The sequence below is a fragment of the Streptomyces sp. NPDC054834 genome (genome assembly GCF_053611185.1).
Genome location: NZ_JBSGZV010000007.1, coordinates 170,533 through 224,971, shown reverse-complemented (window position 1 = coordinate 224,971; position 54,439 = coordinate 170,533). Strand labels below are relative to the sequence as shown.

Here is a 54,439-nt window from a genome sequence, read left to right as displayed (position 1 = left end):
GCCGCCGGACCGCATCTCCGAGCTGCTCGGCGCCCAGACCTACGCGGTCGGCAACCCGTAGGCGTCCGCGACGAGTTCGTACGAGCGCAGGCGCACGTCACCGCAGCGCACACGCGGTCGGCAACAGCCCACCGGTGCGGCTCGTCGAGCCCCGCCGCCCCCTCGCCGGCCGGCGAACCGGCCGCGAAACCGGCCAAGGCCCGCAGTCCTCCCGGCCGGTGCCGCCGGACCGCATCTCCGAGCTGCTCGGCACCCAGACCTACGCGGTCGGCAACCCGTAGGCGTCCGCGACGAGTTCGTACGAGCGCAGGCGCAGCTCACCGCGGTGGGCGTGTGAGGTGAGCATCAGCTCGTCGGCTCCGGTTCGCTTCTGGAGTTCGTCGAGGCCGGTCCGGACCTCGTCGGCCGTTCCGTGGACGATGTTGCCGGTCCAGGAGGCGACGAAATCCTCCTCCATCGGGCTGAACTCGTGGGCCTCGGCCTCTTCGGGGGTGGGGAAGAGGCCGGGCCGCCCGGTGCGCAGGCGGATCATGTTCAGGGCGGTGGAGCGTACTTGCCGACGGGCCTCCTTCTCGTCGTCGGTGGCGAGTGCGGAGACACCGATCAGGGCGTACGGCTGGTCGAGCACCGCGGACGGCCGGAAGGACTCCCGGTACAGGTCGAGGGCCGGGATCGTGTTCTGCGCCGAGAAGTGGTGCGCGAAGGCGAAGGGCAGGCCGAGCAGACCGGCGAGGCGGGCGCTGAAGCCGGAGGAGCCGAGGAGCCAGACCGGCGGGCGGTGCGGTGACTGGACGCCGCCCGGGGAGGTCGCCTGGACCGGTCCGGGTATGGCGTGAATCCTCCGGTACGGATGCCCGTCGGGAAAGTCGTCGTCGAGGAACCGGGTCAGCTCGGCGAGCTGCTGCGGGAAGTCGTCCGCGCCCTCGTTCAGCGTGTCCGTGCGGCGCAGCGCGGCCGCGGTGGCACCGTCGGTCCCGGGTGCCCGCCCCAGCCCGAGGTCGACCCGCCCGGGCGCCATGGCCTCCAGCGTCCCGAACTGTTCGGCGATGACCAGGGGCGCGTGGTTCGGCAGCATCACCCCGCCCGACCCGAGCCGGATCCGCTCGGTGTGCGCGGCGAGGTGGGCCAGGATCACGGCCGGCGAGGAGGAGGCCACCCCCGGCATGGAGTGGTGCTCGGCCACCCAGTACCGGTGGAATCCCCGCGACTCCGCGAGCCGCGACAGCGCGACGCTGGTCCGCAGTGCGTCGGTGGCGGTACTCCCCGCGCCGACGGTCACCAGATCCAGCACGGAGAGGGGGACGGGGGCGCTCCCCTGCGCGGTTCCCCGGATCTCGTCTGCCGACACGGTGGGTGCCTCCTGTTGCTCGGCGGTGGCCTGTGGAGAGGCTTAACAGGAGGGTGGCTCCGGTTTATTCCCGGGCAGCTCGGATCTTCAGGCCTGCACGATCGGCTCCCGCGTGAACAGTGCCCCCAGCGCCGGCGCGTTCACCCGGCGGTCGGCCAGCCGCAGCCCCTCCCACACCGTGACCTGGTTCGCCGTGAGGACCGGCTTGCCCAGGGCCTCCTCGAGGAGCGGGACGTGCGCCGCCGTGTGCCACGCGGTGTCCGGCAGCACCACCGCCTCCGCGCCGGCCGCGTCCGCCGCCCGGGCCAGCGCCAGCGTCTCCGTCTCGCCCCACTCCGCGATCTCCTCCGCCGTCACGGCTCCCGCCGCCCGCACACCGGCCACCTCCACGCCCCCGGCCCGCAGGAAGTCGGCGAACAGATCGGCCACCTCCTGCGGAGCGGGCACCCCGACGGCCACCCGCCGCACCCCGAGCTCCCGCACCGCGTGCACGAAGGCGAAGGAGGTCGAGGAGGCCGGCATGCCCGCCGACCGGGCCAGGGCGCGCACCTGCTCCTGGGCGGCCTCCCAGCCGTGCCCGAGGCTGCCGCTGGGGGACGCCCACACCACCGCCTCCGCGCCCGCCAGCCGCAGCCCCTCCACGCTCGCCGCGAGCCGCTCGGGTGAACCCATCTCCCGCAGCGCGTCGACCCGGTGGATGTCCTCGGCGACCTCGATGCGGACCAGGTCCACCCGGATGTCGCTGCCGAGGAGCTGCTCGATGCGCGCGTAGTCGTCCTCGGCGAAGTGACCCGGGTAGAGGATTCCGAGTGCGGTCATGTCCTGCCCTCCTGCGGTTCGTCCGGCCGGCGGTACGTGTACCCCGTACGCGCCGCGTACCGCCGCAGGCGCGTGAAAACCGTGGCGCATAAGTGGCTTGTGTTCGGGTAGCCGCGCCGCCATGGCTCCACCACTCGGGTACGACCATCACACAACCGGATACGAACGCAGACACACCCGCCGCTCGGTGCTCGCCGGTATCGCGGCGGCCGGTGCGCTGGGCGCCGCGGGCTGCTCACGCGTGGCCACCGCGTCCACCACGAACGGCGGCGAGCTGCTCGACCGGCTCCGGGCCCAGGGCGTCGTACGCCTCGGGATCGCCGGTGAGATCCCCTTCGGATACATCGACAAGGACGGGCGGCTGACCGGTGAGGCACCGGAGTTGGCGCGGGCCGTCTTCAAGCGGCTCGGGGTGGACCGGGTGCAGCCGGTCCCGACGGAGTTCGGCTCCCTCATCCCCGGCCTGAACTCCCAGCAGTTCGACGTCGTGGCCGCCGGGATGTACGTCACCCCGGATCGCTGCGAACAGGTCATCTTCGCCGACCCGGATTACCAGATGCTGGATTCGTTCGTGGTCCGGAAGGGGAACCCGAAGGGGTTGCACACCTTCAAGGACGCCGTGGCGAAGAAGGCGAAGTGCGCCATCGGCACCGGGTACGCCCAGATCCAGCACGCGGTCGAGGCGGGCTACAAGGAGAGCGACATCCTGATCGTCCCGGACCAGGTGGCCGGGCTCAACGCCGTCGAGGCGGGCCGCGTCGACTTCTTCGCCGGAACCGCCGTCACCGTCCGCCAGGTGGTGGCGAAGTCGGCCAAGGCGGAGGCCATCAAGCCCTTCGTCCCCGTGGTGGACGGCAAACCGCGCGTCGACGGGGGCGCGTTCGCGTTCCGGCCGACGGAGACGAAGCTGCGGGACGCCTTCAACGCCCAGCTGAAGAAGCTCAGGAAGAGCGGGGAGCTGGAGCGCATCCTGCGGCCGTTCGGCTTCACCAAGGCCGAGATGACCGATCTCACCGCGAAGGAGCTGTGCGGCAAATGACCTCAGGGCTCTGGAAACTCGTACTGGAGGGAGTCTGGACCACGGTCCAGCTGCTGGTGTTCAGCGCGCTGCTGGCCACGGCCGTCTCCTTCGTGGTGGGCGTCGCCCGCACCCACCGGCTGTGGATCGTCCGCTTCCTCGCCGGCTTCTACACCGAGGTGTTCCGCGGCACCTCGGCCCTGGTGATGATCTTCTGGGTGTTCTTCGTGCTGCCGATCGCCTTCGGCTGGCAGCTGGTGCCCCTGTGGGCCGGCACGCTGGCGCTCGGCCTCACCTACGGGGCGTACGGCGCGGAGATCGTGCGCGGCGCGCTTCAGGCCGTCGACCCGGCGCAGCGGGAGGGCGGTGTCGCGCTGAGCTTCACGCCCGCGCAGCGGCTCAGGCTGATCCTGCTGCCGCAGGCGGTGCCGGAGATGGTCCCGCCGTTCTGCAACCTGCTGATCGAGCTGCTCAAGGGCACCGCGCTGGTCTCCGTCATGGGCATGGGCGACCTGACCTTCAGCGCCAACCTGGTGCGGCTGGCGCTCCAGCAGAGCGCGGAGATCTACACGTACGTCCTGCTGATCTACTTCGTGATCGCCTTTGTGCTCACGCGGCTGATGCGGGTGCTGGAGAAGCGGCTGAGGGCCGGGATCGGCAAGGGCCCCGGGACGGAGACGACGGCGCGTGAACGCAAGCGCGCACAGATGACCGGCGTGGGTGCCGCGGGCGGAGGTGCCGCATGAAGTGGGACTGGAGCGCCGTCAGCGGATTCATGCCGCAGTTCTGGGACGGCCTGGAGGTGACGCTTAAGGCGCTGGCCCTCGGCTCGCTGATCTCGTTCGCCCTGGGTCTGGTGTGGGCGCTGCTGATGCGGACGCCGACCCGCTGGGTGCGCTGGCCGGTGGGGGTCGTCACCGAGTTCATCCGCAACACCCCGTTGCTGGTGCAGCTGTTCTTCCTCTTCTACGTGCTGCCCGAGTGGGGTCTGACCTTCTCGGCGCTGGCCACCGGCGTCTTCGCGATCGGCCTGCACTACTCGACCTACACGATGCAGGTCTACCGGGCCGGTATCGAGGCGGTGCCCGTGGGCCAGTGGGAGGCCGCGACGGCGCTGAACCTGCCGCGGCGGCGGACGTGGACCGCGGTGATCCTGCCGCAGGCCATCCGGCGCGTCGTGCCCGCCCTCGGCAACTACGTGATCTCGATGCTCAAGGACACGCCGATGCTGATGGCGATCACCGTGCTGGAGATGCTCGGGCAGGCACGGCTGTACTCCCAGCAGCACTTCCAGTTCACCGAGCCCGTCACCGTGATCGGCGTGGCCTTCATCCTCATCGCCTATCTGTCCTCCCTTCTTCTACGAGCCCTGGAGCGACGCCTTGTCCGCTGACACCCCTCTGATGAAAGAACCCGGCGCCAGTGCCGGCCCGTCCACCGGCGGGGGCGAGCTGATCCGCCTGGACGGGATCACCAAACGGTTCGGCACGAACACCGTGCTCGACCGGCTGAACTTCTCCGTCGACGCCGGCAAGCACGTCACCCTGATCGGCCCCTCCGGTTCCGGCAAGACCACGATCCTGCGGCTGCTGATGACCCTGACCAAGCCGGACGAGGGCACCATCACGGTCGACGGAGAGCAGCTCTTCCCGGCACCCGAGAAGCAGGTGCGCGAGGTCCGCAAGAAGATCGGGATGGTGTTCCAGCAGTTCAACCTGTTCCCGAACATGAGCGTGCTGCGCAATGTCACCGAGGCCCCGGTGACCGTGCTCGGCCTGTCCAAGGACGAGGCGGAGGCGCGGGCCCGGGAGCTGCTGGACCTGGTGGGTCTGGCCGACAAGTGCGACGCCCGGCCGACGCAGTTGTCCGGCGGCCAGCAGCAGCGGGTGGCGATCGCCCGGGCGCTGGCGATGCGGCCGAAGGTGCTGCTGCTGGACGAGGTGACCTCCGCGCTCGACCCGGAGCTGGTCGCGGGCGTCCTCGATGTGCTCAGTGACATCGCGCACACCACCGACATCACCATGCTCTGTGTGACCCACGAGATGGGTTTCGCACGGGACATCTCCGACCAGGTACTGATGTTCGACGGCGGACGGGTCATCGAATCGGGGCCGCCGGAGCGGATCTTCGGTGACCCGGAAAAGGAACGGACCCGGGAATTTCTCAGCGCGGTCCTCTGACTACAGGAAGTGAACGCACCATCACGCGAGGTCCGGACGCCGGTTCATGCCGCAGGCATATGCCAGTGAGCCTGCGCCGCAGTTGAGAGGCCACATGCGGGCCACTTTCTCGCCAACAACCTCTCCCTGTGCGGCTCTTGCCGGTTATCGTGATAGGGATCCGCCGTCCGGATCGCGGCCCACAGAGCGAGCGCAGGGGGAACACCGTGGCGCTGAAGCACGAGCCGACCGCCCCGTACCACTCCGCCCAGGACGCCCTGCGCGTCCTGGAGACCGTGGCACGCCACACCACCGGGGTGACCGACACCGAACTGGCCCGTCACACCCGCCTGGGCCCCGAGCGCCTGACCACCCTGCTGCGCATGCTGCGCCGCGAGGGGTACGTCGAGCAGGTCGCCGACGGGGCGTATGTCACCGGGGCGGCCCTCGCCCGGCTCACCTCGGCCCGTGACCGCGAGGGCGCTCTGCGCGAGACGCTCCAGCACACCCTGGACCGGCTGCGCGACTCGGTCGGCGCGGCCGTCTACATGAGCCGGTACGTCGACGGCGAGGTCAAGATCACCCAGTGCGCGGTCGGCCCGGCCACGCCCGCGGTCAACGAGTGGGTCGACTTCCGTTACTCCGCCCACGCCACCGCGATCGGCAAGAGCCTGCTGACCCAGCTCGACCACAACGCCCGGCGCGACCACCTCTCCCGCCACAAGATGGCCCGCCTCACCTCGCGCACCATCACCAGCGACAAGCTCCTGCTCTCCCGCCTGGAGTCCCAGCCGCCGACGGTGCCCATGCTGGACCTCCAGGAATACGCGGTCGGCACGGTCTGCGCGGCGGTCCCGATCACAGCGGGCGCCTCGGTGGGCTGCCTCGCCCTGTCCCTCCCGATCGAGCACGCCCACCGCCTGCGCCAGGCCGCGGACGCGCTCAACCGGAACGCGGCGCCGGTGCTGCTGTCGCTGGCGATCTAGCGCGACCGAACCCGGTCCCGAGCACCCCTCGGGACCGGGTAGTATTTTCTTCGTCGCCCGCCGCGGAAAGCGGAAGGCGGGAGTCATGCGCCGCTAGCTCAGTTGGTTAGAGCAGCTGACTCTTAATCAGCGGGTCCGGGGTTCGAGTCCCTGGCGGCGCACGGATGAGGGGCCCCTCGCTTCGAGCGAGGGGCCCTTTCTCGTCACCTCGGGCCGTCACCGAGTGAGCAGCCCCTCCCGCCCCCGTACCCGGTACTCCTCGAGCAGTGCGGCCCTGTCCTCTGCGGTCAGCCTCCGGTACGCGGACTCCCCCGGCGGCCGCCACCACACCGGATCCTCGCACCGGAAGCCCTCCCGTCTGAGCCCCGCCCGCTGGATCTTGTTGGTGGCGGTCACCGGCATCCGCTCCGCCACCCGGACGAACCGGGGCGCCATCTTCGTGCCCAGATCGGGCTGGGCGAGCAGGAACTCGGCGAAGGCCGGCGGGTCGAAGTCCCCGGCGACGGTCGCCATCACCAGGTCCCCGGCCACCGGGTCCGGCACCGCGTACACGGCGACAGCCGTGGCGCCCTCGTACCGGGCCAGGATGTTCTCGATCATCGCGGCGGCCAGGTTCTCGCTGTCGACGCGGAGGCGGTCGTCGGCGCGGCCGGCGAAGTAGAGGTAGCCGTCGGTGTCCCGGCAGAAGAGGTCGCCCGTCCAGTACACGCCGTCACGGCGGCGCTCGGCCTCCGCCTCGGCGTTTCGCCAGTAGCCCTCGAACGGGTTCGGTCCCCGGTTGACCAGCTCGCCTATGGCCTCGTCCCCGTTCACCAGCCGCCCGGCGGAGTCGAAGCGAGCCGGCGGGCACTCCTCGCACGTCTCCGGATCGAGCACCACCAGCCCCGGTGCCGCCCGCCCCACCGCGCCGGACGGCGTGCCCGGCGACCACTGGATCGCGGCGCCGCCCTCGGAGGAGCCGTAGCCCTCCACCAGCCGCACCCCGAACCGCCGCTCGAAGGCCGCCGCGTCCACCGCCCCGGCCTCCGTGCCGAAGCCGAGGCGCAGCGGGTTGTCCCGGTCGTCGGGGCACGGCTCGGTGGCCAGGACGTACTGCACCGCCCGGCCGACGTAGGTGAAGTACGTCGCCCGGTACCGGCGCACGTCCGCCAGGAACCCGGACGCCGAGAACCGCCGCCTGAGCGCCACCCCGGCCCCGGCCGCCAGCGCGGGCGCCCAGTCGGCGATCACCGCGTTGCCGTGGAACATCGGCATGCAGATGTAGTGCACGTCGTCCGGGCGGACCCCGAACTGCGCGGCGAGGGAGTCCCCGGCGGCGGCCAGGCGGCCCTGGGAGCAGATCGCGGCCTTGGGGGCGCCGGTGGAGCCGGAGGTGAAGTAGAGGAGCAGGCGGTCGTCCGGGGTGGCGCGGGCGGGATCGGGTACGGCGCCGGCGTACGGGGCGAGCAGGGCTTCGTACTCCGGGGTGCCGGTGACCAGGAGGCGTGTGCCGGGCAGGTCGAGGCCGTCGACGAGCCGGAGGTGGGTGCGCTCGGTGACCAGGACGGGGCACTCGGTGTGCAGGATGTCGCGGGCCAGCTCGGGCCCCCGGCGGGTGGGGTTGATCCCGGCGACCGCCGCGCCGGCCAGTGCGGCCGCGCCCAGCCACAGCGGGAACTCCGGGGTGTTGTCGAGCAGCACCCCGACGTGCGGTTGGGCGCCGGGCGGCAGCAGGTCGGCCAGGAGGGCGGCGCGGGCGGCGGCTCCGGCCGCGACCGCGTGGTGGGTCAGCACCCTCTCCTCGAACCACAGCCCCGGCCGGTGGTCCCCCCACCGCGCCGCGATCAGCTCGGCGACCGTGCGCTCACTGGAGTTCATGGAGGCGCACGGTAATTGACGTACCGTCAGATGTGGAGCCCTACGGCATCAGGCCGTCCGACTCCGCGAAGACGTAATGGGCGATGGCCATGAACACGACGCAGAAGGCGATGGCCACGCCGAAGAAGGCCAGCATGCAGCCGAGACCCGCGGCGAGCCTGCCTCGTGCGGGAGCGTGCGCCGTGGCCTGCTCGGGGCGGTCCGGCAGATAGTGGACGGTCACGAAGTCGCCCTCGACGGTGGTCGCGGGGCCGTTCTCCTCGTCGAACCGGACCGTGCGTCCGTCGCGTGTCGTGAACTCGTAGACGTGGTGGATCGTTGTGGTCACGGAGGTGTCCCCGCCACCACTGGTCGTGGTGTACGACCGCAGACATCGCCCCTCGGCCGTGAGGCCGCTGTTCCAGGCGCTGCTGATCTGCCGGGAGCGGCCGATCAGCCGGACCGCGGCGAACACGATGAACGCGATCATGACAACGGGTACGACATAGAACAGAGCTTCCATGAGACCCCCGAGGTGCGTGCGCCGGCCCCGATGATCGGCGTGGCGGGAACGTACCCCGCCCGCCGGCGCACGCTCCTCAAGAGAAGCTCTGAACCTGGACGGCGGTCAGAACGTGACGTCCGAACAGGCGTAGAACGCGTTGCCCGTGTCGGCGATCGTCCATACCGCGAGGATGACGTGATGGCCGCTCAGCCCGGTCGGCAGGGTGCCGCTGTGGCTGAGGGTGGCGGGCGGGCGCTGACCGCCGTAGGGCACGGTCAGGAACGGGGTGGTGTTGAGGTCCGAGCGGGACAGGGCGTGGTTCTGGTTCCAGCCCTGCTTGGTGACGTAGTACTTGAAGTCGGTCGTGGCGTGCATGGCGGTGAACTGCCAGCGGAAGGTGTAGCTCTGACCGCCGTTCACCTTCGTCGTCGGCCAGTCCGCGCCGGACGGCGTCTTGGGCGAGCTGAGCTGGGAGAACCGGCTGACGCCGCCGTTGCAGATCTGGCCGTCCGCCGGACCGGCCGCGGGGAAGCCCTTCGGGCCCTCGACGCTCTGCGGCTCCCACTGGATGTCGCCGCAGTTCGTCACCGTGCCGTTCTGGCAGAGCTTCTGCCTGCTGATGGGGAGATCGGTGTAGCCGTGACCGCTCGCACCGCCGGTGGAGAGCACGAAGGCTCCGGCGGTGGCGAGGCCCAGCACGGCTGCGGACACCTTGGTCTGTGTGCGCATGCTGCCGCTCCTGGAGAACGTGGGGGAGGTTCAGTGAGCTGTGCAGGTCTAGACCAAGTGTCAGATTATTGCGGTTACATGAACATGTCCATACCAATCAAGGGGCGCGTTTTCGCTCACACACCCGGCTGCGGCCGCCCCACGCAGAACGCCACCGTCAGGTCCCGCACCAGCGACTTGCGTTCGTAGTCGTCGAGGTCGACGAGCCCCCGCACGGTCAGCCGGGTCACCGTGTCCTCGACCGAGTCGACGACCGAGGTGAGCATGCGGGACCGCTGCTGGGCGTCCAGCGCGGCGATCCGCCGGCGCTGCATCACGGCGGCGACCTCGGGCGCGTACTCGACCCGGACCGGCCGCACGGAGAACACCTCCAGGCCGACGGCCGCCGCGTCCGCCGCCACCAGCCGGGTCAGCGCGTCGCCCGCCGCCGCCACGAACACCCGCCCGCCGTCCGGCACCTCCACCGGCACCCGGGCCAGCGCCGCCTCCACGCACTCGCGCAGATACGTCTCGTGGTCGTCCACACCGAGACAGGCCCGCGCCGTGTCCCGCACCCGCCACACCACGAGCACCACCACGCGCAGCGCCACCCCGTTGCCGTCGCCGGCCGGCATCGACTCGCTGCGCCAGTGCCGCAGCCGTACGTCGACCCGGTGCCGCCGGGTGAGCGGGTTGACCCACAGCAGGCCGGTGCGGCGAACCGTTCCTCCGTAGCGGCCGAACAGCCCGAGCACCCAGGCCCGCCCGGTCCGGCCCCGGGTGAGACCGCCGAAGCCCAGCAGCCCGATCGCGCCGGCCCCGGCGTACGCCGCCCACTGGGCCGGACCCACTCCCGCGCCCGCGGACGCCGACAGGTGCGGCGCGTGCGACGCGAACGACGGGAGGACTCCCGCCCACCACGAGGTGGCCAGGCACCCGGCGATCCCGCAGGCCCCGGCGAGCACCCCCGCCGCCCCGGGCAGCGCCCGGGCCGGCCGCTCGACGAGTTCGGGGTCGGCCGACGGCACCGGCCGCGCCCGGGCCGGCCCTGGCCGGCCCACCAGCCGTGGCTGCTCGCCCGTGCCCTGCCGGCGGCCCACCACGGCCGGCCGCAACGGCACCGGCGCCGGGTCGGGGTCGTCGCGGAAGAGGAGGTGGACGGGGATCTCGGTGGTGGCCTCGTTGTGGATCAGCCGGGCGGGCCTGGGCGTTTCCCCGGCGGGCCCCTCGGAATCGGACGTGTGCTCAGTGGTCGTGCTCATGCGTGCCTCCAGCCTCCGCGCCAGACGCTTCACGAATGGATGGTCACAGGGGGACGGTTACGAGAACAGCCGCCGCCAGGTCTCGGGTCCCGGGCAGCCGTCCGCCGCGCCGCCCCGCCAGCCCTGGGCGCGCTGGAAGGCCTCGACGGCCCGGCGGTCCGCCTCGCTCCAGCGCGAGTGGGGTCCGTCGGGGTAGTACCGGCCGAACCCCTTCTTCACCAGTCGCCGTCCGAGCCGGTAGACGTACGGGTTGTCCGCGCCCGGCCGGAACAGGTTCCGGCCGGGGTAGCCGGCGACGCCGTGCGAGGCGGGGGCGTCGGCCGGGCCGGGTGCGATGTCCTTGCCCTTGCCGGTCGCCAGCAGCTCCCAGGTGCGCGGCCCGGGCAGCCCGTCCGCGTCCGGGCCCGTCCAGCCCTGGGCGAGCTGGAAGGCCCGGGTCGCCCGCCGGTCGGCCTCGGTCCAGCGCGGGCCGGGCTGCTGGGGGTAGTACGCACCGGCGCCCCGGGCGATCAGCATCCGGCCGAGCTGGGTGACGTACTTGTTGTCGGCACCGGGGCCGAAGTACACCGTCCCCGGGAAGGGGGCCGGTGTCGCCCTGGCGGACGCGGGGGCCGCGTCGCCCGGCTTCGAGTCCGCCGTCGAGTCCGCCGTCGAGTCCGCCGTCGAGTCCACCGTGGCGGTGGTCACTCCTTTGTAGCGGTAGGGCACGTACTTGTCGGAGTTGCTCCAGTAGGCATAGGGGGTGGCCTGGCGGCGGGCGTGCGGGGGTGTCTGTTCGTAGGCGGTGTAGTAGGTGTGCGTGTAGTCGGTCCAGCCGCCGAAGAGGACGACGTGCGAGCCCTTCTCCGGGTCGGAGGGGTTGTGGAAGAGCAGCATGTCGCCGGGTTGCAGCTCCTCCTTGGTGATCTTCACGCCGTACTGGTCGAGGCTGCCGGTCCATTCGTTGCCGCCCAGGTTCCAGGCCATCGAGACGTAGCCCGAGCAGTCCTGCCGGTACCCGTCGGACCAGTACTCGGTCATGCTGTACGGCACCTGCGCGGTGACCCAGGTCTTGGCCCGCTCGATGATCGCCGTGCGGGTGGTGGCGGGCGGGTCGGCCGGATCGGCGGGCTCGGCCGGTTTGCCGCCGGGGCCGTGCAGCGGAGCCTTGGCGCCCTGGGGGGTGTCGGTTACGTCGCCGTCCGCCGGGGTGTGGGGTCCGCCGGGCCGGTCCGGGGCATGGGCCGCGACGAGGGCGGCGGCCGGGTGGCCCGCGCCGACGGCGGCGGACGCGGCGGCGGCTACGACCAGGGCCCGGCGGGCCGCCGGGCGACCGCCGAACCGGCCGGTCGGGGCCGAGGGGCCAAGGCGCCGCCAGTGGGCGCATCCGGGGCAGTCGCAGTCGCTCGCGGGGTCGACGTCCTCGAATACCGGAGCCACCATGCGATCTGCCTCACATTCCGGGTCGAATGCCGGGTTGAAATGTCCGCGTCTGTGCACGTTGATCAGTTTCCCAACTGTCGCCGGGGTGCGCATGCTGACGGTCCGAACGATGTACGCGACACTCACCCGACCGGGGACACCTGACACCTCTGGCGGCATCCGACCGGCGCCCCGGTGGTCCGGAGCACCCTTCGAGGTCGGGTAGAGTTAACGACGTCAGCAGGCGCCGCTAGCTCAGTTGGTTAGAGCAGCTGACTCTTAATCAGCGGGTCCGGGGTTCGAGTCCCTGGCGGCGCACGATGACGATGGCGATCCCTGTCCGCAGAAAGCGCGGACGCGGATCGCCATCTCTGCTTCTGCGCGGCTTCGCCGCGCGTAGTGGGGGCTCCGCCACCCACACCCCCGTAAGGCGACAGGCTCCTCGTACGAACGAGGGGCCTGTCGTTGTTTGGCCGGATACCCTCTGGCCATGGCAGCCCGAGACCTCCAGGAGCGGATCAAGAAGCTCATCGTCGACCGCCGGCTGCCCTCAGGGGCCCCACTGCCGACCGAGCCGGAGCTGATGGAGTTCCTCGGCGCCAGCCGGAACTCCGTGCGGGAGGCGCTGAAGGCGCTCCAGGCGATGGGCATCGTCGAGATCCGGCACGGCTTCGGCACCTACGTCGGACCCATGTCCTTCGCCCCCCTGATCGAGGGCCTCGCCTTCCGCACGGTCGCCGGGCACTACCGGGGTGAGGACTCCCTGCTCCAGCTGCTCGAGCTGCGCGAGGCGGTGGAGACCGGCCTGGTCTCCCGGCTGGCCGGGCGGCTGCCGGAGGCCGACCTGGTGGAGCTGGACCGGCTGGTCGACCGCATGGAACAGCAGGCGGAGCAGGGCGCCGGCCTCGCGGAGACCGACCGCGCGTTTCACGCCACCCTCTACCGGGGGCTGGACAACACGCTGCTGAGCGAGGTGCTCGAGGCGTTCTGGGACGCCTTCCACCGCGTCCAGCGGGACCTGGTGGAGGTGCCGCAGGACCCGCGGATCACCTGCCGCCAGCACCGGGAGATCCTGGACGCGGTGCGCTCAGGTGACTCCATACGGGCGGAGCGTGCCATAAGAGACCACTTCGGCAACATTCGTGCACGACTGTCTCCGGTGGTCGTGTTCGACCGGTGAACACCGCGCTTGGCGACTTGCGATCATGCTGAACAGCGTAGAACCCTGGTCGTTCAACATGCCGCCGATTCGCGGTACTTGGGGGGCGAGTAACCGGTTGCGGGGGCTACGGGATGAGGGGTCCCGTTCATGAACGGATGCCGAGGGGGGCGTCCGGCAACCGGAATGTCACGGTTCCCTGTCCTCAGGGAGTGGAAGACATGGTGACTGTGACTCACCAGGACCAAACAGACACGCGCTGACATGCGTGTGGGGGGATGACTCATGACGTCGACGCCGACGGGCGCCCGGCATAATCACGAATCGTCACGCAGTGCACACGATCGATCACAAACCACACAACTGAGGGGGCCATCGCACCGGACCGGTACCACGGGGGCGTTCCGCCGGATCAAGAAGACCCTGCCGAGATACGACTACGAGCACTACAGCCGGCTCGCCGGACCCCTCACCCAGCCGGACCCCGACAAGCCCTACCGAGTGCGCTACCGCTCACTGCTCTCGCAGGAGCCGCACCGCGTCCGGGCCGCGCTCATGCTGGGCGCGGCACCACTGCTCTCGCTCGTTCTGCTGGTCTGGCTGCTCCAGCCCGGCCACTGGACCGAACGCGACTACCCGGCCTACGACTTCCTGCCGGCGCTGGATGTGGTGATGCTGGTCTCGATCGGTCTGATCGAGCTCTTCCGCTGCATGAACGTGCTGTCCAACGCGCACGCCACCCTGGTCGCGCGCGACCCCGTCCCGGTGATGCCCGAGACCGGCACCCGGGTCGCCTTCATCACCACCTTCGTGCCCGGCAAGGAACCGCTGGAGATGGTGACCAGGACCCTGGAGGCGGCCGTCCGGCTGCGCCACCGGGGTGTCCTGCACGTCTGGCTGCTCGACGAGGGCGACGACCCGGAGGTGAAGGCGGTCTGCGCGCGCCTGGGCGTACACCACTTCACCCGCAAGGGCGTCGAGCGCTGGAACCGGCCCACGGGCCCGCACCGCGCCAGGACCAAGCACGGCAACTACAACGCCTGGCTCGAGGCGCACGGCGACAGTTACGACTTCTTCGCCTCCGTCGACACCGACCACGTGCCGCTGCCCAACTACCTGGAACGGATGCTCGGTTACTTCCGCGACCCGGACGTCGGCTTCGTCATCGGCCCGCAGGTGTACGGCAACTACGACAACTTCGTCACCAAGGCCGCCGAGTCGCAGCAGTTCCTCTTCCACGCACTCATCCAGCGGGCGGGCAACCGGTACGGCGCCCCGATGTTCGTCGGCACGTCGAACGCCGTGCGCATCAGGGCGATCAAGCAGATCGGCGGCCTGTACGACTCGATCACCGAGGACATGGCCACCGGCTTCGAGATGCACCGCGCCGAGAACCCGGCCACGGGCCGCAAGTGGAGGTCCGTGTACACCCCTGACGTGCTCGCGGTCGGCGAGGGCCCGAACGCCTGGACGGACTTCTTCACCCAGCAGCTGCGCTGGTCGCGGGGGACGTACGAGACGATCCTCAAGCAGTACTGGAAGGGCTTCTTCTCCATGCCCCCGGGCAAGCTCTTCAACTACACGATGATGATCATCTTCTATCCGATGTCCGCCCTCAACTGGATCCTCGCGGCGCTGAGCTGCGCCCTGTTCCTGGGCCTGGGCGCCTCGGGTGTGAACATCGACCCGACCGTGTGGCTGATGCTCTACGGCAACGCCTCCGCGCTTCAGATCGGCCTGTACATCTGGAACCGGCGGCACAACGTCTCCCCGCACGAGCCGGAGGGGTCCGGCGGTGTCGCGGGCATGGTGATGTCGGCGCTGTCGGCGCCGGTCTACGCCCGCTCGCTGATGGACGCCGTGCTGCGCCGCAAGAGCAGGTTCGTGGTGACCCCGAAGGGCGAGTCGGCCAGCCCCGACACACTGTTCGGGACCTTCCGGATCCACTGGTTCTTCATCCTGGTCTTCGCCGGTTCGCTCGCCGCCGGCTTCGTCCTCGGCCACTCCCAGCCGGCGATGATCGTCTGGGCCTCGTTCGCCCTGCTGGTCACGGCCTCGCCGGTCTTCGCATGGCGGTACGGGCTGCGGCGGGAGAGGAAACGGGCCGCCGCCGGCGCCAAGGCCGCCACCGGCCCTGATGCCGCCACCGGCCCTGATCTCGCTCCGGGCCCGGCCGAGCCGCAGGACGCCGTGCCCGCGGGATACGCGCCGCACGCCCCGCAGCAGCGGTCCGCCTGGACCGCCTCGGGCGGGGGCGACGACCAGACCATGCAGATCGCGCTCGGGGGACTTGGGGGACGCAAGGAATGAACGACAGTGCCGGCCGCCGCCGGGCCCGTCGATTCGCGATCGGTACGGCGGCGGTAGCCGCGCTGGCCGGGATGAACGGGCCGTGGGTGTACCGCGTCGGGAGCGAGGAGTACCACCAGTACAAGATCAACAGACCCGCGTACAAGGCCGAGAACGGCCACTGGGACATCGTCCAGTTCCCCGAGGAGTACCGCCAGGACACCATCCACGCGGCACTCCTGCACACCGGCAAGGTGCTGCTGGTCGCCGGCTCGGGAAACAACCAGAAGAACTTCGACAAGAAGCGGTTCGACACCCGGGTCTGGGACCCCGCCAAGGGCACGATCAAGAAGATCCCCACGCCCAAGGACCTGTTCTGCACCGGCCACACCCAGCTGGCCAACGGCAACCTGCTGATCGCGGGCGGCACGAAGCGCTACGAGAAGCTCAAGGGGGACGTCACCAAGGCCGGCGGCCTGATGATCGTCCACAACGAGAACCCGGACAAGCCGATCACGCTGCCCGCGGGCACGAGCTTCACCGGCAGGCAGAACGGCAGGACGTTCGTCTCCAAGGATCCGGTGCTGGTCCCCCGTGCGAAGAAGGTCTTCGACAAGAAGACCGGGAAGTACCTGCACAACGACCCCGGCCTCGGCCGTATCTACGTCGAGGCGCAGCGCAGCGGCACCAAGTACGAGACGGGCACCCAGGACAACTACCGCATCCGGGGCCTGACCGGCCTCGACGCGCGCAACACCTACGGCATCGCGCAGAAGCTCGCCCTCGACAAGAAGGACTTCCAGGGGATCCGCGACGCCTACGAGTTCGACCCGGTCGCCGAGAGGTACATCAAGGTCGACCCGATGAACGAGGCCCGCTGGTACCCGACGCTCACCACCCTGAGCGACGGAAAGATCCTCAGCGTCTCCGGCCTCGACGACATCGGCCAGCTCGTCCCCGGGAAGAACGAGATCTTCGACCCCGGCACCAGGAAGTGGTCCTACACCGGGAAGATCCGGCAGTTCCCGACCTATCCGGCGCTGTTCCTGATGCAGAACGGGAAGATCTTCTACTCGGGGTCCAACGCGGGCTACGGACCGGACGACGTCGGCCGTGACCCGGGCGTCTGGGACGTGGACACCAACGAGTTCACCAGGCTGCCCGGCCTGAGCGACCCGAACATGATGGAGACCTCCGGCACGGTGCTGCTGCCGCCGGCGCAGGACGAGAGGTTCCTGGTGATCGGAGGCGGCGGGGTCGGCGAGTCCAAGCTGTCCAGCAGGAAGACCCGGCTGATCGATCTGAAGGCCGCCGACCCGACGTTCACGGACGGGCCGTCGCTGGAGAAGGGCACCCGGTATCCGCAGTCCTCGATCCTGCCCGACGACACCGTGCTGGTGTCGGGCGGCTCCGAGGACTACCGGGGTCGCGGCGACTCCAACATCCACCAGGCACGGCTCTACCACCCGGACAGCAACAGCTTCACCCAGGTCGCCGACCCGCTGGTGGGCCGCAACTACCACTCCGGGTCGGTCCTGCTGCCCGACGGCCGCGTGATGTTCTTCGGCTCCGACTCGCTGTACGGGGACCGGGCCGACACCAAGCCCGGCACGTTCGAGCAGCGGATCGAGATCTACACCCCGCCGTATCTCTACCGGGGGTCGCGGCCGGCGCTCAGCGGGGGTCCGCAGACCATTGCGCGGGGAGCTTCGGGGACGTTCACCTCGCGGGACGCGGCGCGCGTCAAGAAGGCGCGGCTGATCCGGCCCAGCGCGTCGACACATGTGACGGATGTGGACCAGCGGTCCGTCGCGCTGGACTTCAAGACGTCCGGGGACAAGATCACCGTGACCGTGCCGAAGAACCGCAACCTGGTGCAGTCGGGCTGGTACATGCTCTTCGTGGACGACGGGCGCGGGACGCCCAGTAAGGCCCAGTGGGTCAAGGTGCCGTAGCAACCGTAATAGCCGTAACAACAAGGCCCGTTGGCGCAAAACAATCTTGACCGGCTCGTCGCCCCGGGTGTGACCTCGACAGTACGTTGGTGTCACATGTGGTCAACGGTGGCGGGGGATACGGAAGATGGCCGAGCCGACCACGTCGGATCCGGTGGCCGAAGAGGTCCTCGGAGCCGCGACCGTCCAGGTCGCGGACGTGAACGGGCACATCGGCGGCCTGGGGGTGATCATCGCCCCCAGGCTGGTGCTGACCTGTGCCCATGTCGTCCTGAGTGCCCTGGGGCTGCCCCTCACCCGAAGTGAGCCGCCCGACGCGCCGGTGCGGGTCCGGCTGGTGCTGACGGAGGGCGAGGAGACCGAGGCCGTCGTCCGCGACTGGGTGCCGGTGCGCGCCGACGGCAGCGGCGATGTCGCCGTGCTCTCGCTCGCCCGCCCGCTTCAGGGGGCCCGGCCCGTCCTCATGGCGGCGCCCCGGGAGGTCTGGGACCACCGCGCCGCCGTGTTCGGGCTGCCGAACGACGACACCGGGGGCGGCTGGCACACCGCCGTGCTGCGCGCCCGTACCAGTACCGGCCGGTTGCAGATGTCGCCGCTCGACGCCCAGTCCGACCCGGTCCAGTCCGGCTTCAGCGGCTCGCCCGTGTGGGATCTGGAAGAGGGTGCCGTGGTCGGCGTCGTCGCGTCGATCTCGTCGCCGCAGCGCGGGCAGAGCTTCTGCATCCCGACCCGCACCATCGCCGACGAGGTGCCTGGGCTGGCCCAGTTGCTCGCGCCCGCGTCGCCGTTTCCGGGACTGCGCCCGTTCACCGAGGAGAACAGCGCGCACTTCTTCGGACGGGACGAGGACGTCACCGCCGTCGTCGACCTGCTGTGCCCCGGCGGCCTGCCCGAGGGCAGCACGACGTTGACCGGGCCCTCCGGCTCCGGCAAGTCCTCCCTGCTCATGGCCGGTGTACTGCCCCGCCTCAAGGAGGAGGGCGTGGAGGTCGTCACCCTGCGCGCCGAGGGGCGGCAACCGGACGCCGACGCGGTCCGCGCCGCCCTGGAGCGCTCCCGGTCGGCGCGGGGACTCGTGGTGGCGCTCGACCAGGCGGAGGCGCTGCTACTGCGCCCCGAGGCGGAGCTGCGCGAGGTCGTGGACCACCTTGTTGACGCCTGCCGCCACCCCGGAGTGGGCGTCCTCGTGGTCGTACGGACCGACTTCCAGGACGCCGCCCTGCGCCACCCCGAGCTGAGCAGACTGGTCGGCGGTGCGCCCGCCCACCAGTTGGGCGTCATGACCCGCGAGCAGCTCACCGAGGTGGTCAGGCTGCCGCTGCGGGCCTTCCCCGGTGTGGAGTACGAGAACGGACTGGCCGACCGCCTCATCGAGGACGCGGCGGGCCGGCCCGGCGCCCTGCCCCTGCTGGGGTACGTCCTGGACACCCTGTGGGACCGGCAGGTCGGCGGCCTGCTCAGCCTGGCCATGTACCGCGAACTGGGCGGCGTCGGCGGAGTGTTGAGCAGCCAGGCGGACTCCGCCTGGCGCCGGGCGCTGCGCGGCGCCCCGCCGAGGGTCGCGGCCGGTCTGCTCCGTGCCCTGATCCAGATCCCGCCGGACAGCACGACCGCACTGCGCGCCCGGCTCACGCGCCGCGACGCCGGCGAGGAACAGTGGACCATCGCCCGCCGCCTGGCCGAGGCCCGCGTCCTCGTGCTGGGGGCGGACACCGAGCAGGGCGAGACGGTGGAGCTGGCCCACGAAGCCCTCATCGAACACTGGCAGCCCCTGGCCGAGCAGCTGGAGAACGACCGCGCGTTCCTCACCTGGCGCGGCGAACTGCGCTACGACCGGGCACGGTGGTGGCGGGAGGGGCGGCCGGACGGGGGTCTGCTGGAGGACCCGGCCCTCGGTACGGCAGAGCGGTGGCTCGCCGAGCGTGGTGACGAACTGACCGCTGAAGACAGGGAGTTCATCGCGGCGAGCGTCCAGCTGCGGGCGCGGAAGCGAAGTGAGGCCGAGAGGTCCGAGCGGCGGAAACGCTATCTGCGGTATCTGGGGGTGTTCGTCACCGTCCTGGCCGTAGTGGCGGCGTCGGTCGTGTCCGTGCTGTATCTGAACCTGCTGACACAGCAGCGGCGGCTGGCGTCCGACCGCTTGGCACAGCAGGCCGCGACCCTCGACGACATCTCCGTCGTCACCTCCTCCCTCTACGCCGCCGCCGCGTACCGCACCGCCGACCGCGCGGACGCGCGGTCGGCCCTGCTGGCGGAGTATCTGCGGATGCGGGACGTGGAGCGGGTCGTGCTGGAGAACCAGAACGATGTCGAGGACGTCGCCCTCACACAGGACGGCAAGCGCCTGTACGCCCTGCTGAGCAACGGTGACTTCGTGGACCTGGACCTGCGGAGGAAGGAACGGCCCAAACCCCTGCGTCGCACGAAGAAGACGGACAACGCTCGTATTGCCGTCTCGCCCGACGGGCGGATGGTGGCCCGGGCAAGCGACTGGGGCGTCATCTCCCTCGGCGTGCCGGCCACCTCCGACCCCGACTCCCGGGCCCTCCGGCCGATCCCCCTGCGCCAGGGCAAGGCCGTCCAGAACAATCCGCGCGGCGTCCATGACCTGCGATTCGACGGGGACGGGAAGCGAGTCCTCGCGGCGATCCGCCACGAGGGGGTGCTCGTGTGGCGCACCGACAACGCCAAGCGCACGGGCCGCACCCTCGTCCCGCCGAAGGGCTGGGACGCGGCCCAGGCCTGGTTCGGCGCGGACGGCACGGTGGTCGCGCGGATCGTGCCCTCAGGTGCCGCCGCCGACGACGGGCGGGGCCGACTGGTCACCTGGGACCTGGAGCAGGGCACGCTGCACCGTCCCTGGGGCGAGCAGGCCGCCGCCTCGGCGACGGTCAGCGGCAACGGGCGTGTCCTGGCCACCTGCACACAGCAGGGCGTGCTCGAGGCGTGGCGACTGGGTACGGCACCCGAGCGCTTCCAGCACTGGAGCAACAGCGTCCTCCCGGGACTGTGCCCGCTCTACGCGCCCCGGCTCGACGCGTCGGGCCGTTACCTGATCAACCCCACCGGGCGCATCGGGTCCGACCTCGGCCGGATGCGCTTCCTCGTCGTCGACCTGGAGAAAGGCTGGCCGTCCACGTTCGACACCCCCGCCGCCGCACCCGAGGACCAGAACATCACCGGCCGCACGTTCGCACCGCCGGTCGCCCTCGCCGGTCCTCCCGACGATCTGCGCGCCGCCGTAGGCGTCGGCGGAAGCATCGTCACCGTGCGTGTCCGCCCACCCACGCAGTTCGACTCCAACGCCCTGCTCAACCGCGTCGACACACCGGACGGGCCGCACCACAGGATGGCGGTCGTCGACTCCAAGGGCACCGGACTCCAGCTGTGGGACCTGACCGGCCGACGGTTCCTCGCGACCGCGCAACCGTCCCAGCCGCTGTCCGCCATGCCCGCGGTGTTCAGCCCGGACGGGCGGCGGATGCTGACCATCGCCCAGGACCAGCGCACGGTTCTGGTCTGGCGGATCACCGACGCGGCGGGCGGCAAAGCGACTCTCACAGAAGAGCACGCTCTGCGGCCGCCGGCCCCGCCCGGACTCAAGGCCGACGGACCGGATCCGCTCACCGGGCTCACCCCGAACTGGGTCAACGTCAGCTTCTCCGACGACGACCACGCCGTGATCTCGGAGCTGTCGTACGTCTCCCGCTGGCGGCTCGACACCGGAAAGCAGGACGGCGCGACCTACCAGCCCGCGGCCCAGGAGCCAGGGCAGCTCGCCAACGAGGCGGCGTCCACCTTCGCCGGCGCTGTCCCGGGCAAGCCGCAGGCGGTGGTACGGACCCTGGAGGGGATCCGCCTCTGGGACTTCACTACCGGCGAGTTCACGACTTGGATCAAGAAGGAGCCGGACCAGAGGCCGGTGCGTTCAATGGACCTCTCCCCCGACGGCAAGCTGCTCGCCGTGCAGTACGCCGGTGGCCAGGTGGACCTGTACGACGTCGAGAAGAAAAGCAAGCAGACCCTCACCTTCAAGGGGGTGTACTACCTCGGCCGCTTCCTTCAGAACGACGTGCTGCACACGATGACCGAGACCGGCGAGCAACTGGTGTGGGACGTGCCGGACGACCGGGAGCTGTACCGCTACTACGTCGGATACGGAGCGAAGATCTCACCCAGCGCCGACGGCAAGGCCCTCACCATCATCGACGGCTCGCGCGCCTCCGTCGTCCCCCTCGATCCCGGCCGCTGGATCGACCGGCTCTGCACGCTGGCGCAACGCGAGCTGAATGCGGGGGAGAGGAAACTGGCGGCCGACGGCGGCAAGGTCGAGGACATCTGCCCGAACGTCTGAACCGTTCCTAGAGACTGAGCGGGAGTGAGTCCTGGTGCCAGGACTCGTGCTCAGCCGCGTGCCCCGAACGGTTGTGGGCACGCTGGTCCCCCGCTTTCGCTCCGCGTCCGGCGCCGTCGGATCGTGTCCGTGGTCCGGGAATGCGGGGGCGGGTTCCCTCACGCCCAGGGGCCTCCGGTCGGGCCTGGACGGTCCGATGCCCCACCGCATCACGCCGGTGTGGTGGGGGCGGTGCCGTCCGTCGCCGGATCGGGTGTCCCAGGGCGCGCCTTCCGATCGCCACGGCCGCGGCCTCGTGGCGTGTGGTGGTGCGGGTTGGGGTGGTCAGAGGCTGCTGCCAGTGCTGGGCGCCCCAGCGGCTGGTGTAGGCCGGGTCGACGGCGACCAGGGGGGTGCCGAGTTCGGCGGCCATGGACACCAGCCTGCTGCGCAGCCTGGCCGTGGGCAGGCCGGAGATCAGCCGGCGGAAGTGCTTGCGTCGCCCGTGCTTCTCCCGGGTCTTCTCCGTGTGGAAGTCCAGGTCCTCCATTGCGATCGCCAGGCCGTGCCGCTTGGCCCAGTGCAGCAGGCGGATGAGGGCGTGCCGGATCCGGGCGTCCCGGTGCGGTGCGCTGCCGGTCAGGTCGTAGTCGAACCTGCGGGGCTCACCGACCGGGTTGCCGTGCACGTCGAGGCGCCAGGCGGCCAGGTGATCGGCGTTCATGTCCACAGCGATCAGCCCCGCGGCCAGGGCGGCTTCCAGCGGCACCGTCTGCACCGGCGGGTTCTGCCACGATGCTGTCAGGTACCAGCGGTCACGGCCGACGTCATAGTGGATGCGGTAGGCCACGGCCCGGTTCGCGGTGACGCGGTCGGCCCACTGCTCACCCCGGTGCCGGAAACCGACCCGGCAGGCCAGCACGTACCGGCCATGCGGCGCGTTCGCCAGCGCGGCCAGCGGCGCCGGAAGCTTGATGCTCACCTCACCGTCCGGACTGACCCGGATCGTCTCGTTCCCGTACCGCTTCCCGGACTCACCGTCGGCTTGGAGGAACCAGCGCTCGGCCTCCCACTGGCACCGCCATGCGGCCTCGCTCAGCTGGGCGGCCTCGAGGTTGTGCCGGGCACGCAGCAGCCTCTTGCCGCCGCGCACCACGCTCACGCGCCCGGCCTCCCACTGGGCGCGTGCCTGTTCCAGCCGGTCTTCGAGCAGGTGCAGGCGCCGGGACTTGGCGAACCACTCCCGCTTCGAGCGGTAACCGCCCGGCCGGCCCTGGGAGCCCTTCGCGCCGATCGGCAGCGCAAGCCGGTGCGCGATCGTGTCCACGCCTGCCTGGAGGCTGTGGATGTGGGCGAGCTGACCGCGCCGGGCCAGTGCCCACTGGTCATGCGTGGCCTTGGTGATGCTGCCCGCCCAACGCGAGGAGGACGCCCCGGTCAGTGCACGCTTGCGCCGCGCCCACTGGTCACTGTCGTGGTCGAGCCCGGCCGTGCAGCGGGCCTTCAGGTCACGGGAGGCCAGGGACCCGAGCAGGCCACCAACCAGACGCAGGACCTTCTCGTCCTGCTTGGTCAGCCCCTTGAGGCTGTTGCGGATCGCCACCCCGGACGGGCCCGGCACCACGAACGAAGCCGCCACCACACGCAACCCGCCCATCGCCCCACCCCCTGTCCGGTGCCACAGAAGCCGTCACCGGACCCAACGAACACCTCTCGCGAAGGTCACGTATTCGATGCAGGAACTATCGTTCCTTATCCTGACGCACGTGCACGAGGTGACCGAGACGCTCACTCATACACACCAGAACGCTCTCGAACGCTGTCAATCAGCAGCAGTTCGCAACCCCCGCCGACCGGCGTTCACCCGCTCGCCCTGGCCAGCTCGAGCGCGTAATCCGCCCACCACTGCCCCGCCTTCGGCCCGCCCTTGCACTCACCGTCCGACTCTCCGGGCCGCTTGACCCACAGGTACGCGTCCACCAGCGGGTCCGCCGTCCTGGTCGTCGGCGTGTTCCCCAGTGCCCGGCCCGGCGGGTTGCACCACCGTTCGGCCGGGTCGCCGCCCGTGTACGGGCCGTTGCCGTTGCGGCTGGTGTCGATGACGAAGTGCTTGCCGCCCACCTTGGCGGAGAGCTGCTTGCCGTAGGCGATGGAGTCCTGGGTGGAGTAGAAGTTGGCTACGTTGACGGCGAAACCGTCGGCCCGGTCGATGCCCGCCCTTCGGAGGGGCTCGTAGATCTGGTCGGGGCGGCCCCAGCCGGCGTTCCCGGCGTCCAGGTACACCTTCGTGTTCTTCAGGGACTTGAGCCTGGTGACGACGCTCTTGAGGAGGAAGTAGCGCTCCTCGCGGAAGCGGTCCGGGGTGCAGCCGTCCACCAGGTGCAGGACGGCGTCGGGTTCGACGATCACCGTCGCGGCGCGGTCGCCGATGCCCCGGGCGACGGCGTCGGTCCAGGCCCGGTAGGTGTCGCCGTCGGCGGCCCCTCCACTCGAGTACTGGCCGCAGTCGCGGTGCGGAATGTCGTAGAGGACGAGCAGAGCCGTACGGTCGGACCTCTCGGCGGCCTCGGTGAAGCCCCGGGCCTCCCGCTCGGGGTTCTCGGGGCCGATCCACTCCGCGGTCGGCTGCTCGGCCATCTTCCTGATCTGCTCGGCGGCGGACTTGTCGCCGTCCTTCTCGTAGGCGGCGACCTGCCGGGCCGCGTTCCCGTCCGGGTTCACCCAGAACGGGTCGGCGCCTTTGGGCTGTTGGGTGATCGTGAGCCCCGGAGCATCCCCCTTGCCCCCCCGCTCGGCCCCTCCCCCGGCCGAACACCCGGCGACCAGTAACGCCCCCAGAACCACCGCCGACGCCACGGCCCGTACCGGAGACAAGGCCCGTACCGAAGACAGGGCCCCCCAGCTGTCGTACATCCAATTCCCCCCTGGTACACGGTATTTCAGGTGGCAATCGTGACATATCCGCCGTGCCGGTCACGAGGTCGTCCGAGGATGTCGGAGAGCTGTTACAGCCCGGCGCGCATGGGTAGGTGCGCGCGTGACGGATGCCTCGAAGCAGCGGCGGACGGTGAAGTGGAGGGCGCGCATGCACCACACCACCCGACAACTGCGCCGAACTGCTGTCCGCCGCCGCGGCCGGGTCATGCTCCTCGACGGCGCCGCGGCGGTGTCGCCGGCCGGGAGCAGCCGCGGGGTTCGCGGTGCCTCTGCGCTGCCGCGGGACCCGGCTCTGGGCGCTCAACGTGTTCGCCCTGGCCGACGCGCCCGCCCCCGACGGCACGGCGGAACTGTCGCAGGCCAAGGGCATGCTCGCCGAGCGCTGGGCCATCGGCGCCGACGAGGCCTTCACGGTGCTGCGCCAGTACGCACTGGGCCGGTGGCTGCCGCTGGACGGGGTCGTGCGGGCGGTCCTCGAACGGTCGGCGGAGCACCCGGAGTTGCGGCCGCCGGGTGGGGAGGCGGTTGGCGGGAAAGGTTAGAGATTCGTCCCTCTGGGCCGACGGCGTCCCTCCGCTCCAGAGTCGTCCCCGACGGCCCCAGCCCCGGCCGCAGGTTCACCCACCTCGGTCTTCCAGACCTCCCGTGCAGTATGCCGCGGGCCACTCGCGCAGCCCGCGCGCGCACGGTCGAGGACCAGCCCGGTCGGCGGCCTCCGGGGGAGCGGGTCGCCGACCGGGCCAGGTGACTCAGGGCCCGGTCCCCGTCAGATACGCCGACACCACCACGTTCGCCGTGTAGCTGCGGCTCGCCCGGTCGAAGGTGCCGCCGCAGGTGATCAGCCGCAGTTCCGCACGACCCGACTCGCGGGGGCCGTAGGCCTGCTGAGCGTCGAAGCGGTCGCGGGGCAGGACCCGGACATCGTCCACCGTGAACTCGGCGACCCGGCCGTCGCTGCGGACCACCCTCACCGTCTCGCCGGGCCGCAGCGCGCTGATCCGGTAGAAGACGGCGGGCCGGGTCTCGGTGTCCACGTGCCCCACCATCAGCGCGGTCCCGGCCGCCCCGGGCTTCGCTCCGGCCGCGTACCAGCCCACCACGCCGGCCTGGTCGAACGGCGGCGGATCGATCGCGCCCTGCCCGTCCAGGCCACGGGCCACCACCGGCGCCTGCACACCGAGGTCGGGAATGTCGATGCGCTGCGGCAGCGCCTCGCCCAACGGCCGGGCGGCGGGCGGAAGTCCGGACGCGTCGGGGCGTCCCACGGCGGCCACGTCGCCGGTGGCGGATCCGGATGTCCCGGCGGGTACGTCGGTCACCTCACGGCCCCACAGCCACAGCCCGAGCAGCAGCAGCGCCCAGGTCACGCCGGCCAGCAGCCGCCCGGTGCCGGAGAAGGGCTCGTGGTCGGACATCACCGGCCGCCTCACCGCGTGCCGCGGCTCCGGCGGGCACCGAGCAGCCCGACGGCGACCGCGGCGATACCGGCGAGGACCAGACCGGTCACCGCCTGGGCGGTACCGGGTCCGGCCGGACGGGCGTCCGCCGAGGCGAGGTGGGCGGTTCCGCCGCCGCCCGCGTGGACGGGGGCGACGGGCGAGGCGGGGGCGGCCGGCGAGGCGGGGGCGGCGGACGAGCCGGGGGCGGCGGGCTGCCCCGAGGCCCTCGCCATGACAGTGACACTGCCGCCCACCACGTGGTCGGCGCAGGTGACCCGCACGTCGTGCGGGCCGGGCTTCAGCGAGCTGCGGATCCGGGTCTCGCCGGTGAGCGTGCCGTCGGCACCGGTCAGCCGGGCGTTCGCGACGAACGCGTCCGAGACGGCGGTGCCGGTCGCCCCGGAGCAGCCGCTCACCCGAAGCGTCACGTCGGTGCCGGGGGCGGGGGACGACGGGGCCACCGCGAGGCCGCCGCCGGTGCCGCCGTCCGCCGCGTGGGCCGCGTGGGCCGCCGGGGCGAACGAGACGACGGCGAGGAGCCCGGTGAAGAGAGTGCAGAGCGTGCGGGGAGTGCGGAGAGTGAGACGTGCTGAGCCCATCGCGAAAACCTCCAGGGATATCTGGAGGCTGCCCCCTACGGCGCCCCTCCGCATCCTCGGGGGGTGCCGTATTGCTCCGTACGGACGATGGCTTTCAGACCCGTCCGTCTCAGACCCGTCCGTCTCAGACCCGGTCGACGAGGTCCGCGATGGAGTCGACCACCTTGGACGGCCGGTACGGGAAGGACTCGACCTGCTCGGGCCGGGTCAGGCCGGTGAGCACCAGGAACGTCTGCATCCCGGCCTCCATGCCGGCCAGTACGTCGGTGTCCATGCGGTCGCCGATCATCGCGCTGGTCTCGGAGTGGGCGCCGATGGTGTTCAGGCCGGTGCGCATCATCAGCGGATTCGGCTTGCCCGCGAAGTAGGGCTGCTTGCCCGTCGCCTTGGTGATCAGGGCGGCGACGGCACCGGTCGCGGGCAGCGGGCCCTCGGCGGAGGGACCGGTCTCGTCCGGGTTGGTGCAGATGAAGCGGGCGCCGCCGTTGATCAGGCGTACGGCCTTGGTCAGGGCCGTGAAGGAGTAGGTGCGGGTCTCGCCGAGGACCACGTAGTCGGGCTCGTGGTCGGTGAGGATGTAGCCGATGTCGTGCAGCGCGGTGGTCAGTCCCGCCTCGCCGATCACGTACGCCGATCCGCCGGGCCGCTGGTCGTCCAGGAACTTGGCGGTGGCCAGTGCCGAGGTCCAGATGCTCTCGATCGGCACGTCCAGGCCCATGCGGAGGAGCCGGGCGTGCAGATCGCGCGGAGTGTAGATCGAGTTGTTGGTCAGCACCAGGAAGGGCTTCCCGGACTCGCGCAGCTTCTTCAGGAAGGCATCGGCGCCGGGGATCGGAACGCCCTCGTGGACGAGCACTCCGTCCATGTCGGTGAGCCAGGACTCGATGGGCTTGCGGTCTGCCATGGGCCGTCTCCTGCCGTACAGCGTGCTGCGTGGGCCCCAGCCTAAACACACCTCCGATCTTGCGGGAACGGCCTGTTCACTGTGTGGTCGCCCGGCCTCAGCGCCTCCGCCGCGCGAGCAGCAGCACCCCGCCGACGGTGAGCAGGAGGGCGGCGGCCGCGAGCGCGCCGTAGGTGGTGCCGAGGCCGGTGCCGGCGAGTTCGTCGGCGAAGGGGAGGTCGCCGAGGGGGGCGGAGGACGGGGGTGAGAGGGCCGTGGAAGGGGACAGTGAGGGGGGTGCCGAGGAGGCAGAGGAGGGCGAGGAAACGGAGGAGAGGGAGGAGAGGGAGGACGGTGAGACGACGAGGCCGGGGATCGGGGTCAGGGCGGGCGGCGGTGTGACGGTGGAGGTGAGGGCTGGGGCGGGGGTCGCGGCCGTGGTGCCGGCGGTGGGCGGCTCGGGGGCGGGTTCGGTGTCGATCCCGAACCGGTAGTCGCCGGACTCGCCCAGCCACTCGCCGTCGTCACCCCGCCGTTCCACGACGGCGGCCTTGGCGGTGACCTGGTTCGGTACGGCGTCGGAGGTGAGCGTGAGCCTGACCTTCACGGAGACGGTCTTGCCCGGGCCCACGGCGAACCCGGGGAACCCGTCGTCGAAGGCCCCCACCAGCTCGTCCTCGTCGGTGCTCTCGAAGTGGACCGGGTGGGCGCGCGGGCCGTCGTAGAACTCCATCCGGGCCTGCTCGGGCTTCAGGGCCCGCTTCTCGTCGACGAGCACGACGACGGGGTGTACGGCGGTGCAGGCGCGGTCGGTGGTGTTCGTGAGGTCGATGTACCAGGTTCCGAATCCTCCGCCTGCCTCGTACGACGTGGGCCCGCCGTGAATCCGGGCACCGAGCGGGAAGTCCCGCTCCTCGGACCCGGCACAGTCAAGGCCGGCCTCCCGCCCGTGCGCCGGCCCCACGGGGCCGAGAACGACGGAAGCAGCCGCGGCGAGGCAGAGGGGCAGGGGCGTACGCAGTCGCATGAACACATAACTCTCGGGCAGGGCGACGCATGAACAACGCCGCGCTGCCCCACCGCCCGAACGGCCGCCGACTTCCCCTCGTTCAGCGCCCCGGACTTGCGAACTGCGAGCTGCCGCGCACCGACCCAGCTGCGGGAGGCACCCCGCAAGCGCCGGGCCGCGCGGCCCCTACCTCGCCACCAACCCCGGCCCAGCCCCCCGCAGCAACCCCGGGCCGCCACCAACCCCGCCCCCCGAAACCCCCGTCGCCCACGCCAAGCCGTCACCCGTCCACCCGCCCGAACAACGGCCCCAACAGCAACTGCGCCGCCCCCTCGGCCACCCCCCACCCCCCATCGCCGAAGGCAACCCGCACGGGCACCCCCACCGCCCCCTGCCGCCGGGCCCGCTCCCCCAGCACCGCCCCCACCCCGTCGACGAAGACCTCCGGCGCCCCCTCCACCGTCCGGCCGCCCAACAGCACCGCGTCGATGTCGAGCAGCCCCACCAGGTTCGCCGCCCCCGCCCCGAGCACCCGCGCCGCCTCACCCATCTCGCCGCGCGCCACGGCCCCGAGGCACAGCACCTCCACGCACCCCCGATTCCCGCACCCGCACACGGGCCCGTCGAGCTGGATCACCTGATGTCCGAACTCCCCGGCCCCGGTCCGCGCTCCCCGATGCACCCTCCCCCCGATCACGAGCCCGGCCCCCAGCCCAGTACCGAGATGCAGATACGCGAAGGAGCCGGGTTCGGCACCCGCACCCCGCACCGCCAGCCCCAGCGCAGCCGCATTCGTGTCCTTGTCGACCACCACCGGCACCCCCAGCCGCCCGGCCAGCACCTCCCGCAGGGGAAACCCGTCCCACTCCGGAAACCCGGTGACCCGGCGCAGTACACCTCGCGCATGGTCCAGCGGCCCGGGCAGCGCTACCCCGACCCCGAGCACGGACGCCCCCGACTCGGACAGCAACTCCCCCACCTGCCCGGCCACGGCCTCGACGACCGCCTCGGCCCCGTCCCCCGGCCGGAGGTCGAGGGGGATTCTCCGTCCGGCCACCACGGCGCCCGTCAGATCGCACAGCACCACCCGCAGCTCGTCCCGGTCGAGATGCACCCCCACCGCATGCCCGGCCCCCGGCACCAGCCGCAGCACGGTCCGGGGCTTCCCCCCGGTGGACGCACGCCGCCCGGCCTCCACCGCGAGCCCCTCCTCACGCAACCGCGCGGTGATCTTGCTGACCGCCTGCGGGGTCAGCCCGGTCCCTTCGGCCAGCTCCAGCCTGCTGATCCCCTCGGCCCCGGCGGTACGCAGCAGATCCAGCAACAGCGCGGTGTTGTGGCTGCGCACCGCGAGCAGGTTCGCCCCCGCCGGCCCGCCGCTCCTCGTCCTGTTCACAGGACCCATTCTCTCCCCCGCTTGCACTTTGGCAACAGCGTTGCGAAAGTGGGAGTCATGACTGGAACTGGTACCCCTCTCCGCGTCGGCCTCATCGGCTACGGCCTCGCGGGCTCCGTCTTCCACGCCCCGCTGATCGCCGCCACCGAGGGCCTCGCGCTCGACACGGTGGTCACCTCCAACCCCGAACGGCAGAAGCAGGCGACGGCCGAGTTCCCGGACGTCCGCGTCGCCGCCACCCCCGACGAATTGTTCGACCGCGCCGACGAGCTGGACCTGATCGCCATCGCCTCTCCGAACAAGACGCACGTCCCGCTGGCCACCACCGCCCTCAAGGCCGGCCTGCCGGTGGTCGTGGACAAGCCGGTCGCGGGCACGGCGGCCGAGGCACGGGAACTCGCCGCCCTCGCCGAGGAGCGCGGCCTGCTGCTGTCGGTCTTCCAGAACCGCCGCTGGGACAACGACTTCCTGACCCTGCGCAAGCTCCTTGACGAGGGCGAGCTGGGCGACGCCTGGCGGTTCGAGTCCCGCTTCGAGCGCTGGCGCCCGCAGCCCAAGGGCGGCTGGCGCGAGTCCGGCGACCCGGCAGAGATCGGAGGTCTGCTGTACGACCTCGGCAGCCATGTCGTCGACCAGGCCCTCGTGCTGTTCGGCCCGGCCACCCAGGTGTACGCCGAGACGGACATCCGCCGCCCCGGCGCCGAGACCGACGACGACACCTTCATCGCGCTGACCCACGCGAGCGGCGTCCGCTCCCACCTCTACGTCTCCGCCACCACCGCCCAGCTCGGCCCCCGCTTCCGCGTACTGGGCTCGCGCGCGGGCTATGTGAAGTACGGCCTGGACCCGCAGGAGGCGGCCCTGCGGGAGGGGCAGCGGCCCGGCTCCGGCTGGGGTACGGAACCCGAGTCCCTGTGGGGCCGCCTCGGCGCCGGCGAGTCCCCGCTGACCGGCGGCGGCCGGCCCGTACCGACCCTGGCCGGCGACTACCCCGCGTACTACGCGGCCGTGGCCAAGGCCCTGACCGGTGCCGGCCCCAACCCGGTGACCGCGCTGGAGGCGGCCGCCGCCCTCGACGTACTGGAGGCGGCCCGGCGCTCGGCCCGCGACGGTGTGGCGGTGGCGCTGTGACCGACCACCCGAGGATCACCCCGAAGTTCGCCCCCGAACTCACCCCGTCGGTCGAGGAACTGGAGGCGCAGGAGCGCCGGCTGGTCTTCCGGCAGTTCACCCATGAGGACGCCTGGACCCTGGGGTCCCTCCTGGTGCACCTGGCCAGGGAGCGCCAGGCTCCGGTGGCCATCGACATCCACCGCGGCGGCCAGCAGCTCTTCCACGCGGCCCTGCCCGGCTCGACCCCCGACAACGACGCCTGGATCGCCCGCAAGCGCCGTGTCGTGGAGCGCTACGGCTCCGCGTCGTACCTGGTCGGCGCCCGCTTCCGGGCCAAGGGCACGACGTTCGAGGAGTCCTCCCGCCTCGACCCCGACACGTACGCCGCCCACGGCGGCTCGTTCCCGGTCAACGTCGAGGGTGTGGGCGTGATCGGCACGGTGACCGTGTCCGGGCTGCCGCAGTTGCAGGACCACCGGTTCGTGGTGGAGGCACTGGAGCAGTTCCTGGGCCGGGATTAACTGGATGCCCCCTCCGGTTGGCACCGTCACAGGTGCCTTCACGGCACAACGCCCGGCCGGAGGGAGCACAACCCGATGAGCGTCGCTGCACTGAAGGAGACCGTCGGACGGTACGGCGTCTGGAGCGTCGGCCTGCGCTCGGAGGACCCCGCCCGGCGCGGCGAACTGGGCGAGGCCGCGGCGGAGCTGGAGGAACTCGGCTACGGAGCCGTATGGCTGGGCGGCAGCAGTGCCGCCCACCACGCCGTACCGCTCCTCGAGGCCACCGGCACCCTCGTCGTCGGCACCAGCATCCAGAGCATCTGGCAGTACGAGGCCGGGGCGAGCGCGGCGGGCTTCGCCGAGGTGGACGCGGCCCACCCCGGCCGCTTCCTCCTCGGCCTGGGCGTCAGCCACGCCAAGCTCGCCGACCAGTACCGCCGCCCGTACTCGGCGCTGGTCTCCTACCTCGACGCCCTCGACGAGGCCGGCGTACCCGCTGGGCGCCGTGTGCTGGCCGCCCTGGGCCCGAAGACCCTCGAGCTGTCCCGCGACCGGGCGGCGGGCGCGGTGCCCTACCTGGTCACGGCCGAGCACACCGCGCAGGCCCGCGAAATCCTGGGCGCGGAGCCCCTGCTGGCCCCCGAGCTCAAGGTCGTCCTGGAGAGCGACCCGACCCGCGCCCGCACCCTGGCCCGCGAGAGCCTCGCCATCTACCTCGCTCTCCCGAACTACACCAACAACTTCCTCCGCCACGGCTTCACCGAGGACGACCTGGCCGACGGCGGCAGCGACCGCCTGGTCGACGCGGTGTTCGCCTGGGGCGACGAGGACCGCGTCCGTGAGCGGATCAACACCTTCCACGAGGCGGGCGCGGACCACATCGCCCTCCAGCTGGTGGACGGAGGCCCGAGGGACGGCTTGCAGCGGGAGGGATGGCGGCGGCTGGCCTCGCTACTGACGTGACCGGTCCCGCCTAAGGGGCGCGGGGCTGTGTTCACTATGCGGCTCCGCCGCGTGAGCGCGCCCAGCCCCCACAACCCGCACCCGAAGAACCACCCGCCGCTCCCCGCTCCCCCCAGCGGAGCGCTTACGCGTCCTTGAACGACTGGCGCTGACGCCCGAGCCCCTCGATCTCCAGCTCGACGACGTCCCCGGCGCGGAGGAAGGGCTTGGGCTCGGGCAGTCCGAGCGCGACCCCCGCCGGCGTACCGGTGTTGATCACATCCCCGGGGTACAGGGTCATGAACTGACTGACGTACCGCACCACTTCAGCGACGGGGAAGATCTGCTCGGCGGTGTTCCCGTCCTGCTTCAGCTCCCCGTTCACCCACAACTTCAGTGCCAGCGCCTGCGGATCGGGCACCTCGTCCGCCGTCACCAGCCACGGCCCCAGCGGGTTGAACGTCTCGCAGTTCTTCCCCTTGTCCCAGGTCCCGCCGCGCTCGATCTGGAACTCCCGCTCGGACACGTCGTGCGCCACCGCGTACCCGGCGACATGCGCGAGCGCCTCCTCGTGCGATCCGAGGTAGCGGGCGGTGCGCCCGATGACGACCGCGAGCTCCACCTCCCAGTCGGTCTTGGTGGACCCGCGCGGGACGAGCACGGTGTCGTACGGGCCGACCACCGTGTCCGCGGCCTTGAAGAAGATCACCGGCTCGGCGGGCGGCTCGGCCCCGGTCTCGCGGGCGTGGTCGTGGTAGTTGAGCCCGATGCACACGATCTTGCCGATCCGCCCCAGCGGCGGCCCGACCCGCAACCCGGTCGCGTCCAGCACGGGCAGCTCCCCGGCGTCGGCGGCGGCCCGGATCCGGCCGAGCGCGGCGTCGTCGGCGAGCAGCGCCCCGTCGATGTCCGGCACGATCCCCGACAGGTCCCGCAGGTTCCCCTCGGTGTCCAGCAACGCGGGCCGCTCCGACCTCGCCGTACCGACTCGCAGCAGCTTCATGGTCACCATCTCCCTCGATCGCGGGCGCCCGCCCGATGTGTGCAGCCATCGGAGGACTGGTCGATCCTCCAAGCCGAATGTCCAGTCCGCAAGACCCTGTTCACGAACTGGACCGTAGCCGGGAGGACCGGGGCCGGGTCCTGACCGTTCAGCGATACAGCGCAGCCCGCTCCACCGCGCTCCACGCCGTACTGGTCACCACGTACAGGGCGGCGGCCAGCGGCATCACGGCGACCGTGACGAGGGTGAAGAAGGACATGAACGGCATGACCTTGTTGATCGCTCCGAGGCCGGGAACCTGCTCGCCGTCACCCCCGCCGGCGGCGACCCGGGCCTTCGCCGTCGCCGTCGCCGTCGTCGCCTTCGCCTCCATCGTCTGCTTCGTACGGCGGTAGTTGAACACGGCGATGGCGGCGACGACCACGAAGAGCCCGAGGTAGACCAGCCCGGCCGCTCCGAACACCCCTCCGTGGCCCAGCGCGTCCGCCCATCGCCCGCCGAGCGGCGCGGCGAACAGCTGGTGTGCCAGCAGCCCGTTGCTCTCTCCGCCGACCGTCGAGTTGGAGAACAGGTGGTAGAGGAGGAAGAAGGCGGGCAGCTGGAGCAGGCTGGGCAGGCAGCCGGACAGCGGCGACACCTTCTCCTCGGCGTGCAGTTCGAGGATCGCCTTCTGCAGCTTCTCCGGGTTCTTCCGGTATCTCTTCCGCAGCTCGGCGACCTTCGGCTGGAGCTCGGCCCGGGCGCGCTGCCCACGCGCGGCGGCCCGGGAGAGGGGATGGACGAGGAGTCGTACGAGCGCGGTGAACAGGACGATCGCGGCAGCCGCCGCGGAGGCGTGGAAGAGGGGCTGGAGCAGGTCGGCGAGCTGCTCGACGAGATGTGCGAAAACGGACATGGGTGAGCCCTCCGTGGGTCACGTCGTGCCGGAGTGGAGACGGGCATGGCGGCATGACGACCCGCGCGGGGTCACGGATACGGGAGTGCTCGCCCTACGCGGTGGTCGTCGCGAGGGCGCGCCCGGGCGCACGGGGCCGGCGGCGGCCCGGGGCATCCGGGTCGCGCTGCGGCAGGAACGCCGTACGCCGGGCCCGGTCGCGTATGGCCGTACGTATTCGCGTGGGCGGCACGGCGGGCGCGCAGCGCGCGGCCAGGAGGGAACAGGCGGCGAGCGCGGCCCCGGCCGCGGCGGTCGCGGCGAGCGCGACGGTGGTGAAGAGGCTGCCCGTGTCGAGCAGCGCGACGGAGAGCAGGAAGAGCAGGAGGGCGACAGCAGGGCGTGCGGTGACCCAGTAACGCACCATCAGCCCCTCCCCCCTTACGATCCTCGTTCGATTATGCCTGCTCGGTCTCGATGGGCTGCAACAGCCGCTTGGGCTTGAGCAGCGCCCGGCTGACCGGGTCGGCCGGGTCCGGGTCGAGTCCGGGACCCGGTGACACGACAACGTCGCCGACCGGCACGAAAGTTCCGCAGGCGGGACATTCGCCGTACGGCCCGAGTTCCGTACCGCAGTCCGCGTGCCGGAAGTAGCGCAGCTGGGTCTCCATGAGCTGCTCGCGCCCCCAGAGGCCGAGCGCGCGCAGGGCGGGCCAGAGCGCGATGCCGCGCTCGGTGACGACGTACTCGTCCCGCGGCGGCGACTCCTGGTACCGGCGCTTCTCGAGGATCCCCTCCTCCGTCAGCGTCCGCAGCCGGGCCGACAGGACGGCGCGCGGGATGCCGAGGTGGACGAGGAAGTCGTTGTAGCGCCGGACGCCGTAGATCGCGTCGCGGACGACGAGGAGCGTCCACCGCTCGCCGACGACCTCCAGCGCGCGGGCGATCGAGCACTCCTGAGTCGCGTAGTCCTTGCCCAGTGCCATGCGATCCACTGTAACCATTTTCCGTCGCATTGGTTCAGTGACCGAACCGACATGTTACGGTCGGAGGCGCAGGTAGGTTCAATGAATGAACTCGGACTCGACATGATCGCGAGAGGTCAGTCATGACTCAGCCGGACACCACGAACGCGCCGCCGCGGACAACGGCGAAAGCGGCACCGCACGCCGGGGCACCCCCACGCCCCCGGGCCACCCTGGCCCTGACCAGCGTCGCGACGGCGGTGGCCCTGATGACGTACACGGCCCCGATGGTCACGCTCCCGGACACGGCGGCCGCCCTGCACACCCCCCTCTCCGCCCAGGCCTGGCTCCTCAACGGCACCCCGCTCGGCCTCGCGGCCCTGCTCCTGGTGGCCGGCAGCCTGGCCGACGACTACGGCCGCCGCCGGATCTTCCTCGCGGGCACCCTGGCCCTGGGCCTGACCACCGCCCTGGGCGGTCTCGCGACCTCCACCTGGGCCTTCACCCTGGCCCGCATCGCCCAGGGCGCGGCCGGCGCGGCGATCCTGGCGAGCAGCCTGGGCCTGCTGGTCACGGCCTTCCCGACCGCCCGGGGGCGACTGCACGCGACCGGCGTGTGGGGCGCGTTCGTCAGCGGCGGCATAGCGGCCGGCCCGCTGGTGAGCGGGGCGATGCCGTCCTGGCGGGTGGCGTACGGCGTCCTGGGCGCGGCAGCACTGGTAGTGGCGGCCCTGGGCATGGGACGACTGTCCGAGTCACGCGCGCCCAGGGACGGCCGCCCCGACATCCTCGGCGCACTGACCTTCGGACTGGCCCTGGTCGCCCTGGTGGCCGCGCTGACGCTGGGCCGGGACGGATGGCTGCGGGCGTCGGTGGGGTTGCTGCTGGCGGCGACGGTCGTGCTGCTGGGCCTGTTCGCGGTCGTGGAGCAGCGGGTGTCGAAGACCCCGATGATCGACCTGAGCCTGCTCCGCCGCCCCCGCTTCCTCGGCTCCTCCGCCGGCGGCCTGTTCACGGGGCTGGCCGTGATCGGCCTGTTCAGCTTCCTCCCGGCACTGCTCCAGCAGACGCTCGGCCTGTCCGCGATGGACACGGCCTGGCTGTTCCTGCTCTGGTCCGGCATGTCCTTCCTGGTCGCCCTTCAGGCGAAGCGGCTCGCGGGCCGGGTCGCACCGCGCCACCAACTGGCGGCCGGCTTCCTCCTCCACGCGGTGGGCGCCCTGTCCATGCTGGGCGCGATCGGCGCGGGGTCCTGGACCCGGCTGCTGCCGGGCCTGATCATCGGCGGAGTGGGCAGCGGCCTGCTGAACGCGGCGCTGCCCCTGCTGGCCGTGGAATCGGTACCGACGGCACGGGCGGCGATGGGTTCGGGAGCCCAGCAGACGTTCCGCTACATCGGCTCGTGCGCGGGCGTGGCCCTGACGATCGCGCTGGCCACGTCGTCCGGCGGGGGCCTGGCGCACGGCGCGAATGTGGCGATGGTGGTGTCGGCTGGTCTGGCCGTGGCGGGGGCGGCGACCGTGACAGTGGCTCGCGGACGGGAGTGAAGGCGGCTCGGCGGGTGCCCCGGGTCAGCAGCCCCCCGCAGGATAGGTACGGCTCTTGGCCAGGCGGGCAGCGGCGGCCCGGAAGGCGATCCCGGATCGCGGAGCGCCAAGGACGACGTCGAACCCCTCGTCCTCGTCCTCACGGACGGACACCCGGACGTCCTGCGCTTCCTCGGCACCCCACCCGGTGACCATCAGCCGGCGCACCCCCGCGAAGACGACGTAGAACTCGAAGCCCTCAGCCTCCTCCACCTTCTCGAACCCCAAGGTCACCGAGTCCCCGCGCTCGTCGATGTGCACATAGAACAGCCCGTATCCACCGGCTTCCACCAGCCCCAGCCAGTCACCGCTCATAGAAGGTCTTGTCCTCCGTGCCGGGAAGCGCCCGGTACCGCCGCGCGTCGACCCTGCTCACGAACAGATGCCGCCCACCGTCCGACCCGTCGTCCCCGCCCCTGAACGCACTCACATGCCGCAGGGTCACGAACTCACCGCACTCGAACCGCAAGGACACCCCGCTGCCGTCCACGGTCACCCGCATACGCCGCTCGGTCCCGAACGGAGCGAACTCGATGTCACCGACAGCAGGCGGGTCCCATTCGCTCAGGGAGATACGCTCCACCGCCAGAAACTCCAACTGACACTGCACGGTGTCCATCCCCTCCTCGACCCACTCCGGTGGCGGGAACCGAGGAAAGGACGGCAGATCGACGCGCAACGTCAGCGTGGGCCCACGCCAGTTCAGGTTGAAAGACCGAACCCGGACACCACCGCTCGACTGCTCAGGAACCTCGCCGTAGAGGGCCAGGAGTGCTTCCGGATTCACCAGACGCTGAGCAATGCCCCGCATGTCTCACTCCCCCGGCAATTCCGCAGCAACCACAACGCCTTTCTCCAGCAGGGCAACACCGTCCCCGGACAGATGGGCCTTCGCGCGGTAGGGCGGATCAACGGCGTCCATCCGGTGCCCGTGGCACTCGATCCAGTCGAGCAGGAGAGGCGACGGCCCTCCATCCGCCGCATCGGCAACGTCCGCGACGAACGAGGCGCTGATCTTGACAATCACTCCGCGCGAGAGAGCATCGTGGCCGGCCCCGGGCACAGCCGGCTCGAGTCAGCCGAACGCTTCCACATACGAGGCGAGGTTGGCCAGCGAGGAGGCGATGCCGGCCTCGTGCACCGCTTGGTCGATGCCGGGTGGCACGTTCGTGGCGGTGACAGTCACCTCGGTCCCGTCACCGGCGGCTGCGAGATACCAGGTCATCGTCATGGTGCCCGCGTATGACGGGTCGTCGGACTCGAACACCGCCCGCTGCACCACGCGCTCCGGTGGCACCAGGTCGGTGAAGGCGACATCGACGACATCCGTCGTATCCGAGGTCTTGCCGGGGCTGTCGGTGGGGTCGAGGTAGGTGAGGACCATCCGGAACCCGCCCCCAGGGCGGGGATCCCACCGCTCGACCCGCCCGCGCATGCCGTGCGGCGGCAGCCAGGCCTCGAGCGAATCCCGGTCGAGGAGGGCGCCGTAGACAGTCGCCGGTGGTGCCGCGATCACCCGGCTGGCGCGGTCGGTCCTGCTCATGACCCGATCCTAGGAGCAAAGAGGTTCCGCCAGGAGCCGCTGAACGACCCGCCGAAGAAACCTGCCAGGAAATAAGGACGCGACCAACAAGTCCACATGACGCGCTACTCCACGGGACTTGACGACTCCTCACCGCATTGCGGCCACCCCCGAAGGCGCCCCGTCATCGTCCGCCGCGGCGTCGAGCACGGCTCCGGCCTGGGCGTCCACCGCTGGGTCGTCGAACTGGCATTCGCCCTCCCGCACTGGTTCCGCCGCCTACGCATCCGCCGGGAGGTCCGCGACGACATTCACGAAGCGTTCCTCACTCCTCGGCATGGCCGTCATCTGCCGGCGACGCCTGAAGACCTCATTTTCACAGGACTCCTTGACATTTTCACAGGACCCCTTAACCACGGCTGAGCCAGAGCCTCCACTTGCCTGTACGTTTTCCTCGAACGGATAAGAATCGAATGCGTATCCGTCATGGGTCGCTGGCCGACATCGCGCTGTGCGCGGCCCGCGGAGCGCGACCGCATAGGGGTACGCACACCATGATCAGCCGCCTTCTCGACCGACGGAAGGCCTCTCAGCGGAGGGGAAGCCCACTCACGGGACTCACCATGCCGCCCGGCGCAGGTCTCCTCATCGGCAGGGTCCTCGACCCCTTGGGCGAGCCGGTGGGCCAAGCCGAGTTCACGGTGAACGACAGCCACGGTCGCAAGGTAGTGAGTGGTGAGGCCGATCCCTACGGCCTGGTCGTGGCGATGGTTCCTTTCGGGGAATACCGACTGGCCGTCTCCGCCGAGGGTTTCGCCCCTTACCGGGACAGCATTCCGGTCACCGATGACGGGGGGCCGAGCGGCCCCGGAGACATCACACTCCAGACAGCCCCATCGCTTCCGCTGCCCGAACCCGGCGAATGGGAGATCGAACAGGCCCACACCCGGATCGGGTTCGCCGCACGCCACATCGGCCTCGCCCAGGTCTACGGCCGTTTCAACAACTTCGCCGGCGCGATCCGGATCGGCAACACCATCGAGGACTCGGCGATGCATGTCGTCATCGACGCCGCTTCGATCGATACCAATGTGCAGATGCGCGACGACCATCTGCGGTCCGCGGACTTCCTCGACGTGGAGCAGTACCCCACCATGGAGTTCTACAGCGACCGCTTCGTGCACCGCGGCGGAAACAACTGGGCGATCACCGGCGGGTTCACGCTGCACGGCGTCACCCGCACGGTGACCCTCGACGCCAACTACGGCGGTATTCGCGTCGGCATGGAGGGTGAGACCCGCTTGGCCGTCAACGCCACCACCGAGTTGCACCGTGAGGACTACACCATCAATTGGAAGACGATGCTGGCCCGTGGCATCGCAGTCGTTGGCTCCAACATCAAGGTCGAACTCGATATCCAGATCGTGCCCAAGGGCACGCAGCTGAAGTTCAAGTAACGGCAACGCGGTCCGCGAACGGTCCGTGAACGATGTGAGACACCTGCTCGCGTGCGCGGCTAATTACCCGCCGACCGCAGCCCAGCAGGCCCACTAGCTCCGGCAGGGCGTCAGGCGCCGCCGCACCTTGCGGCACCAGCCGCAGGGCCAGGCGTAGCCGTATACCCGGACCATCGTCAGCGAGGTGCCCATTCGGCCACGGCCGCCGGATCACGACTCACGGCTCACGTCGAATTCGGCAAGCCACGCTTCGAAGTCCTCAGGCCCGTGCAGGTACTGCCCGGGTCCCACCATGAGGTCAGCGCCGGCCAAACGGTCAAGTGCGGTCCAAATCCGGCCGTCATTCAGTTCAGGCGCGTCTGACTCAATCAAACTCATTGCCCAACCGGCGACCTCGTCACGACTGGCTTCCCCTCCGGCAAGGCGGCGCAAGCGCAAACCGATCTCCGTACCCAGACCCTCGTCACTCATCAAAACGTCCCTGTGAAGTTACCGTCTCTATCGAATTGATAGCGCCATCTCCGTCGCGGACTTCCGGGCCGCCTTGGACCGCTTGTGGAAGGCCTTGGCCGCCTTGCCCTCCCACACCACCCCCGACAGCGCCCGGTCGGATGCGGCAGCGGCGTCCTCCAGGCCCTTCGCCAGATGCCGCCACTTCTTCGCGATCTCCCGGACCCCGTCCGGATCCACCGCCGGATCCGAGATCCCCAGGAACTCGAGCCCACTGGCGATCGAGTCGCCGAACATGTGGTTGAACTTGTTGATGTAGTGCAGCGGGTTGAGATCCACCATGGTCGGCGCCTCAGCCCTTCTTCGCCCGGGCCTGGGCGGCCAGTAGTAGGTCCAGCAGATCGAAGGCGTCGGACACCTCGCCGATCAGCTTCGCCTCCGCCTCCCACTCCTCGTCAAGCTGCTTGGTCAGCTTGGACAGAGTGGTCATGCCCTTCTCTATCTCGTCCTTCGCACCCAGCAACGACCCCAGCGCCCCCAGCGCCTTCAGATCGTGCTGCTGCTCCTTGAAGTCGGTCAGCGGCTTCGCCGTGTGATGCCCCACCGTCCGCAGCCCCGACGCCGCCTTGTGCATCGACGCGGCTTCCTTCTTCAGGTCAGACATGACCAGCCCCCGTACTTCACTGTGTGCACATGCCAACCCCTCGACACTAGGGAGACGGGTGATCCGGGAGGTATGGGCAGACCCAAGGGCACGCAAAGAACCGCCGGTGAACGGTCGTTGTGGTCAGCGGATGCGACGACTCGCAGGTAGTGGGACGGTGGTTGTAGAGCTTGTGCCCGACCCGAACGGGTCAGCCAGGCGTCAGCCACGCGCCCGCGGAGGCAGTGCGACGCCGCCCCCCCGTCTCCGTCAGCGCCCCGCCCACTGTGGCCGGGGCCCGGGACACTGCCGGCCGGGCAGCCGCCGCCCCCGCCCGATCACCACGGAGGTACTGCCATGACCGACGAGTACGGGGAGAGCAGGGACACCCTCACCGCGCCCCCGGTAGCCCTGTGCGGAGACCCCAACGACCCCGTGGAGAGGGAGAAGGAGTTTCTCTGGCACATGGCCTGGGACTGCCTGGAGAGGCAGATCAACAGCTTCTGGCTCGTGTCCAAAGGAGCACAGGGATTCCTCCTGGTCGCCACCGACCGCATCAAAGGCATCGAGTGCCCCGACCTGGTGTCCGGCGCCTTCGCCGGGAACAACTACTGGCAAGTCGCCCAGGACAGAGCCGTCTCCTGGTTCAAAGGCCCGAAGTGGGGCCAGGTCGGGCTGGGGATCAACGCGGCCCATCACCGCTCCCACGAGCAGTTGCACATCCACATGTCCGCGGTCCGCCCAGGGGTGAAAGCCGAGCTCGACAAGGCCTGGCAAGCGGGCACGATCGCCAAGGACCTGAGGAGCTGGCCCGCGGTGTTGACCACGGTCACCGGACAGGACTCGGGCGGAAAGTCCCAACCGCGGAGCTACCGCGTCGTCCACGTCGACAGCTTCAAGACCCTGAACCTCTTCAAGGCGCTGTACGACAACGTGGTCGTCGTCACACGCGGTGAGGAAATGGGCGACCAGACGATGATCGTCATCGAGGCGGGCGCCGGTTCGGCCGATGGGTACTACGTTCTCAACAGCTGGGACAACCTCGCCCATCCCCCGGCCGCCCCGCAGGGCATCGCCGTCTGCGACAGCGTCCTCATCTGCAAGTGAGCCGGCGGGTCAACTGGATGTACGCGGCCGCATCGACACCAGCTTCCCCCACACCACCATCCGGTACCGCGAGGTGAACTCCGGGGTGCACGTCGTCAGGGTGACGTAGTACCCCGGCTCGCTGTACCCGTACGCCGGCTTGACGATGGACCGGGGTACAGGCCGGATGACCCCTGAGTCACGCGACGAGGTCTGCGGGAGGATCTTGTCGACCGTATACGTGTAGGTCGCCGACCGCGTCTCGACCTCCACCGTGTCCGCGCGGCGCAGCCGCGGCAGGTGGCGGAACGGCTCACCGTGCGTGTTCCGGTGCCCGGCGACCGCGAAGTTCCCGGCCTGGCCCGGCTGTTGGGTGCCAGGGTAGTGACCCACGTACCCCCGGTTGAGGACGTTCGGCTTGCTCACGCCCTCGGCGATCGGAACGCGCAGCCCGAGGCGCGGGATGGTGAGGATGGCGTAGGCCTGGGAGCGGCGGGGCTGAGTCGAGCCGACCCCGGTGGCGTACGACCGTTGCCCCGCGGCAATCCCCGTACGCGACCGGGAAGACGGCGACGTGGACGACGTATCCGTGCCGGACGTGCCGGACGTGCCGGACGTGCCGGAGGACGCCCCACCGGACGAGCCGGAGGCTCCCTCCCCCCACTCCCGCTCCAGCGCCTCCACCTTCCGCTCGGCCCCCCGCCGGGCCTCCCGGTTGGTCCACCACAGCTGATGCACGACCAGGAGCGCGAGGACGACCCCGACGGTCACGAGGACCTCGCCCCCGCCCCACAGCACCCGCCGGCGCCGAGCACGCCGCCGCAGGGTGCTGTGCCGTACGACAGGTAGAGGTCGAACGACGGAAGCCCGCATACGCAGTACGCCTCCTCACACGCCGCCTCGGCCGGGGCCGCCCGCACGATAAGGCGCACGCCTCCAAGTCACCAGAGCCACAGGGATTCCGGTCGCGCGACTGCCGGACGATCACTTCCTCCACCGGTTTTAGAAAGGGCTGTCGCAACCCTCGACAACCCCACGGGCCACACCCGATGCTTCCACTTGGCACGCGGGGGGACGAGTCAACACCGGCCCGGTCGACAACGACCCGGACGACCGGTGTCTGAGCCGCACGGAGAGGCAGACGACACAAGCCATGATCCGACGCAGAACACTCCTGGCCGCCGCGGGAGGCGGCCTGCTCGGCAGCGCGCTCGCCACGGGCACCGCCCGCGCCGACGCGACGATCGCCGTCAACCCGTCTACGACCTACGGAACTTGGGAGGGCTGGGGTACCTCCCTGGCCTGGTGGGCGAACGTCTTCGGCGCCCGGGACGACTTCGCCGACATCTTCTTCACCACCAAGTCGACGACGTACAACGGCACTTCGCTCCCCGGCCTGGGCCTGAACATCGCCCGCTACAACCTCGGCGCGTGCAGCTCGAACAGCGTGAACGGCGAGAGCATGGTGGCCTCCGCCAACATCCCCGCGTTCAAGCAGATCGAGGGCTACTGGCAGGACTGGAACAACGAGGACCCCACCTCCTCGGCCTGGAAGTGGACGGCGGACGCCACCCAGCGCGCGATGCTGGTGAAGGCGACGGCCCGCGGCGCGACCAGCGAGCTCTTCGCGAACTCCCCGATGTGGTGGATGTGCCTGAACCACAACCCCTCCGGCGCCTCCGGCGGCGGCAACAACCTCCAGTCCTGGAACTACCGCCAGCACGCCTCCCACCTCGCCGCCGTCGCCCTGTACGCCAAGAACAACTGGGGCGTGAACTTCGCGACGGTCGAGGCCTTCAACGAGCCCAGCTCCAGCTGGTGGACGGCGACCGGCACCCAGGAGGGCTGCCACATGGACGCGACCGTCCAGGCTGCCGTACTCCCCTACCTGCGCAGCGAGTTGGACAAACGCGGCCTGACGAGTACGAAGATCTCCGCGTCGGACGAGACGAGTTACGACCTGGCGCGCACCACGTGGAGCTCCTTCAGCTCCACCACGAAGGGCTACGTCAACCGCGTCAACGTCCACGGCTACCAGGGCTCGGGCGGCCGCCGGGACCTGCTCTACACGGACGTGGTGACCACCGCCGGCAAGGCCCTGTGGAACTCCGAGACCGGCGACAGCGACGGCACCGGCATCACCCTCGCCGGCAACCTCCTCTACGACTTCCGCTGGCTGCACCCCACCGCCTGGGTCTACTGGCAGGTCATGGACCCGAGCTCCGGCTGGGCGATGATCGCCTACGACGCGAACACGCTCCAGCCCGGCGCCGTACAGACGAAGTACTACGTCATGGCGCAGTTCAGCCGCCACATACGCCCCGGGATGACGATCCTCGACACGGGCGTGAGCTACGCGGCGGCGGCCCTGGACAAGAGCGCCAAGCGACTCGTGATCGTCGCGGCCAACACCGCCTCCTCCGCCCAGACCCTGACCTTCGACCTCTCCCGCTTCACCACGGTGACGGGCGGCTCCGGCGGCCTGGTCCCCCGCTGGAACACGGTCACGACCGGCGGCAGCGACCTCTACGCCTCCCACTCCGACACCTACCTGTCCGGCAAGACGGTGAGCGTGCCGTTCGCGGCGAAGTCGGTGCAGACGTTGCAGGTGGACGGGGTGACGGTATGAGCCGTCGGCCACCGGCGCCGGACACCCCGCGGCCGGCCTCGGCCGACCGCTGCTGACCGCGCCCCCCGGGGGGACACCACCGACCGATGACCGTGGGACTCGAAGGAATGTGCCTCTCCCTTTGTCACCGGTCGGCGCTACGGTGTCCCCCATGCGCCCCGACACGCCTGCCGAGAACGTCGACCACACCGCCGAAGCGGCACGCCTGGAGCGGACCGCCGGCCTGTACCCGGAGGACGCCGAGGCCCTGCTCCTCCAGGCCGCGGCCCACCTGGAACTCTCCGGCGACCGCCCCGCCGCGACCGCGCTCTACGACCGCCTGCTGTCCTCGTCGGACGGCTCTTCGGCCGGCTCGTCGGCCGAACTGGAGAACCCCCACCTGGTACGGGCCCTCAAGGCCTCGAACCTCTGGGAGTACGACCACGAGGCCGAGGCCCGCGCGATCATCGACGGCGTCCGCGCGACCGCTCCGCGGGATCCCGCCCCCTGGGTCATCGTGGCGGAGGCCCTCGAGACCCACGACGAGCTGGAGGCGGCGCACGACACGTTCACGGAGGCCGCGACGCTGCTCCTGACGGACGTCACGGAGCCCCCCTACTCCACTCACCCCCTCCTCTACGGCCGCCACCGCGTCCGCCGCATGCTCGGCCTCCCCCACGACGACTGGGACGCCCTGGCCGACACCCTCCACTCTTCGTCGGTGTCGTTGGACGAACTCCACGACCCCAAGCGAGTCTGGTCCCTCGGGTCGGACAACCCGGCCGAACTGGAAGCGGAGATCTCCCGCCTGCGAGCCGAGCTCGGCGCCTACCGGGAGGCCCTCTCCCGCCCCTTCCCGGTCGCGATCCTCCACTGGCCGGCCGACGAGCTGGCGGAACTGCTCGCCGCGTACCCGGGCCTCGCGGCGGAGTACCCCTCCCACGAGCAGCACCTCGCGACCATAGAGTCGTCCCTGCGCGAGCTGGCGTCCTCGGGGACGCCGAACCTGGGGATCGTGACGGGGACGGTGCCTTCTTATGAGGCGTTCGCGGCGTCGGAGGGCTCGTCCCCGGCGGAGGTGACTCTGCTGCCGCAGTATGCGACGACGCTGGCGGCACGGGGGCGGGCGGTGGCTTGGCCGCCTCAGCGGGGGGTGGCTTGCTGGTGTGCGTCGGGCCGGGGGTACGAGGGCTGCCACGGGGCGTGACCTGGCACGCCCACAACCCTGGCCAGCAGTCCAGGCCGACTGCTGCCCACCCTCCTGGCTCCACACGCGCTGGAGCCCGCTACGGCTCACCGACTTGCGGAACCATGCCGGTCTCAGTGCGATCGAGCGAAGAAGGCATATACACATAAAGGGTGATCCGAGAGGAGAATCCCTGGCCAAAGATGCTGTCAAATAAGGGATTTATCGCCCCTGTTCGGCATCCACCTCCCCCTATGTCCAACCTTTGCAGTACGGTCACACCCACCGTCTGTTGGATGTAGGGGGCCGCTATTTGTGAAGCGGGCCCTGACCTGTGCATTTGAGGAACCATGCCCTACCAGCCTGGCGTCGACTGGCAGTACGACGTCCCCACAATCGGCAGCAAGCGACTCCCCCCGGCGGCCAGGTCGTTCGAATCGCTCGCGCACCAGGGCTACGGCTTCGAGGCGGCCATCGCTGACCTGATCGACAACTCGATCGACGCAGGTGCCCACAACGTCGTCGTGAGTTTCCTACGGGACACCGGTGAGCACGGCGGACGAGACCGTCTCGCCGGCCTGCTCGTCATCGACGACGGCCGAGGCATGGACGAGGCAGGTCTGGACACGGCAATGACCGTCGGCGGGCGGGAGGAGTACGCTGCCGGCGCCCTCGGGCACTTCGGCGCCGGGCTGAAGGCCGCCTCCCTCTCGCACGCCGACGCGCTCACCGTGATCAGCCGAACCAAGAGCAGCCCGTCGGCCGGCCGCCGCTGGCTCACCGCCCGCGCGCAGGCCGACTTCACCTGCGACATCGTCGATGCGATGTACTGCCAGAGCCTGATCGACCGCTACGACGGGATCATCGACTGGCACGGCACGATCGTGCGCTGGGACCAGGTGCGCGCGTTCGAGACCATCACCACCGGCCAGACCGATCGCTACCTCAATGACGCGATCGAACGGCTTGAGACCCATCTCGGTCTCTACCTCCACCGCTTCCTGGCCGGCGACGACTTCCACGTAGACATCGTCGTCGAGGACGTCCACGCCCGCGAGGAACTGGACCACCGGGGCGTGGAGCCCATCGACCCGTTCGGCTACCGGATCCCGGGCCGCCCCGGTTATCCCCGTACGTACATCGCGCCTGTCGAGGGCGTCGGCGATGTCTCACTCACCGCGCACATATGGCCGCCCAAGTCACCGCTCGTCGCATACCGCGGCATCGGACCGCTCGCCGAGCGTCAGGGCTTCTACCTCTACCGCAACGACCGGCTCGTCCAGGCCGGCGGCTGGAACGACACCCGGAGCCCGGAGGGCCACCTCTCCCTCGCCCGCATCGCCGTCGATCTGCCGCCCGAGCCCAACGACGTGTTCGCCCTGACCGTCAAGAAGGACGGCGTCCAGGTCACCCCGTCGTTCGCCCGCGGACTGGAGAAGGCAGCAGACCCCAGCACTGGCCACACCTTCACCGAGTACGTCCGCGAGGCCGAGGCGACCTATCGCGAGGCCGCCAAGCGGCGAACCGAGGTCAAACGCGTGGCCGTCATCCCACCCGGCAAGGGCATCGACCCGAAGCTGAAGCGGACGCTGCGGGACGAACTGCCCCAGCTGGAGGGCGACGACCCCATCGCCTTCACCTGGGCGAAGCTCGACGTGCCTTCCGGAGTCGACTCCGCCGAGCTGCTCTTCACGATCGACCACAAGGAGCGCCTGGTCGTCCTCAACAAGGACTACCGGCACGCCTTCAACGGCGGCCGACGCGGAGGCTCCAACGATGCCCCGGTCCTCAAGAGCCTTCTCTATCTGATGCTCAACGAGATCTTCCAGAAGGAGCGGGTCTGGGCCAACCAGACCGACAAGGTCGCCCTGTGGAACAGCGTGCTCGTCACCGCGGTACGGGCGGAACTCGCCCGCGCCGAGGGTTAGGCCACTTCTCTCCCCCCGCATCTTCCCGTACTCCCAGAGAGGCTGCCGAGCCGCCGTGACCACCGAGAACAAGCCCGCTGTCGACCACCTCACCGACTTCCACGGCGAGGTTCTCGACGCGATGAGCCGACGCGGCCCCAGGCACTTCGCCAAACTTGCCTTCGCCCTCGGCGACGCCGACGAACCGACCGACACGGACATATCCCACTTCGGCGAGCGCATCCTGACCGCGGGCCCCGGCGACGAACTGCTCGCTCTCTGGCGCCGCAAGCTCACCGCATGGGACTTCGAACAGTCCCCCGCCTGGTCGGCCACCACGCCTCGCACCCCGGAGCGCCGCGCCGAGGTCTACGACAAGCTCGCGTTCGGCGCGGATCTATGCAAAGCGCTCGACGCAGCCGTCCCGGTCCACAAAGAACCGGGTCCTGTCACGATCAGCCGCGAGTTCCAGCCCTGGTACACCCGGGAGCAGGCGGCGAATCGCTCGTTCTACTGGACTTCGTACGAGCAGTTGCTGCGCCGCAAGGGCTGGAGCGACGCGGCGGTCTCCAGCCTGGACGAGGCCGCCCATGCGGTCGTGGAGCGGCTTGCCGACCCCACCCGTGACGACTCTTACGGTGCACGCGGACTCGTCGTCGGTTACGTACAGTCCGGCAAGACCGCCAACTTCACCGGCGTCACCGCAAAGGCAATCGACGTGGGCTACCGCCTGGTCATCGTCCTGGGCGGCACCCTGAACCTGCTGCGCGGCCAGACCCAGCGCCGGCTCGACATGGAACTGATCGGCCAGGAGAACATCCTGGGCGCCGCCGATGCGAACGACCCGGACGCCCTGGTCGGTATCGACTACCAGGACGACGAGGACTGGCCCGCGAAGTTCGTCTCGTTCGGCGCCCGCCCTTCCACGCTCGGCGCCTTCGACATCGAGCGTCTGACCTCTCGCGACCGTGACTACATGGCGCTGGAACGCGGCATCAGCGCCCTCGAGTTCGAGAAGCCCGACCGCACCAAGCCCCTGTACGACCCGGCGAACCTGCATGCGGCCCGCGCCCGCGTCATGGTTGTGAAGAAGAACAAGTCGGTGCTGGAGAAGCTGGTCAAGGACCTCAAGAAAATGGGTCCGATCCTCAGCGAGATACCGGCCCTGATCATCGATGACGAGTCGGACCAGGCCTCCGTCAACACGACGGACCCGAAGAAATGGGAGGCCGGGACGGTCACCCGCACCGCGATCAACGGTCAGATCAGCAAACTCCTCAAGCTCCTGCCCCGCGCCCAGTACGTCGGCTACACCGCGACTCCTTTCGCGAACGTCTTCATCGACCCGGGTGACGAGGAAGACCTCTTCCCTCGCGACTTCCTGATCTCCCTCCCGCGTCCCACCGGCTACATGGGCGTGCAGGACTTCCATGACCTGGACGACGTCGAGGACGGCGCAGGCGAGACCGAGAAGAAGCACGTCCGAGGCATCTACGACTCCACGGGCGACCGCCTCCAGGAGGCCATGGACGCCTTCGTCCTCACTGGCGCACTCAAGCTCTACCGTGTTGACCACGGCGTCCCCGAGGGCCCGTTCCGCCACCACACCATGCTGGTGCACGAGTCGGTCAGGATGGCAGAGCACACCGCCCTCGCCCTGCGCATCAGCACGATGTGGCACAACGCCGCGTACACAGGGCCGGAAGGCCATGCCCGCCTCGCCTCCCTCTTTGAGAAGGACTTCCACACGTACGCGGCCAGCGCCTTGCCCACCCCGGCGACGTACGCGGACCTCAAGCGCTACATCTCCCGCGCCCACCAGCTCATCGCCAAGGGAGGCACCCCGGTCATCGTCGTCAACGGCGACAGCGAACGCGACTACGCCCAGCCCGATCTGGACTTCGACCGCACCCCGAACGTCTGGAAGATCCTCGTAGGCGGCACCAAGCTGTCCCGTGGCTTCACGGTCGAGGGCCTGACGATCACGTATTACCGCCGCACTACCCAACAGGCCGACACCCTGATGCAGATGGGTCGCTGGTTCGGTTTCCGGCCCGGGTACCGTGACTTCGTACGCCTCTACATCGGCCGTGAGGAGTCTCTCGGGCGTGGCCGCAATGCCAAGACCGTCGACCTGTACGAGGCCTTCGAGGCGATCTGCCGCGACGAGGAACTCTTCCGTGCCGAACTGGCCCGCTACGCTCCCTTGGTGGACGGCCGCCCCCAGGTCACCCCTTCTCAGATCCCACCGCTTGTGGCCCAGCACCTGCCGTGGGTGAAGCCGTCGGCCCGGAACAAGATGTTCAACGCGGAGTTGGTGGAGGTACGGTCGCCGGGGACCTGGGTGGAGCCGACCGCCTACCCCGAGGATTCGGACGAGCTGGCCCACAACACCGGATGCTGGGAGCCCGTGCTCGCCGCGCTGGGGGAGGGCCCGGTGCGCCTGTCGGTCGGAGAGGGCACCTCGTACGAGGCGCGCGTGGGGACGGTCTCGCACGAGACGCTGACCAGAGTGTTGTGCGACCTGCGGTGGTCGATCCCGAGCCAGTTCTCGCCGCATCTGGAGTTCCTACTGGAGGCGGGGCGGCAGCCGGCGGGGATCGACGATTGGCTCGTGATCACACCGTTGCAGACCTCGGCCAAGCGCACGGAGGTCCGCATCCTGGGTCATGGCCCCTTCACCCCAGCTCGCCGTACGCGCCGGCGCGGCTCGCTGTTCGGCGCACTCAGTGAGCCCAAGCACCGCGCTGCCGTGCTGCGCATCGCGGGCGCCGTCGGGACGGCAGGAAACCCGCCGGTGGAGCGGCTCGTCCGCCCGCGCCGCGGGGCACTGCTGCTGTACCCGGTGATCGAATCCGAGCCCCGCCTCGCCTCCGACAGGACGGTGGACGCCGGTGACGTCGTCATAGCCTTTTCCCTCGTCGCGCCGGAGTCGTCGGTGGGGACGGGTCGCCCGCTGATCCGGTTCCGTACGGTCGACTCGGGCCGGCAGGATGCGATCGTTATCGACCGAGACGACGCACACTCCTGAGGCGCGACACCATTGGACAACGTGAGGCCCTCCTCCCCCGACGTCTCGGCACGCATGTCGCGTCAGGCCAGCAAGAACACGAACGCCGAGCTGGCCGTGCGACGCCTGCTGCACGCGGCCGGCCTGCGCTACCGCGTGGAGTACCCGGTGCCGGGCATGACGCGGCGACGTATCGACGTGGCATTCACCCGGGCCAAGGTCGCCGTCCTGATCGACGGGTGCTTCTGGCACGGGTGCCCGCAACACGCTACGCAGCCGAGGGCCAACGCTGAGTGGTGGCGCACGAAGCTCGACCGGAACATGGCCCGCGATAGGGAGACGACGGCGCACCTGACCGCGCACGGGTGGACGGTGTTGCGGTTCTGGGAGCATGAGGCTCCTGAGGAAGTGGCCGTACGGGTGAGAGCGGCTGTGGAACGTCGGCTGGCAGAAGGCATGAGGAGAGGGAAAGAGTGGGGGATCTGACCTTCGTCGATGTGTGCTCTGGAGCAGGCGGACTCGCCCTCGGACTGGAGCAGGCGGGGTTCGAGCCGCGCCTACTGCTGGACGACGACGAGCTGGCCGTCACGACCCTGCGGACCAACCGGCCGTTGTGGAACGTGTTGTGCACGGACCTGCTGGACTTCGATCCGGCCGAGCACCCCGTGAGTTACGACGTGGACCTCCTGACGGCCGGCCTGCCACGGGTGAGGTCGAGCGCGACTGCCCGGCGGGTGGACACCGGTGTGGAACAACGGCTTTTGCAAGCAGCCGTATATCTCGTTCATGCCGTCAGACCGCGGGCGGTGCTCATCGAGAACGTCCCCGAGCTCGTCCATTCCGAGATCCATCAACCTTTTCGTGACTTCGTCCATACCGAACTGGATCACTTGGGATACGCGTTCAGCTGGTTCGTCATGAACGCCGTCGACTTCGGCGTACCTCAGAGCAGGAAGCATGGAGTCCTGGTAGCTGTCCAACGACAGTGGGCCAGGGCTTTCCGACCACCGGTACCGACAGTGCGCGAACCGATGACGGTCGGTGCCGCGTTGGAGCCGTCCATGGCCGTACGAGGTTGGACGGACGCCGCTCACTGGGCCGCCCAGGCCGATCAGCCGGCTCCCACGCTGGTGGGAGGGTCGAAGAACCGGGGTGGCGCCGACCTGGGGCCCACCAGAGCCAAAAAGAAGTGGGCGACGATGGGTGTGAACGCGCATACCGTCGGTGACAGAGTCCCCGGTCCGGACTTCGTCTGGGATCCGGAACTCGGCAGGGACAATATGGTGAAGCTCACGGTCGAACAGGCGGCACTGCTGCAGGGCTTCCCCGCGACGTGGCAGATCAGCGGGCTCAAGACCGCCCGGTATCGTCAGGTCGGACACGCGACCCCGCCGCCTGTCGGGAAGGCGCTCGGGCGAGCCGTCGCCGAAGCGCTGAACAGTGATCCGGCGACCTTCGCTGCCGGCTACACTTCAGCCCCATGACCAGCACGGCGCCCCAGCAATCCATCCTCGACAGGCCTTTTGTCCTGGATCTCTTCGCGGGACCCGGAGGACTGGACGTCGCCGGACACGCGCTCGACATCCCGAGTCTCGGCATCGAGTGGGACAAGAGCGCTTGCTTGACTCGATACGCGGCGGGGCTGGACACCCTCCACGCCGATGTGAGCGCGGTTCGCCGGGACGACTTCGAGTCGCTACCGCCGGAGATCAATGTGCTTGCCGGTGGACCTCCGTGCCAGACCTACTCGGTGGCCGGTCACGGCGCAGGCCGCGAAGCCCTGGAGAAAGTCAAGCGGTTCATCCGCCGACTGATCGCGGGCGAGCCCGACGAAGCGATCGACGAGGATCTAAAGAAGCTCAGCGACCCGCGCACCGCCCTGGTTCTCGAGCCTCTTCGCTACGCCATCCAAGCAACCAGGAGCCCGAACCGGGCGAACCGCCCGTATGACGTCATCGTCCTGGAACAGGTACCCACGGTCGCCCCGGTCTGGGAACACTACGCCAGGGCGCTGACGAACAAGGGCCTGCCCGACGGCACCAAGTACGAAGTCGTCTTCGATGTTCTCGCCACCGAGACATACGGGGTGCCGCAGACGCGATCCCGCGCGGTGCTGATCGCTCGGCGTATAGGACTCGGTAAGCCCTCGCTGCCTCCGCGGACCCATCACGCCTACGAGCCGAAGGAATGGAATCGGAGGAACGACCAGGCCGAGAGCCAGGTCCATCAGCCGACCCTGGACGAGAGCCGCGCACCGGAGGTTGAAGAAGGGCGGGAGAAGACCGACAAGGACCTGGAGTCGTGGAGGTCGATGGGTGAAGTGCTCCGCAACCAGGCGGGCAAGCATCCTGGGCGAGCCACCCCCTTCCTGGTCCGCTCGAACTACGGCAGCTCCGGAAACCCGGGACGGCGCGGGGTACGGACCGATCAGCAGCCCGCCGCCACCGTAACCGGCCGCATCTCCCGCTTCGTGGTCTTCGAACATCTCGACGAGAACATCGTCCACGAGGGCGCACGATTCAGCATGAACGAGGCGGGGATGCTGCAGAGCTTCCCGCCGGACTACCCGTGGTCCGGTACGGCACAGGCCCAGCAGGTAGGCAATGCCGTGCCGCCCGCGTTCGGTATGCACCTGCTGAGCGCCGCGCTCGGCCTTCCCGTGCCCGACATTGAGGTCCTGGACAAGCCGTGGCCAGCGGCCACGGAGGAGCAGCGGGCCAAGCTGCGAAGCCACGGCTGTGGGGACGCGGACGCTTGCACGGACAGGTGCCCGCGCGCCAAGGATCAGGTGCCGCCGCCCTCCTCGCGACCGCGTAAGAAGGCGTCGGTCAAGCAGTAGGTCGGTCCGCGCTTGCCCGGCCCCTGACCGGCGCCGTCTCGAACAGCTCCGCGAAGTATTCGGTGAGGGCAGCCACGGACTTCTCCGGAACAGGATCCTCGTCGGGCCCCTTCGGGAGTTCGTGCCGCTCGACCGGTGGTGCCGATCCAGCCTCGGCTATCCATTCCCGCAAGGAAGCAGGGTTCAGGGGCTCATCCGGTGCGAGAACGTCGTAGATCAAGGTTGCTCCGGCAGCGTTGATCGCGATGCTGAGGCCGTTGATGTCTCGCCCGGTGGAGACCTGTCCGTTCTTCAAAAGACGGACCAGGGCCTGGGCGGTGGGACGGTGGTCGATCAGCTCCATCCGGAGAACGGTGTGGATGAGGTCCTGGTTTCCGCAGGCGGCCTCGGCCGGTTCATAGTCCGGCCCGTTCCGGAAGAGCTCAGCCGCCCACCACAGACGGGAGAAGCACTGACGGTCCGCGGGGCCCCGGAAACGCTCCGCGGCGATACGCCTCTCCGGCTTCTTCGCGGTCGGCTCCGACAGGTGACGCCAGGCCACATAGTCGGGGGCCACCGCCAAGGCGATGTGGTTCCACAGACGCCTGTCCGCCGCCTCTCGCCGCGTCAGACGCAGCGTCGCGTGGAGACGCGGCGCGAGCCACGCGTCTGCTCGGGTACGGTCCTCCCGGAACTCGAACATAGCGTCTTCCACCAGGCTTCGG

Annotated in this window: 51 protein-coding genes, 2 tRNA genes and 1 pseudogene (1 of these 54 cut by a window edge); 27 read left to right on the top strand and 27 right to left on the bottom strand. The window is 70.1% G+C overall.

Annotation, left to right across the window (positions count from 1 at the left end):
* The first annotated feature begins 134 nt into the window (after positions 1-134).
* Positions 135-281, top strand: a complete 147-nt coding sequence (locus ACWGJM_RS12870; RefSeq protein ID WP_453411692.1) for a hypothetical protein — start codon at positions 135-137, stop codon at positions 279-281.
* On the opposite strand, the gene ACWGJM_RS12865 is transcribed toward ACWGJM_RS12870, so the two are convergent.
* Together ACWGJM_RS12865 and ACWGJM_RS12860 are read right to left on the bottom strand one after the other, a co-directional pair.
* A complete protein-coding gene (locus tag ACWGJM_RS12865) occupies positions 260-1,348 on the bottom strand; it encodes an LLM class flavin-dependent oxidoreductase (protein ID WP_453411691.1) in 1,089 nt (362 codons plus the stop codon). The two genes, ACWGJM_RS12870 and ACWGJM_RS12865, sit on opposite strands and share 22 nt — an antisense overlap.
* Positions 1,349-1,435: 87 nt before the next feature.
* Positions 1,436-2,167 (bottom strand): maleate cis-trans isomerase family protein, encoded by a 732-nt coding sequence (locus ACWGJM_RS12860; protein ID WP_453411690.1) that lies wholly within the window; start codon positions 2,165-2,167, stop codon positions 1,436-1,438.
* A gap of 121 nt (positions 2,168-2,288) precedes the next feature.
* Here ACWGJM_RS12860 and ehuB point away from each other — a divergent pair, with 121 nt between their 5' ends.
* From ehuB to ACWGJM_RS12830, 6 genes are all read left to right on the top strand, one after another.
* Positions 2,289-3,206 carry an ectoine/hydroxyectoine ABC transporter substrate-binding protein EhuB gene (gene ehuB, locus ACWGJM_RS12855; protein ID WP_453411689.1) on the top strand — a complete coding sequence of 306 codons (918 nt, stop codon included), beginning with the start codon at positions 2,289-2,291 and terminating at the stop codon, positions 3,204-3,206.
* On the top strand, positions 3,203-3,931 hold the full coding sequence (ehuC, locus tag ACWGJM_RS12850) for an ectoine/hydroxyectoine ABC transporter permease subunit EhuC (protein ID WP_453411688.1): 729 nt from the start codon (positions 3,203-3,205) through the stop codon (positions 3,929-3,931). The genes ehuB and ehuC overlap by 4 nt, the downstream gene beginning before the upstream one ends.
* Positions 3,928-4,578 carry an ectoine/hydroxyectoine ABC transporter permease subunit EhuD gene (gene ehuD, locus ACWGJM_RS12845; protein WP_453411687.1) on the top strand — a complete coding sequence of 217 codons (651 nt, stop codon included), beginning with the start codon at positions 3,928-3,930 and terminating at the stop codon, positions 4,576-4,578. Before ehuC ends, ehuD begins: the two co-directional genes overlap by 4 nt.
* A 10-nt stretch (positions 4,579-4,588) precedes the next feature.
* On the top strand, positions 4,589-5,365 hold the full coding sequence (gene ehuA, locus ACWGJM_RS12840; RefSeq protein WP_453411686.1) for an ectoine/hydroxyectoine ABC transporter ATP-binding protein EhuA: 777 nt from the start codon (positions 4,589-4,591) through the stop codon (positions 5,363-5,365).
* Between the two features lie 206 nt (positions 5,366-5,571).
* A complete protein-coding gene (locus tag ACWGJM_RS12835) occupies positions 5,572-6,330 on the top strand; it encodes an IclR family transcriptional regulator (RefSeq protein ID WP_453411685.1) in 759 nt (252 codons plus the stop codon).
* Positions 6,331-6,417: 87 nt separating this feature from the next.
* Positions 6,418-6,491, top strand: a tRNA-Lys gene (locus tag ACWGJM_RS12830).
* Between the two features lie 55 nt (positions 6,492-6,546).
* On the opposite strand, the gene ACWGJM_RS12825 is transcribed toward ACWGJM_RS12830, so the two are convergent.
* From ACWGJM_RS12825 to ACWGJM_RS12805, 5 genes are all read right to left on the bottom strand, one after another.
* Positions 6,547-8,187: an AMP-binding protein gene (locus tag ACWGJM_RS12825; protein WP_453411684.1), complete on the bottom strand. Its 1,641-nt coding sequence runs from the start codon at positions 8,185-8,187 to the stop codon at positions 6,547-6,549.
* 40 nt (positions 8,188-8,227) lie between these two features.
* Positions 8,228-8,689: a DUF3592 domain-containing protein gene (locus ACWGJM_RS12820; protein ID WP_453411683.1), complete on the bottom strand. Its 462-nt coding sequence runs from the start codon at positions 8,687-8,689 to the stop codon at positions 8,228-8,230.
* 105 nt (positions 8,690-8,794) lie between these two features.
* Positions 8,795-9,400, bottom strand: coding sequence for a lytic polysaccharide monooxygenase auxiliary activity family 9 protein (locus tag ACWGJM_RS12815; protein ID WP_453411682.1), 606 nt, complete (start codon positions 9,398-9,400; stop codon positions 8,795-8,797).
* Positions 9,401-9,516: 116 nt separating this feature from the next.
* Positions 9,517-10,641 carry an SPFH domain-containing protein gene (locus tag ACWGJM_RS12810; protein WP_453411681.1) on the bottom strand — a complete coding sequence of 375 codons (1,125 nt, stop codon included), beginning with the start codon at positions 10,639-10,641 and terminating at the stop codon, positions 9,517-9,519.
* A gap of 57 nt (positions 10,642-10,698) precedes the next feature.
* A complete protein-coding gene (locus ACWGJM_RS12805) occupies positions 10,699-12,063 on the bottom strand; it encodes a peptidoglycan-binding protein (protein ID WP_453411680.1) in 1,365 nt (454 codons plus the stop codon).
* Between the two features lie 223 nt (positions 12,064-12,286).
* Here ACWGJM_RS12805 and ACWGJM_RS12800 point away from each other — a divergent pair.
* The 5 genes from ACWGJM_RS12800 to ACWGJM_RS12780 all read left to right on the top strand — a co-directional run bounded on the left by ACWGJM_RS12800 (position 12,287) and on the right by ACWGJM_RS12780 (position 21,799).
* A tRNA-Lys gene (locus tag ACWGJM_RS12800) sits at positions 12,287-12,360 on the top strand.
* Positions 12,361-12,532: 172 nt separating this feature from the next.
* The gene (locus tag ACWGJM_RS12795) at positions 12,533-13,222 is read left to right on the top strand and encodes a FadR/GntR family transcriptional regulator (protein ID WP_453411679.1); all 690 of its coding nucleotides are present in this window, start codon (positions 12,533-12,535) and stop codon (positions 13,220-13,222) included.
* A 264-nt stretch (positions 13,223-13,486) separates the two neighbouring features.
* On the top strand, positions 13,487-15,511 hold the full coding sequence (locus tag ACWGJM_RS12790; RefSeq protein ID WP_453411678.1) for a glycosyltransferase family 2 protein: 2,025 nt from the start codon (positions 13,487-13,489) through the stop codon (positions 15,509-15,511).
* Positions 15,508-17,445 (top strand): galactose oxidase-like domain-containing protein, encoded by a 1,938-nt coding sequence (locus ACWGJM_RS12785; protein ID WP_453411677.1) that lies wholly within the window; start codon positions 15,508-15,510, stop codon positions 17,443-17,445. The genes ACWGJM_RS12790 and ACWGJM_RS12785 overlap by 4 nt, the downstream gene beginning before the upstream one ends.
* Positions 17,446-17,572: 127 nt before the next feature.
* Positions 17,573-21,799, top strand: a complete 4,227-nt coding sequence (locus tag ACWGJM_RS12780) for an nSTAND1 domain-containing NTPase (RefSeq protein WP_453411676.1) — start codon at positions 17,573-17,575, stop codon at positions 21,797-21,799.
* Between the two features lie 7 nt (positions 21,800-21,806).
* Here ACWGJM_RS12780 and ACWGJM_RS12775 read toward each other — a convergent pair whose 3' ends face one another.
* A complete protein-coding gene (locus ACWGJM_RS12775) occupies positions 21,807-23,435 on the bottom strand; it encodes an IS200/IS605 family accessory protein TnpB-related protein (protein WP_453411675.1) in 1,629 nt (542 codons plus the stop codon).
* Between the two features lie 203 nt (positions 23,436-23,638).
* A complete protein-coding gene (locus ACWGJM_RS12770) occupies positions 23,639-24,691 on the bottom strand; it encodes a glycoside hydrolase family 6 protein (protein ID WP_453411674.1) in 1,053 nt (350 codons plus the stop codon).
* A gap of 287 nt (positions 24,692-24,978) precedes the next feature.
* Between ACWGJM_RS12770 and ACWGJM_RS12765 the strand changes: the two genes are divergently transcribed.
* The gene (locus ACWGJM_RS12765) at positions 24,979-25,257 is read left to right on the top strand and encodes an ANTAR domain-containing protein (RefSeq protein WP_453411673.1); all 279 of its coding nucleotides are present in this window, start codon (positions 24,979-24,981) and stop codon (positions 25,255-25,257) included.
* 207 nt (positions 25,258-25,464) lie between these two features.
* On the opposite strand, the gene ACWGJM_RS12760 is transcribed toward ACWGJM_RS12765, so the two are convergent.
* The 5 genes from ACWGJM_RS12760 to ACWGJM_RS12740 all read right to left on the bottom strand — a co-directional run bounded on the left by ACWGJM_RS12760 (position 25,465) and on the right by ACWGJM_RS12740 (position 30,050).
* Positions 25,465-26,130, bottom strand: a complete 666-nt coding sequence (locus ACWGJM_RS12760; RefSeq protein ID WP_453411672.1) for a class F sortase — start codon at positions 26,128-26,130, stop codon at positions 25,465-25,467.
* Positions 26,131-26,141: 11 nt separating this feature from the next.
* On the bottom strand, positions 26,142-26,753 hold the full coding sequence (locus ACWGJM_RS12755; RefSeq protein ID WP_453411671.1) for a hypothetical protein: 612 nt from the start codon (positions 26,751-26,753) through the stop codon (positions 26,142-26,144).
* A 124-nt stretch (positions 26,754-26,877) separates the two neighbouring features.
* Entirely contained in the window at positions 26,878-27,657 is a 780-nt protein-coding gene (locus ACWGJM_RS12750; RefSeq protein ID WP_453411670.1) for an HAD-IIA family hydrolase, read from the bottom strand.
* 97 nt (positions 27,658-27,754) lie between these two features.
* Positions 27,755-28,663, bottom strand: a complete 909-nt coding sequence (locus ACWGJM_RS12745; RefSeq protein WP_453411669.1) for a hypothetical protein — start codon at positions 28,661-28,663, stop codon at positions 27,755-27,757.
* A 262-nt stretch (positions 28,664-28,925) separates the two neighbouring features.
* Positions 28,926-30,050 carry an ROK family transcriptional regulator gene (locus ACWGJM_RS12740; RefSeq protein WP_453411668.1) on the bottom strand — a complete coding sequence of 375 codons (1,125 nt, stop codon included), beginning with the start codon at positions 30,048-30,050 and terminating at the stop codon, positions 28,926-28,928.
* Between the two features lie 48 nt (positions 30,051-30,098).
* On the opposite strand from ACWGJM_RS12740, the gene ACWGJM_RS12735 reads away from it, so the two are divergent.
* The 3 genes from ACWGJM_RS12735 to ACWGJM_RS12725 all read left to right on the top strand — a co-directional run bounded on the left by ACWGJM_RS12735 (position 30,099) and on the right by ACWGJM_RS12725 (position 32,620).
* The gene (locus ACWGJM_RS12735; protein ID WP_453411667.1) at positions 30,099-31,172 is read left to right on the top strand and encodes a Gfo/Idh/MocA family protein; all 1,074 of its coding nucleotides are present in this window, start codon (positions 30,099-30,101) and stop codon (positions 31,170-31,172) included.
* Entirely contained in the window at positions 31,169-31,675 is a 507-nt protein-coding gene (locus ACWGJM_RS12730; protein ID WP_453411666.1) for a heme-degrading domain-containing protein, read from the top strand. The genes ACWGJM_RS12735 and ACWGJM_RS12730 overlap by 4 nt, the downstream gene beginning before the upstream one ends.
* A gap of 75 nt (positions 31,676-31,750) precedes the next feature.
* Positions 31,751-32,620 (top strand): LLM class F420-dependent oxidoreductase, encoded by an 870-nt coding sequence (locus tag ACWGJM_RS12725; RefSeq protein ID WP_453411665.1) that lies wholly within the window; start codon positions 31,751-31,753, stop codon positions 32,618-32,620.
* A gap of 124 nt (positions 32,621-32,744) precedes the next feature.
* Here ACWGJM_RS12725 and ACWGJM_RS12720 read toward each other — a convergent pair whose 3' ends face one another.
* The 4 genes from ACWGJM_RS12720 to ACWGJM_RS12705 form a co-directional block, all read right to left on the bottom strand.
* Positions 32,745-33,602 carry a fumarylacetoacetate hydrolase family protein gene (locus ACWGJM_RS12720; protein ID WP_453411664.1) on the bottom strand — a complete coding sequence of 286 codons (858 nt, stop codon included), beginning with the start codon at positions 33,600-33,602 and terminating at the stop codon, positions 32,745-32,747.
* A gap of 148 nt (positions 33,603-33,750) precedes the next feature.
* Complete coding sequence (locus ACWGJM_RS12715; RefSeq protein WP_453411663.1) at positions 33,751-34,497, bottom strand: YidC/Oxa1 family membrane protein insertase; 747 nt, start codon at positions 34,495-34,497, stop codon at positions 33,751-33,753.
* 94 nt (positions 34,498-34,591) lie between these two features.
* Positions 34,592-34,903 (bottom strand): DUF6412 domain-containing protein, encoded by a 312-nt coding sequence (locus ACWGJM_RS12710; RefSeq protein ID WP_453411662.1) that lies wholly within the window; start codon positions 34,901-34,903, stop codon positions 34,592-34,594.
* Positions 34,904-34,934: 31 nt separating this feature from the next.
* Positions 34,935-35,462, bottom strand: coding sequence for a winged helix-turn-helix transcriptional regulator (locus ACWGJM_RS12705; RefSeq protein WP_453411661.1), 528 nt, complete (start codon positions 35,460-35,462; stop codon positions 34,935-34,937).
* Positions 35,463-35,584: 122 nt separating this feature from the next.
* On the opposite strand from ACWGJM_RS12705, the gene ACWGJM_RS12700 reads away from it, so the two are divergent.
* Positions 35,585-36,988 (top strand): MFS transporter, encoded by a 1,404-nt coding sequence (locus ACWGJM_RS12700; RefSeq protein WP_453411660.1) that lies wholly within the window; start codon positions 35,585-35,587, stop codon positions 36,986-36,988.
* Between the two features lie 24 nt (positions 36,989-37,012).
* Here ACWGJM_RS12700 and ACWGJM_RS12695 read toward each other — a convergent pair whose 3' ends face one another.
* The 4 genes from ACWGJM_RS12695 to ACWGJM_RS12680 are packed head-to-tail and all read right to left on the bottom strand — an operon-like array spanning position 37,013 to position 38,570.
* Positions 37,013-37,342, bottom strand: a complete 330-nt coding sequence (locus ACWGJM_RS12695) for an Imm50 family immunity protein (protein ID WP_453411659.1) — start codon at positions 37,340-37,342, stop codon at positions 37,013-37,015.
* A complete protein-coding gene (locus tag ACWGJM_RS12690; RefSeq protein ID WP_453411658.1) occupies positions 37,332-37,838 on the bottom strand; it encodes an Imm50 family immunity protein in 507 nt (168 codons plus the stop codon). Before ACWGJM_RS12690 ends, ACWGJM_RS12695 begins: the two co-directional genes overlap by 11 nt.
* 3 nt (positions 37,839-37,841) lie before the next feature.
* The gene (locus tag ACWGJM_RS12685) at positions 37,842-38,054 is read right to left on the bottom strand and encodes a hypothetical protein (protein ID WP_453411657.1); all 213 of its coding nucleotides are present in this window, start codon (positions 38,052-38,054) and stop codon (positions 37,842-37,844) included.
* Between the two features lie 48 nt (positions 38,055-38,102).
* Positions 38,103-38,570: an SRPBCC family protein gene (locus tag ACWGJM_RS12680; RefSeq protein WP_453411656.1), complete on the bottom strand. Its 468-nt coding sequence runs from the start codon at positions 38,568-38,570 to the stop codon at positions 38,103-38,105.
* 159 nt (positions 38,571-38,729) lie between these two features.
* On the opposite strand from ACWGJM_RS12680, the pseudogene ACWGJM_RS12675 reads away from it, so the two are divergent.
* Together ACWGJM_RS12675 and ACWGJM_RS12670 are read left to right on the top strand one after the other, a co-directional pair.
* Positions 38,730-38,916: pseudogene (locus ACWGJM_RS12675) on the top strand (IS5/IS1182 family transposase); the annotation flags it as partial.
* A gap of 187 nt (positions 38,917-39,103) precedes the next feature.
* Positions 39,104-40,006 carry a YceI family protein gene (locus tag ACWGJM_RS12670; protein WP_453411768.1) on the top strand — a complete coding sequence of 301 codons (903 nt, stop codon included), beginning with the start codon at positions 39,104-39,106 and terminating at the stop codon, positions 40,004-40,006.
* Between the two features lie 210 nt (positions 40,007-40,216).
* Here the strand turns inward: ACWGJM_RS12670 and ACWGJM_RS12665 are convergent, their stop codons facing one another.
* Genes ACWGJM_RS12665 through ACWGJM_RS12655 form a run of 3 tightly spaced genes read right to left on the bottom strand, consistent with a single transcriptional unit; the run spans position 40,217 to position 41,120 of the window.
* Positions 40,217-40,477: a DNA-binding protein gene (locus ACWGJM_RS12665; protein WP_453411655.1), complete on the bottom strand. Its 261-nt coding sequence runs from the start codon at positions 40,475-40,477 to the stop codon at positions 40,217-40,219.
* A gap of 27 nt (positions 40,478-40,504) precedes the next feature.
* Positions 40,505-40,798 (bottom strand): WXG100 family type VII secretion target, encoded by a 294-nt coding sequence (locus ACWGJM_RS12660; RefSeq protein WP_453411654.1) that lies wholly within the window; start codon positions 40,796-40,798, stop codon positions 40,505-40,507.
* A gap of 10 nt (positions 40,799-40,808) precedes the next feature.
* A complete protein-coding gene (locus ACWGJM_RS12655; protein ID WP_453411653.1) occupies positions 40,809-41,120 on the bottom strand; it encodes a hypothetical protein in 312 nt (103 codons plus the stop codon).
* Positions 41,121-41,456: 336 nt separating this feature from the next.
* Here ACWGJM_RS12655 and ACWGJM_RS12650 point away from each other — a divergent pair, with 336 nt between their 5' ends.
* The gene (locus ACWGJM_RS12650) at positions 41,457-42,206 is read left to right on the top strand and encodes a CDP-diacylglycerol diphosphatase (protein ID WP_453411652.1); all 750 of its coding nucleotides are present in this window, start codon (positions 41,457-41,459) and stop codon (positions 42,204-42,206) included.
* Between the two features lie 9 nt (positions 42,207-42,215).
* On the opposite strand, the gene ACWGJM_RS12645 is transcribed toward ACWGJM_RS12650, so the two are convergent.
* A complete protein-coding gene (locus ACWGJM_RS12645; protein WP_453411651.1) occupies positions 42,216-43,058 on the bottom strand; it encodes a class E sortase in 843 nt (280 codons plus the stop codon).
* A 280-nt stretch (positions 43,059-43,338) separates the two neighbouring features.
* Here ACWGJM_RS12645 and ACWGJM_RS12640 point away from each other — a divergent pair, with 280 nt between their 5' ends.
* From ACWGJM_RS12640 to ACWGJM_RS12610, 7 genes are all read left to right on the top strand, one after another.
* Positions 43,339-44,814: a beta-1,6-galactanase gene (locus ACWGJM_RS12640; protein ID WP_453411650.1), complete on the top strand. Its 1,476-nt coding sequence runs from the start codon at positions 43,339-43,341 to the stop codon at positions 44,812-44,814.
* Between the two features lie 151 nt (positions 44,815-44,965).
* Positions 44,966-46,000 (top strand): hypothetical protein, encoded by a 1,035-nt coding sequence (locus ACWGJM_RS12635; protein WP_453411649.1) that lies wholly within the window; start codon positions 44,966-44,968, stop codon positions 45,998-46,000.
* A gap of 329 nt (positions 46,001-46,329) precedes the next feature.
* Positions 46,330-47,907, top strand: a complete 1,578-nt coding sequence (locus ACWGJM_RS12630; protein WP_453411648.1) for an ATP-binding protein — start codon at positions 46,330-46,332, stop codon at positions 47,905-47,907.
* 121 nt (positions 47,908-48,028) lie between these two features.
* Positions 48,029-50,917, top strand: coding sequence for a Z1 domain-containing protein (locus tag ACWGJM_RS12625; protein ID WP_453411767.1), 2,889 nt, complete (start codon positions 48,029-48,031; stop codon positions 50,915-50,917).
* 54 nt (positions 50,918-50,971) lie between these two features.
* A complete protein-coding gene (locus ACWGJM_RS12620; protein ID WP_453411647.1) occupies positions 50,972-51,382 on the top strand; it encodes a very short patch repair endonuclease in 411 nt (136 codons plus the stop codon).
* A complete protein-coding gene (locus tag ACWGJM_RS12615) occupies positions 51,370-52,380 on the top strand; it encodes a DNA cytosine methyltransferase (protein WP_453411646.1) in 1,011 nt (336 codons plus the stop codon). Before ACWGJM_RS12620 ends, ACWGJM_RS12615 begins: the two co-directional genes overlap by 13 nt.
* Positions 52,377-53,735 carry a DNA cytosine methyltransferase gene (locus ACWGJM_RS12610; protein ID WP_453411645.1) on the top strand — a complete coding sequence of 453 codons (1,359 nt, stop codon included), beginning with the start codon at positions 52,377-52,379 and terminating at the stop codon, positions 53,733-53,735. Before ACWGJM_RS12615 ends, ACWGJM_RS12610 begins: the two co-directional genes overlap by 4 nt.
* Here ACWGJM_RS12610 and ACWGJM_RS12605 read toward each other — a convergent pair.
* On the bottom strand, positions 53,725-54,439 hold the 3' portion of the coding sequence (locus ACWGJM_RS12605) for a DUF6339 family protein (RefSeq protein WP_453411644.1). 176 nt of this gene lie beyond the right edge of the window; only the last 715 of its 891 coding nucleotides appear in the window; the start codon falls outside the window, past its right edge; it ends in the stop codon at positions 53,725-53,727. The genes ACWGJM_RS12610 and ACWGJM_RS12605 overlap by 11 nt on opposite strands.

Excerpts from the sequence above, each read along its gene's own strand:
- ACWGJM_RS12860 (WP_453411690.1), bottom strand. The coding sequence starts at position 2,167 with ATGACCGCACTCGGAATCCTCTACCCGGGTCACTTCGCCGAGGACGAC.
- ehuB (WP_453411689.1), top strand. The coding sequence starts at position 2,289 with ATGGCTCCACCACTCGGGTACGACCATCACACAACCGGATACGAACGC.
- ehuC (WP_453411688.1), top strand. The coding sequence starts at position 3,203 with ATGACCTCAGGGCTCTGGAAACTCGTACTGGAGGGAGTCTGGACCACG.
- ehuD (WP_453411687.1), top strand. The coding sequence starts at position 3,928 with ATGAAGTGGGACTGGAGCGCCGTCAGCGGATTCATGCCGCAGTTCTGG.
- ehuA (WP_453411686.1), top strand. The coding sequence starts at position 4,589 with ATGAAAGAACCCGGCGCCAGTGCCGGCCCGTCCACCGGCGGGGGCGAG.
- ACWGJM_RS12825 (WP_453411684.1), bottom strand. The coding sequence starts at position 8,187 with ATGAACTCCAGTGAGCGCACGGTCGCCGAGCTGATCGCGGCGCGGTGG.
- ACWGJM_RS12820 (WP_453411683.1), bottom strand. The coding sequence starts at position 8,689 with ATGGAAGCTCTGTTCTATGTCGTACCCGTTGTCATGATCGCGTTCATC.
- ACWGJM_RS12815 (WP_453411682.1), bottom strand. The coding sequence starts at position 9,400 with ATGCGCACACAGACCAAGGTGTCCGCAGCCGTGCTGGGCCTCGCCACC.
- ACWGJM_RS12810 (WP_453411681.1), bottom strand. The coding sequence starts at position 10,641 with ATGAGCACGACCACTGAGCACACGTCCGATTCCGAGGGGCCCGCCGGG.
- ACWGJM_RS12805 (WP_453411680.1), bottom strand. The coding sequence starts at position 12,063 with ATGGTGGCTCCGGTATTCGAGGACGTCGACCCCGCGAGCGACTGCGAC.
- ACWGJM_RS12795 (WP_453411679.1), top strand. The coding sequence starts at position 12,533 with ATGGCAGCCCGAGACCTCCAGGAGCGGATCAAGAAGCTCATCGTCGAC.
- ACWGJM_RS12790 (WP_453411678.1), top strand. The coding sequence starts at position 13,487 with ATGACGTCGACGCCGACGGGCGCCCGGCATAATCACGAATCGTCACGC.
- ACWGJM_RS12785 (WP_453411677.1), top strand. The coding sequence starts at position 15,508 with ATGAACGACAGTGCCGGCCGCCGCCGGGCCCGTCGATTCGCGATCGGT.
- ACWGJM_RS12780 (WP_453411676.1), top strand. The coding sequence starts at position 17,573 with ATGGCCGAGCCGACCACGTCGGATCCGGTGGCCGAAGAGGTCCTCGGA.
- ACWGJM_RS12775 (WP_453411675.1), bottom strand. The coding sequence starts at position 23,435 with ATGGGCGGGTTGCGTGTGGTGGCGGCTTCGTTCGTGGTGCCGGGCCCG.
- ACWGJM_RS12770 (WP_453411674.1), bottom strand. The coding sequence starts at position 24,691 with ATGTACGACAGCTGGGGGGCCCTGTCTTCGGTACGGGCCTTGTCTCCG.
- ACWGJM_RS12760 (WP_453411672.1), bottom strand. The coding sequence starts at position 26,130 with ATGTCCGACCACGAGCCCTTCTCCGGCACCGGGCGGCTGCTGGCCGGC.
- ACWGJM_RS12755 (WP_453411671.1), bottom strand. The coding sequence starts at position 26,753 with ATGGGCTCAGCACGTCTCACTCTCCGCACTCCCCGCACGCTCTGCACT.
- ACWGJM_RS12750 (WP_453411670.1), bottom strand. The coding sequence starts at position 27,657 with ATGGCAGACCGCAAGCCCATCGAGTCCTGGCTCACCGACATGGACGGA.
- ACWGJM_RS12745 (WP_453411669.1), bottom strand. The coding sequence starts at position 28,663 with ATGCGACTGCGTACGCCCCTGCCCCTCTGCCTCGCCGCGGCTGCTTCC.
- ACWGJM_RS12740 (WP_453411668.1), bottom strand. The coding sequence starts at position 30,050 with ATGGGTCCTGTGAACAGGACGAGGAGCGGCGGGCCGGCGGGGGCGAAC.
- ACWGJM_RS12735 (WP_453411667.1), top strand. The coding sequence starts at position 30,099 with ATGACTGGAACTGGTACCCCTCTCCGCGTCGGCCTCATCGGCTACGGC.
- ACWGJM_RS12725 (WP_453411665.1), top strand. The coding sequence starts at position 31,751 with ATGAGCGTCGCTGCACTGAAGGAGACCGTCGGACGGTACGGCGTCTGG.
- ACWGJM_RS12720 (WP_453411664.1), bottom strand. The coding sequence starts at position 33,602 with ATGAAGCTGCTGCGAGTCGGTACGGCGAGGTCGGAGCGGCCCGCGTTG.
- ACWGJM_RS12715 (WP_453411663.1), bottom strand. The coding sequence starts at position 34,497 with ATGTCCGTTTTCGCACATCTCGTCGAGCAGCTCGCCGACCTGCTCCAG.
- ACWGJM_RS12710 (WP_453411662.1), bottom strand. The coding sequence starts at position 34,903 with ATGGTGCGTTACTGGGTCACCGCACGCCCTGCTGTCGCCCTCCTGCTC.
- ACWGJM_RS12705 (WP_453411661.1), bottom strand. The coding sequence starts at position 35,462 with ATGGCACTGGGCAAGGACTACGCGACTCAGGAGTGCTCGATCGCCCGC.
- ACWGJM_RS12700 (WP_453411660.1), top strand. The coding sequence starts at position 35,585 with ATGACTCAGCCGGACACCACGAACGCGCCGCCGCGGACAACGGCGAAA.
- ACWGJM_RS12695 (WP_453411659.1), bottom strand. The coding sequence starts at position 37,342 with ATGAGCGGTGACTGGCTGGGGCTGGTGGAAGCCGGTGGATACGGGCTG.
- ACWGJM_RS12690 (WP_453411658.1), bottom strand. The coding sequence starts at position 37,838 with ATGCGGGGCATTGCTCAGCGTCTGGTGAATCCGGAAGCACTCCTGGCC.
- ACWGJM_RS12680 (WP_453411656.1), bottom strand. The coding sequence starts at position 38,570 with ATGAGCAGGACCGACCGCGCCAGCCGGGTGATCGCGGCACCACCGGCG.
- ACWGJM_RS12670 (WP_453411768.1), top strand. The coding sequence starts at position 39,104 with ATGATCAGCCGCCTTCTCGACCGACGGAAGGCCTCTCAGCGGAGGGGA.
- ACWGJM_RS12665 (WP_453411655.1), bottom strand. The coding sequence starts at position 40,477 with ATGAGTGACGAGGGTCTGGGTACGGAGATCGGTTTGCGCTTGCGCCGC.
- ACWGJM_RS12660 (WP_453411654.1), bottom strand. The coding sequence starts at position 40,798 with ATGGTGGATCTCAACCCGCTGCACTACATCAACAAGTTCAACCACATG.
- ACWGJM_RS12655 (WP_453411653.1), bottom strand. The coding sequence starts at position 41,120 with ATGTCTGACCTGAAGAAGGAAGCCGCGTCGATGCACAAGGCGGCGTCG.
- ACWGJM_RS12650 (WP_453411652.1), top strand. The coding sequence starts at position 41,457 with ATGACCGACGAGTACGGGGAGAGCAGGGACACCCTCACCGCGCCCCCG.
- ACWGJM_RS12645 (WP_453411651.1), bottom strand. The coding sequence starts at position 43,058 with ATGCGGGCTTCCGTCGTTCGACCTCTACCTGTCGTACGGCACAGCACC.
- ACWGJM_RS12640 (WP_453411650.1), top strand. The coding sequence starts at position 43,339 with ATGATCCGACGCAGAACACTCCTGGCCGCCGCGGGAGGCGGCCTGCTC.
- ACWGJM_RS12635 (WP_453411649.1), top strand. The coding sequence starts at position 44,966 with ATGCGCCCCGACACGCCTGCCGAGAACGTCGACCACACCGCCGAAGCG.
- ACWGJM_RS12630 (WP_453411648.1), top strand. The coding sequence starts at position 46,330 with ATGCCCTACCAGCCTGGCGTCGACTGGCAGTACGACGTCCCCACAATC.
- ACWGJM_RS12625 (WP_453411767.1), top strand. The coding sequence starts at position 48,029 with ATGAGCCGACGCGGCCCCAGGCACTTCGCCAAACTTGCCTTCGCCCTC.
- ACWGJM_RS12620 (WP_453411647.1), top strand. The coding sequence starts at position 50,972 with ATGTCGCGTCAGGCCAGCAAGAACACGAACGCCGAGCTGGCCGTGCGA.
- ACWGJM_RS12610 (WP_453411645.1), top strand. The coding sequence starts at position 52,377 with ATGACCAGCACGGCGCCCCAGCAATCCATCCTCGACAGGCCTTTTGTC.